58 protein-coding genes, 1 pseudogene and 1 riboswitch (1 of these 60 cut by a window edge) are annotated in these 55,468 nt (G+C 71.0%); of the genes and pseudogenes, 24 read left to right on the top strand and 35 right to left on the bottom strand.

All coding sequences use genetic code 11. The annotated features are described in order from the left end of the window. A protein-coding gene (gene ppdK / locus AB0K35_RS27365) for a pyruvate, phosphate dikinase (RefSeq protein ID WP_363888726.1) crosses the window boundary here: on the bottom strand, positions 1–2,452 show its 5' portion. It extends 257 nt beyond the left edge of the window; only the first 2,452 of its 2,709 coding nucleotides appear in the window; its start codon is at positions 2,450–2,452; its stop codon lies off the left edge, out of view. 316 nt (positions 2,453–2,768) lie between these two features. Between ppdK and AB0K35_RS27360 the strand changes: the two genes are divergently transcribed. Continuing rightward, positions 2,769–4,436, top strand: a complete 1,668-nt coding sequence (locus tag AB0K35_RS27360) for a beta-N-acetylhexosaminidase (protein WP_363888724.1) — start codon at positions 2,769–2,771, stop codon at positions 4,434–4,436. 664 nt (positions 4,437–5,100) lie between these two features. Then, complete coding sequence (locus AB0K35_RS27355; RefSeq protein WP_363888722.1) at positions 5,101–5,763, top strand: C39 family peptidase; 663 nt, start codon at positions 5,101–5,103, stop codon at positions 5,761–5,763. 467 nt (positions 5,764–6,230) lie between these two features. Here AB0K35_RS27355 and dusB read toward each other — a convergent pair whose 3' ends face one another. The 4 genes from dusB to AB0K35_RS27335 all read right to left on the bottom strand — a co-directional run bounded on the left by dusB (position 6,231) and on the right by AB0K35_RS27335 (position 9,807). Continuing rightward, on the bottom strand, positions 6,231–7,403 hold the full coding sequence (gene dusB, locus AB0K35_RS27350; protein WP_308193532.1) for a tRNA dihydrouridine synthase DusB: 1,173 nt from the start codon (positions 7,401–7,403) through the stop codon (positions 6,231–6,233). A 64-nt stretch (positions 7,404–7,467) separates the two neighbouring features. Then, positions 7,468–8,847: a glycine--tRNA ligase gene (locus AB0K35_RS27345; RefSeq protein ID WP_203124314.1), complete on the bottom strand. Its 1,380-nt coding sequence runs from the start codon at positions 8,845–8,847 to the stop codon at positions 7,468–7,470. A gap of 114 nt (positions 8,848–8,961) precedes the next feature. Further along, the gene (locus tag AB0K35_RS27340) at positions 8,962–9,441 is read right to left on the bottom strand and encodes a hypothetical protein (RefSeq protein WP_091409679.1); all 480 of its coding nucleotides are present in this window, start codon (positions 9,439–9,441) and stop codon (positions 8,962–8,964) included. A gap of 24 nt (positions 9,442–9,465) precedes the next feature. Further along, on the bottom strand, positions 9,466–9,807 hold the full coding sequence (locus AB0K35_RS27335) for an antibiotic biosynthesis monooxygenase (RefSeq protein WP_112589142.1): 342 nt from the start codon (positions 9,805–9,807) through the stop codon (positions 9,466–9,468). A 29-nt stretch (positions 9,808–9,836) separates the two neighbouring features. Here AB0K35_RS27335 and AB0K35_RS27330 point away from each other — a divergent pair, with 29 nt between their 5' ends. The 9 genes from AB0K35_RS27330 to AB0K35_RS27290 all read left to right on the top strand — a co-directional run bounded on the left by AB0K35_RS27330 (position 9,837) and on the right by AB0K35_RS27290 (position 15,078). Continuing rightward, entirely contained in the window at positions 9,837–10,094 is a 258-nt protein-coding gene (locus tag AB0K35_RS27330; RefSeq protein WP_238670364.1) for a hypothetical protein, read from the top strand. A 54-nt stretch (positions 10,095–10,148) separates the two neighbouring features. Beyond that, positions 10,149–11,093, top strand: a complete 945-nt coding sequence (locus AB0K35_RS27325; protein WP_238670365.1) for a metal ABC transporter substrate-binding protein — start codon at positions 10,149–10,151, stop codon at positions 11,091–11,093. After that, complete coding sequence (locus AB0K35_RS27320; RefSeq protein WP_238670366.1) at positions 11,090–11,851, top strand: metal ABC transporter ATP-binding protein; 762 nt, start codon at positions 11,090–11,092, stop codon at positions 11,849–11,851. The genes AB0K35_RS27325 and AB0K35_RS27320 overlap by 4 nt, the downstream gene beginning before the upstream one ends. A gap of 3 nt (positions 11,852–11,854) precedes the next feature. Next, the gene (locus tag AB0K35_RS27315) at positions 11,855–12,721 is read left to right on the top strand and encodes a metal ABC transporter permease (RefSeq protein ID WP_238670367.1); all 867 of its coding nucleotides are present in this window, start codon (positions 11,855–11,857) and stop codon (positions 12,719–12,721) included. Positions 12,722–12,764: 43 nt separating this feature from the next. Next, positions 12,765–13,064 carry a metalloregulator ArsR/SmtB family transcription factor gene (locus AB0K35_RS27310; protein ID WP_030338189.1) on the top strand — a complete coding sequence of 100 codons (300 nt, stop codon included), beginning with the start codon at positions 12,765–12,767 and terminating at the stop codon, positions 13,062–13,064. Next, the gene (locus AB0K35_RS27305) at positions 13,061–13,459 is read left to right on the top strand and encodes a Fur family transcriptional regulator (RefSeq protein ID WP_210820118.1); all 399 of its coding nucleotides are present in this window, start codon (positions 13,061–13,063) and stop codon (positions 13,457–13,459) included. Before AB0K35_RS27310 ends, AB0K35_RS27305 begins: the two co-directional genes overlap by 4 nt. Positions 13,460–13,472: 13 nt before the next feature. Continuing rightward, a complete protein-coding gene (locus AB0K35_RS27300; RefSeq protein ID WP_363888714.1) occupies positions 13,473–13,916 on the top strand; it encodes a GNAT family N-acetyltransferase in 444 nt (147 codons plus the stop codon). 186 nt (positions 13,917–14,102) lie between these two features. Then, entirely contained in the window at positions 14,103–14,711 is a 609-nt protein-coding gene (locus tag AB0K35_RS27295; protein ID WP_238670369.1) for a hypothetical protein, read from the top strand. A 199-nt stretch (positions 14,712–14,910) separates the two neighbouring features. Further along, positions 14,911–15,078 carry a hypothetical protein gene (locus AB0K35_RS27290; protein WP_167337361.1) on the top strand — a complete coding sequence of 56 codons (168 nt, stop codon included), beginning with the start codon at positions 14,911–14,913 and terminating at the stop codon, positions 15,076–15,078. Between the two features lie 93 nt (positions 15,079–15,171). Here the strand turns inward: AB0K35_RS27290 and AB0K35_RS27285 are convergent, their stop codons facing one another. The 5 genes from AB0K35_RS27285 to AB0K35_RS27265 all read right to left on the bottom strand — a co-directional run bounded on the left by AB0K35_RS27285 (position 15,172) and on the right by AB0K35_RS27265 (position 20,329). After that, a complete protein-coding gene (locus AB0K35_RS27285; RefSeq protein WP_363888711.1) occupies positions 15,172–17,169 on the bottom strand; it encodes an acyl-CoA dehydrogenase family protein in 1,998 nt (665 codons plus the stop codon). 104 nt (positions 17,170–17,273) lie between these two features. Next, the gene (locus AB0K35_RS27280; protein WP_238670372.1) at positions 17,274–17,777 is read right to left on the bottom strand and encodes a DUF6328 family protein; all 504 of its coding nucleotides are present in this window, start codon (positions 17,775–17,777) and stop codon (positions 17,274–17,276) included. 139 nt (positions 17,778–17,916) lie between these two features. Further along, positions 17,917–18,666 (bottom strand): SIS domain-containing protein, encoded by a 750-nt coding sequence (locus tag AB0K35_RS27275; protein WP_363888709.1) that lies wholly within the window; start codon positions 18,664–18,666, stop codon positions 17,917–17,919. Next, positions 18,663–19,469, bottom strand: coding sequence for an AAC(3) family N-acetyltransferase (locus AB0K35_RS27270; protein ID WP_363888707.1), 807 nt, complete (start codon positions 19,467–19,469; stop codon positions 18,663–18,665). The genes AB0K35_RS27275 and AB0K35_RS27270 overlap by 4 nt, the downstream gene beginning before the upstream one ends. Positions 19,470–19,498: 29 nt before the next feature. Further along, positions 19,499–20,329, bottom strand: coding sequence for an alpha/beta fold hydrolase (locus tag AB0K35_RS27265; protein WP_363888704.1), 831 nt, complete (start codon positions 20,327–20,329; stop codon positions 19,499–19,501). A 107-nt stretch (positions 20,330–20,436) separates the two neighbouring features. After that, positions 20,437–20,541: riboswitch (TPP riboswitch) on the top strand. 74 nt (positions 20,542–20,615) lie between these two features. Between AB0K35_RS27265 and AB0K35_RS27260 the strand changes: the two genes are divergently transcribed. The 3 genes from AB0K35_RS27260 (at position 20,616) to AB0K35_RS27250 (ending at position 23,555) form a co-directional block, all read left to right on the top strand. After that, a complete protein-coding gene (locus AB0K35_RS27260; RefSeq protein ID WP_363888700.1) occupies positions 20,616–21,209 on the top strand; it encodes an ECF transporter S component in 594 nt (197 codons plus the stop codon). Between the two features lie 118 nt (positions 21,210–21,327). Then, on the top strand, positions 21,328–22,758 hold the full coding sequence (locus AB0K35_RS27255; RefSeq protein ID WP_363888698.1) for an ABC transporter ATP-binding protein: 1,431 nt from the start codon (positions 21,328–21,330) through the stop codon (positions 22,756–22,758). Next, positions 22,755–23,555, top strand: a complete 801-nt coding sequence (locus AB0K35_RS27250) for an energy-coupling factor transporter transmembrane component T (RefSeq protein ID WP_363888695.1) — start codon at positions 22,755–22,757, stop codon at positions 23,553–23,555. The genes AB0K35_RS27255 and AB0K35_RS27250 overlap by 4 nt, the downstream gene beginning before the upstream one ends. Before the next feature lie 473 nt (positions 23,556–24,028). Here AB0K35_RS27250 and AB0K35_RS27245 read toward each other — a convergent pair whose 3' ends face one another. Beyond that, positions 24,029–24,553 (bottom strand): hypothetical protein, encoded by a 525-nt coding sequence (locus tag AB0K35_RS27245; RefSeq protein WP_363888688.1) that lies wholly within the window; start codon positions 24,551–24,553, stop codon positions 24,029–24,031. A 290-nt stretch (positions 24,554–24,843) separates the two neighbouring features. On the opposite strand from AB0K35_RS27245, the gene AB0K35_RS27240 reads away from it, so the two are divergent. Both AB0K35_RS27240 and gndA read left to right on the top strand, forming a co-directional pair. Continuing rightward, positions 24,844–25,140 carry a thiamine-binding protein gene (locus tag AB0K35_RS27240; protein ID WP_196919265.1) on the top strand — a complete coding sequence of 99 codons (297 nt, stop codon included), beginning with the start codon at positions 24,844–24,846 and terminating at the stop codon, positions 25,138–25,140. A gap of 189 nt (positions 25,141–25,329) precedes the next feature. Beyond that, positions 25,330–26,772: an NADP-dependent phosphogluconate dehydrogenase gene (gndA, locus tag AB0K35_RS27235; protein WP_238670379.1), complete on the top strand. Its 1,443-nt coding sequence runs from the start codon at positions 25,330–25,332 to the stop codon at positions 26,770–26,772. Positions 26,773–26,897: 125 nt separating this feature from the next. Here gndA and AB0K35_RS27230 read toward each other — a convergent pair whose 3' ends face one another. The 5 genes from AB0K35_RS27230 to recO form a co-directional block, all read right to left on the bottom strand. Continuing rightward, positions 26,898–27,659 (bottom strand): pirin family protein, encoded by a 762-nt coding sequence (locus AB0K35_RS27230; protein WP_363888685.1) that lies wholly within the window; start codon positions 27,657–27,659, stop codon positions 26,898–26,900. Next, a complete protein-coding gene (locus AB0K35_RS27225) occupies positions 27,656–27,856 on the bottom strand; it encodes a thioredoxin reductase (protein ID WP_238670381.1) in 201 nt (66 codons plus the stop codon). Before AB0K35_RS27225 ends, AB0K35_RS27230 begins: the two co-directional genes overlap by 4 nt. A 229-nt stretch (positions 27,857–28,085) precedes the next feature. Continuing rightward, the gene (locus AB0K35_RS27220; protein WP_030336441.1) at positions 28,086–28,271 is read right to left on the bottom strand and encodes a hypothetical protein; all 186 of its coding nucleotides are present in this window, start codon (positions 28,269–28,271) and stop codon (positions 28,086–28,088) included. 69 nt (positions 28,272–28,340) lie between these two features. After that, positions 28,341–29,153: an isoprenyl transferase gene (locus AB0K35_RS27215; RefSeq protein ID WP_091409745.1), complete on the bottom strand. Its 813-nt coding sequence runs from the start codon at positions 29,151–29,153 to the stop codon at positions 28,341–28,343. Positions 29,154–29,157: 4 nt separating this feature from the next. After that, on the bottom strand, positions 29,158–30,024 hold the full coding sequence (gene recO, locus AB0K35_RS27210) for a DNA repair protein RecO (protein ID WP_091409749.1): 867 nt from the start codon (positions 30,022–30,024) through the stop codon (positions 29,158–29,160). 102 nt (positions 30,025–30,126) lie between these two features. Between recO and AB0K35_RS27205 the strand changes: the two genes are divergently transcribed. Continuing rightward, complete coding sequence (locus tag AB0K35_RS27205) at positions 30,127–30,936, top strand: DUF4097 family beta strand repeat-containing protein (protein ID WP_363888679.1); 810 nt, start codon at positions 30,127–30,129, stop codon at positions 30,934–30,936. A 56-nt stretch (positions 30,937–30,992) separates the two neighbouring features. Here the strand turns inward: AB0K35_RS27205 and era are convergent, their stop codons facing one another. The 7 genes from era to AB0K35_RS27170 all read right to left on the bottom strand — a co-directional run bounded on the left by era (position 30,993) and on the right by AB0K35_RS27170 (position 37,107). After that, positions 30,993–31,898 carry a GTPase Era gene (era, locus tag AB0K35_RS27200; RefSeq protein WP_238670383.1) on the bottom strand — a complete coding sequence of 302 codons (906 nt, stop codon included), beginning with the start codon at positions 31,896–31,898 and terminating at the stop codon, positions 30,993–30,995. Further along, on the bottom strand, positions 31,895–32,281 hold the full coding sequence (locus tag AB0K35_RS27195; protein ID WP_363888676.1) for a cytidine deaminase: 387 nt from the start codon (positions 32,279–32,281) through the stop codon (positions 31,895–31,897). The genes era and AB0K35_RS27195 overlap by 4 nt, the downstream gene beginning before the upstream one ends. Further along, positions 32,274–33,698, bottom strand: a complete 1,425-nt coding sequence (locus AB0K35_RS27190) for a hemolysin family protein (protein WP_357362015.1) — start codon at positions 33,696–33,698, stop codon at positions 32,274–32,276. The genes AB0K35_RS27195 and AB0K35_RS27190 overlap by 8 nt, the downstream gene beginning before the upstream one ends. Further along, positions 33,674–34,147: an rRNA maturation RNase YbeY gene (ybeY, locus tag AB0K35_RS27185; protein WP_030491788.1), complete on the bottom strand. Its 474-nt coding sequence runs from the start codon at positions 34,145–34,147 to the stop codon at positions 33,674–33,676. The genes AB0K35_RS27190 and ybeY overlap by 25 nt, the downstream gene beginning before the upstream one ends. 15 nt (positions 34,148–34,162) lie before the next feature. Then, a complete protein-coding gene (locus tag AB0K35_RS27180; RefSeq protein ID WP_238670385.1) occupies positions 34,163–35,221 on the bottom strand; it encodes a PhoH family protein in 1,059 nt (352 codons plus the stop codon). Between the two features lie 132 nt (positions 35,222–35,353). After that, a complete protein-coding gene (locus AB0K35_RS27175) occupies positions 35,354–36,751 on the bottom strand; it encodes a serine hydrolase domain-containing protein (protein ID WP_363888672.1) in 1,398 nt (465 codons plus the stop codon). Then, positions 36,748–37,107: a histidine triad nucleotide-binding protein gene (locus AB0K35_RS27170; protein WP_088988083.1), complete on the bottom strand. Its 360-nt coding sequence runs from the start codon at positions 37,105–37,107 to the stop codon at positions 36,748–36,750. Before AB0K35_RS27170 ends, AB0K35_RS27175 begins: the two co-directional genes overlap by 4 nt. Before the next feature lie 100 nt (positions 37,108–37,207). Here AB0K35_RS27170 and AB0K35_RS27165 point away from each other — a divergent pair, with 100 nt between their 5' ends. Next, positions 37,208–37,969, top strand: a complete 762-nt coding sequence (locus tag AB0K35_RS27165; protein WP_238670387.1) for an SDR family oxidoreductase — start codon at positions 37,208–37,210, stop codon at positions 37,967–37,969. A 1-nt stretch (position 37,970) separates the two neighbouring features. Beyond that, a pseudogene (locus AB0K35_RS27160) lies at positions 37,971–38,596 on the top strand (polyphosphate kinase 2). A gap of 18 nt (positions 38,597–38,614) precedes the next feature. Here the strand turns inward: AB0K35_RS27160 and AB0K35_RS27155 are convergent. The 4 genes from AB0K35_RS27155 to AB0K35_RS27140 form a co-directional block, all read right to left on the bottom strand. Then, positions 38,615–39,349, bottom strand: coding sequence for a 16S rRNA (uracil(1498)-N(3))-methyltransferase (locus AB0K35_RS27155; protein WP_238670389.1), 735 nt, complete (start codon positions 39,347–39,349; stop codon positions 38,615–38,617). Between the two features lies 1 nt (position 39,350). Beyond that, positions 39,351–40,496, bottom strand: coding sequence for a molecular chaperone DnaJ (gene dnaJ, locus AB0K35_RS27150; RefSeq protein WP_208758636.1), 1,146 nt, complete (start codon positions 40,494–40,496; stop codon positions 39,351–39,353). A gap of 75 nt (positions 40,497–40,571) precedes the next feature. Next, a complete protein-coding gene (gene hrcA, locus AB0K35_RS27145) occupies positions 40,572–41,594 on the bottom strand; it encodes a heat-inducible transcriptional repressor HrcA (protein WP_091409786.1) in 1,023 nt (340 codons plus the stop codon). An 84-nt stretch (positions 41,595–41,678) separates the two neighbouring features. Continuing rightward, complete coding sequence (locus AB0K35_RS27140) at positions 41,679–41,822, bottom strand: hypothetical protein (RefSeq protein ID WP_238670390.1); 144 nt, start codon at positions 41,820–41,822, stop codon at positions 41,679–41,681. Here AB0K35_RS27140 and AB0K35_RS27135 point away from each other — a divergent pair. Further along, positions 41,821–42,429, top strand: coding sequence for a DUF4870 domain-containing protein (locus AB0K35_RS27135; protein WP_363888667.1), 609 nt, complete (start codon positions 41,821–41,823; stop codon positions 42,427–42,429). The genes AB0K35_RS27140 and AB0K35_RS27135 overlap by 2 nt on opposite strands. Positions 42,430–42,495: 66 nt before the next feature. On the opposite strand, the gene hemW is transcribed toward AB0K35_RS27135, so the two are convergent. Further along, on the bottom strand, positions 42,496–43,719 hold the full coding sequence (gene hemW, locus AB0K35_RS27130; RefSeq protein WP_363889361.1) for a radical SAM family heme chaperone HemW: 1,224 nt from the start codon (positions 43,717–43,719) through the stop codon (positions 42,496–42,498). Between the two features lie 19 nt (positions 43,720–43,738). On the opposite strand from hemW, the gene AB0K35_RS27125 reads away from it, so the two are divergent. Continuing rightward, positions 43,739–44,527 carry an enoyl-CoA hydratase-related protein gene (locus AB0K35_RS27125; RefSeq protein WP_363888665.1) on the top strand — a complete coding sequence of 263 codons (789 nt, stop codon included), beginning with the start codon at positions 43,739–43,741 and terminating at the stop codon, positions 44,525–44,527. 191 nt (positions 44,528–44,718) lie between these two features. On the opposite strand, the gene AB0K35_RS27120 is transcribed toward AB0K35_RS27125, so the two are convergent. Further along, positions 44,719–45,483, bottom strand: a complete 765-nt coding sequence (locus AB0K35_RS27120; RefSeq protein WP_238670393.1) for an SDR family NAD(P)-dependent oxidoreductase — start codon at positions 45,481–45,483, stop codon at positions 44,719–44,721. A gap of 313 nt (positions 45,484–45,796) precedes the next feature. Here AB0K35_RS27120 and AB0K35_RS27115 point away from each other — a divergent pair, with 313 nt between their 5' ends. From AB0K35_RS27115 to AB0K35_RS27105, 3 genes are all read left to right on the top strand, one after another. Continuing rightward, the gene (locus AB0K35_RS27115) at positions 45,797–46,657 is read left to right on the top strand and encodes a hypothetical protein (protein WP_238670394.1); all 861 of its coding nucleotides are present in this window, start codon (positions 45,797–45,799) and stop codon (positions 46,655–46,657) included. 221 nt (positions 46,658–46,878) lie between these two features. After that, positions 46,879–47,781: a phytanoyl-CoA dioxygenase family protein gene (locus AB0K35_RS27110; RefSeq protein WP_112604298.1), complete on the top strand. Its 903-nt coding sequence runs from the start codon at positions 46,879–46,881 to the stop codon at positions 47,779–47,781. A gap of 191 nt (positions 47,782–47,972) precedes the next feature. Continuing rightward, a complete protein-coding gene (locus AB0K35_RS27105; protein WP_363888663.1) occupies positions 47,973–49,160 on the top strand; it encodes a low temperature requirement protein A in 1,188 nt (395 codons plus the stop codon). 26 nt (positions 49,161–49,186) lie between these two features. Here AB0K35_RS27105 and AB0K35_RS27100 read toward each other — a convergent pair whose 3' ends face one another. The 6 genes from AB0K35_RS27100 to AB0K35_RS27075 form a co-directional block, all read right to left on the bottom strand. Continuing rightward, positions 49,187–50,380: a low temperature requirement protein A gene (locus AB0K35_RS27100; RefSeq protein WP_238670396.1), complete on the bottom strand. Its 1,194-nt coding sequence runs from the start codon at positions 50,378–50,380 to the stop codon at positions 49,187–49,189. A 183-nt stretch (positions 50,381–50,563) separates the two neighbouring features. Continuing rightward, positions 50,564–51,205 carry an MOSC domain-containing protein gene (locus AB0K35_RS27095; RefSeq protein ID WP_357280458.1) on the bottom strand — a complete coding sequence of 214 codons (642 nt, stop codon included), beginning with the start codon at positions 51,203–51,205 and terminating at the stop codon, positions 50,564–50,566. Positions 51,206–51,324: 119 nt separating this feature from the next. Continuing rightward, the gene (locus tag AB0K35_RS27090) at positions 51,325–52,155 is read right to left on the bottom strand and encodes a carbohydrate ABC transporter permease (RefSeq protein WP_238670398.1); all 831 of its coding nucleotides are present in this window, start codon (positions 52,153–52,155) and stop codon (positions 51,325–51,327) included. Next, positions 52,152–53,138: a sugar ABC transporter permease gene (locus AB0K35_RS27085; RefSeq protein ID WP_308193533.1), complete on the bottom strand. Its 987-nt coding sequence runs from the start codon at positions 53,136–53,138 to the stop codon at positions 52,152–52,154. The genes AB0K35_RS27090 and AB0K35_RS27085 overlap by 4 nt, the downstream gene beginning before the upstream one ends. After that, a complete protein-coding gene (locus tag AB0K35_RS27080) occupies positions 53,135–54,421 on the bottom strand; it encodes a sugar ABC transporter substrate-binding protein (protein ID WP_238670400.1) in 1,287 nt (428 codons plus the stop codon). Before AB0K35_RS27080 ends, AB0K35_RS27085 begins: the two co-directional genes overlap by 4 nt. A 251-nt stretch (positions 54,422–54,672) precedes the next feature. Then, positions 54,673–54,957, bottom strand: coding sequence for a GlsB/YeaQ/YmgE family stress response membrane protein (locus AB0K35_RS27075; protein ID WP_203122726.1), 285 nt, complete (start codon positions 54,955–54,957; stop codon positions 54,673–54,675). Positions 54,958–55,468: the final 511 nt, after the last annotated feature.

The following is a 55,468-nucleotide window of genomic DNA, read 5'->3' as shown; positions in this document are numbered from 1 at the left end:
AGATGCCCAACTCCAGGTAGCGCCAGAAGAACGCGCCCTCGACGTCGTCGCGGGAGAAGCCCCAGCCCATCTGCGTCAGGTCGTTGGTGCCGAACGAGAAGAACTCGGCGGCCTCGGCGATCTGCCCGGCGGTCAGCGCCGCCCGGGGCACCTCGATCATGGTGCCGATCAGGACCTCGACGCCGCTGTCCCCGACCACCTCGGCAATGATCTTCTCGGCCTCGGCGCGAACCGTCTCCAGCTCCTGCACCGCGCCGACCAGCGGCACCATGATCTCCGGTTTGGCCACGCCCCCGTTGCGGGCGCAACTGACCGCCGCCTCGGCGATGGCGCGGACCTGCATCGCGAACAGGCCGGGGATGACCAGCCCGAGGCGTACACCCCGCAGCCCGAGCATCGGGTTCTCCTCGTGCATCCGCCGGACGGCGGCGAGCAGCGCCTCCTCCTTGGCCACGTCCTCGCCGCGTTCCTGCGCGACAGCCACGTTGACGGCGAGCTGCTCCAGCGGCGGCAGGAACTCGTGCAATGGTGGATCGATGAGCCGGACGGTGACCGGCAGGCCGTCCATCTCGCGGAAGATCTCCTCGAAGTCGGCCCGCTGCAACGGCAGCAGCGCCGCCAGCGCCGCCTCCCGCTCGCCCGGGGCCCGGGCCAGGATCAGCCGCTCGACCAGCTCCCGGCGGTCACCGAGGAACATGTGCTCGGTGCGGCACAGCCCGATGCCCTCGGCGCCGAAGCGCCGGGCCCGGGCCGCGTCCGCGCCGGTGTCGGCGTTCGTGCGGACCGCCAGCCGCCGCTTCCCGTCGGCGTGCGTCATGATCCGGTGTACGGCCCGGACCAGCGCGTTGTCGATGTGCTCGGGGTCGAGGCTGCCCTCGAAGTACTGCACGACCTCGGAGGGCATGACCGGCACCTCGCCGAGGTAGACCTTGCCGGTGGTGCCGTCGATGGACACCACATCGCCCTCGGTGACGGTCTGCCCGGCCACCGTGAACCGCTTCGCCGGCACGTTCACCTCGATCTCGTCGGCACCGGAGACACAGGTCTTGCCCATGCCTCGGGCCACCACAGCGGCGTGGCTGGTCTTGCCGCCGCGCGAGGTGAGGATGCCCTTCGCGGCGATCATGCCGTTCAGGTCGTCCGGGTTGGTCTCCCGGCGCACCAGGATCACCGACTCGCCCTCGGCGGCCAGCTCGACGGCTCGGGCGGAGGTGAAGACCACTTTGCCGGACGCCGCGCCTGGCGATGCGCCGATGCCCTTGGCGACCGGTTGGAACTCGTGGTCGAGCTGGAAGCGCGGGAACATCAGCTGGGCCAGTTGCGCGCCGTTGACCCGGTGCAGCGCCTCGTCCAGGTCGATCAGACCCTCGTCGACGAGTTGCCCGGCGATGACGAACGCCGCGGCGGCGGTGCGCTTGCCGACCCGGGTCTGCAACATCCACAGCTTGCCGCGTTCGATGGTGAACTCGATGTCGCAGAGGTCCTTGTAGTGCTCCTCCAGCCGGGCCATGATGCCGAGCAGCTCGTCGTAGGAGGCCTTGTCGAGCTGCTCCAACTCCTGCAACGGCACTGTGTTGCGGATGCCGGCGACCACGTCCTCGCCCTGGGCGTTGGCAAGGTAGTCGCCGTAGATGCCCTGCGCGCCGCTGGCCGGGTCACGGGTGAACGCGACCCCGGTGCCGGAATCCGGGCCGAGGTTGCCGAAGACCATCGTCACCACGTTGACAGCGGTGCCCAGGTCGGCCGGGATGCGCTCCTGGCGGCGGTAGAGCACAGCGCGCTCGGCGTTCCACGACTCGAAGACCGCCCGGATGGCCAGGTCGAGCTGTTCGCGTGGCTGCTGCGGGAACTCCCGACCAGTGTGCTTCAAGAAGATCTTCTTGTACGCGTCGACCAGCCCACGCAGGTCGTCGGCGTCCAGATCCAGGTCGTTGTGGGTGCCCTTGGCGTGCTTGGCGTCGTCGAGCGCGTGCTCGAACTCCTCGCCCGGCACCTCGCAGACGGTCTTGCCGAACATCTGGATGAGTCGCCGGTAGGAGTCCCAGGCGAACCTGTCGTTCTGACCGGCCTGGGCGGAGAGCCCGACCACGCTCTGGTCGTTGAGACCGACGTTGAGGACGGTCTCCATCATGCCGGGCATGGAGAACTTGGCACCGGAGCGGACCGAGACCAGCAGCGGGTCCTGCGGGTCACCGAGGCGCTTGCCCATCGCGCGCTCCAGCGATTCCAGGTGCGCCTCGATCTGACCGGCGAGCCCGTCCGGCTCCCGCCCCGTCGCGAGGTACGCCTGACACGCCTCGGTGGTGATGGTGAAGCCGGGCGGAACGGGCAGGCCCAGGTTGGTCATCTCGGCGAGGTTTGCCCCCTTGCCGCCGAGCAGTTCCTTGAGCTCCTTGTTGCCTTCGGAGAAGTCGTAGACGTACTTGTGATCGACGGTCTCTTGCGCTGCCACCAGAGCCTCCACAACACACGCGCCGGATTGACACTTAACGAAGGTTCAGTTTTCTTCTTCCCCGGGACGGACCACCGGTAATCCCGGGGTCAACGTCGATCGGTGGGCGAAGGTTAAGCGAACATCGAGTGACCTGGGACCGTTCGGTGACAATTGGCACAGCCATCACGACTATCCGTGTTCGTACCGGTTTTTGGGAACGCTTCCATGCGCACCATCACGCATCCCGGCCGAGCGTCGTACGCTTGACGACACGCCAGCCGGTGAACCTCACTTTTGCCATAACCGACGCGAATACACCCCCGGAGTCGCCGCCGTGTCGACCATCCCCTCCCCCGGCCCCACCGCCGTCCCCGTGCCGCTGTCGGCGGGGGAACCCGACGCGGCCATGCTGGCCCGCACCGCCGAGCAGACCGCTGGCACGTTGCTCGCCGCGGCGGCCCCGCACCGGCTGGCCGATGTCGTTCCCGCCCCAGGGCAGGTCCAGCCGGACCCGACCGCCGACTGGGTGCTCACGGCCGAAGCGGTAATCGTGTCCAGCGCCGACCCCGCCGCGTTGGCGGTCGCCGAGCAGCTCGCCCAGCTCCTGCGTCCGGCCACCGGCTACCCGCTGCCGGTCACCGACGCCACCGCGCCGGAGCCCGCCGGCGGCATCGCGCTGGTGCTCGACGACAGCGCCGACCTCGGCGCGGAGGGCTACCGCCTCGACATCGCCACCGACGGGGCACGCGTCACCGCCGCCACCGCCGCCGGCCTCTTCTACGGCCTACAGACGCTGCGTCAACTGTTGCCGGCGGCGATCGAGAGTCCGACCCCGGTCACCGAACGCTGGGCGCTGCCCGGCGGGACCATCACCGACGCACCCCGGTTCCCCTACCGGGGCGCGATGCTCGACGTCGCACGGCACTTCTTCGCCGTCGAGGACGTGCTGCGGGTGGTCGACCACCTGGCCCGCTACAAGCTCAACCACCTGCATCTGCACCTCACCGACGACCAGGGCTGGCGGATCGCCGTCGACTCCTGGCCGAAGCTGACCACCATCGGCGGGACGACCGAGGTTGGCGGCGGCCCTGGCGGGCACTACACGAAGGCCGACTACGCGCGGATCGTCTCCTACGCGGCCGCCCGCCACATCACCGTCGTCCCGGAGATCGACCTCCCGGGGCACACCAACTCGGCGCTGGTCGCGTACCCGGAGCTGGCACCGGACAAGATCGCACCGCCGCCGTACACCGGCACCGAGGTCGGCTTCAGCTACGTCGACCCGGCCGACGAGCGCACGTACGACTTCGTCGCCGACGTGCTGCGCGAGGTGGCCGCGCTCACCCCCGGCCCCTGGCTGCACATCGGCGGTGACGAGGCGTTCAAGGTCAAGGGCGAGGTCTACACCGGTTTCGTCGAGCGGGTCCAGCGCATCGTGGCCGACCTTGGCAAGACCGTCGTCGGCTGGCACCAGCTCGCGCCGGCCGCCCACCTCGACGGGCGGGTCCTGCAGTGGTGGGGCACGAACGGCGAAGACCCCACCACAGCCGACGCCGTACGCCGGGGCGCCCGACTGATCGTCTCTCCCGGCAACCACGCCTACCTGGACATGAAGTACGCCCCGGACACCCCGATCGGGCACGACTGGGCCGGCCTCATCGACGTACGAAAGGCGTACGACTGGGACCCGGGCACGCACGTCGCCGACGTACCCGCCGAGGCGGTTCTCGGTGTGGAGGCCCCGCTCTGGACCGAGTCGGTCACCTCGCTGGCCGACATCGAACTCCTGCTCCTGCCCCGCCTCCCGGCCATCGCCGAGTTGGGCTGGTCCACCCGGGCGACCCACGACTGGGCCGACTTCCGCTACCGCCTGGCCGGCCAGGGCCCGCGTTGGACGACGGCCGGGATCACCTTCCACCGCGCGCCCGAGATCCCCTGGCCGACCGCACCAACCATCCCGACACAGCGCACCATGCCCCAACCCGACACCGCCACCCCCTGACCCCCGCGTTAGGCCCGCACCCGGCCCCCGCCCCCTCGATCAGGCCGGTCCGGGTGCACGAACGGCACAGATCCGGGTGCACGAACGGCACAGACGGCGTGATCCACTCGCGTTTCATGAAGTCGGGGTATCCACGGCAGCCGGACACCGCCTTTTCCGTGAACCCGAGTGGATGACGTCGTGTGGGCGCCGTGTCGGGGTTCGCCGGGCCGACAGGTTGGATGGTTTGTCGGGTTTGATCGTTGGTGTCGGGTGGCCGGGGCCACCCCGGCGGCGGAATCGTGGGCCGGGCCGGGTCGTTATACCTGGCAGACCACCGCAACAGCCCGGCTCAAGGTCCGCCGGCCCCGCCGGGAACACCCGGCCGGCCGCCCCGGTTACATCCCCCGCACAGCCGAGCACCACAACCGCCGGGCATGGCAGCCGCCGGGAACACCCGCCAGGCCGCCCCGGTTGCATCCCCGCACGGCCGAGCACCACAACGGCCGCCCCCCGCAGGTAGGCCAACCCCCGCGGGCAGGAATGACCTGCCACCGCGAACGGTTACACCCTGTCCCGACGCCGACCCCCTCGCTGCGGGTCGCCGGGCAAGAACTTCCCCCGCACCACCACCCACCCCCCGAGGTGGTGCGGGCACACCCCCGATGCAGAGGAGCACGCCATCATGCGTACCGATCTGATCCGTAAGACCACTCTGACCGCCGCCGGCCTCGCCTTCACCGCAGGCACCATCGCCGGCCCCGTCACCACCGCCTTCGCCGCACCCACCACCAAGCCGGCCACCCAAACCCAGACCGACCGCAAGGCCGGCCACGGCGAGCGGGAACTGGGCGTGCGCTACGAAGCCCAGCCGAACTTCTACTACTGCGGCCCCGCCGCCACCCGAAACGCCCTGAGTGTGCAGGGCAAGAACATCAACGTCGACGACATGGCCAAGGAAATGGGCACCACCGAAGCCGGCACCAACTCCATCAACGACATCACCCCCGTCCTGAACAAGGAAACCGGTAAGAACGACGCCTACCGGTCCGTGGAGATCAGCACCCCCGACGCTGACGCCAAGCAGACCGACACGCTGCGCGCCGACATCGTCAAGACCGTTGACGACGGTAGGGCCGTGGTCGCGAACATCGCCGGCACCAGCACCGACACCGACGGTGTGAGCCACTCCTACGAGGGCGGGCACTACATCAGCGTCGTCGGGTACCGCGACAACGGAGACACGGTGAAGATCGCCGACTCCGCCGACCCGAACACCGCCGCCTACTGGATCAGCGTCGAGCACCTCGCCGACTGGATCGCCACCCGCGGCTACGCCACCAGCTGACACCCACCCACACACACGCACACGCCGAAGGGCCGGACCCCCACCACGGGGCCCGGCCCTTCGGCGTGTGCGTGACACCGTCCAGACCACAGCAGGCCCACCCCGCTGGCTGTGTCACGGGTCCTATAGAGCTGATGTCGTAAACGAATCAGGGCCTGACCAGCCGAGCCGAGCGAGTCAGGGCCTGACCGACCGAGCCGAGCGAGTCAGGGCCTGACCGACCGAGCCGAGCAAATCAGGGCCCCGCCGACCGACCCGAACGAATCAGGGCCCCGCCGCCCCAGCCGAGCAAATCAGGGCCCCGCCGACCGAGCCCAACGAACCAGGGCCTGGTCGACCCAGCCGAGCGGGTGATTCGTTCACGACATCAGCTCGATAGGGCGCCGAACTCATATGACCAGCCTCGGCGCCAAGGCCGCCTTCGCAAGGGCTGTTCGCGGGGCGTCTCTGCTCGACCGGGCAGGGGCTCAGCCCCCGGAGTCGTCCATCTCGGCACCCTCGGGGACCGTGTCGTCGTCCCGGCTGGCCAGCCAGCCCTCGGGCAGGAAGACCTTGCCGGGCGAGTTGGTACGCCCGCGCGGCTGCCCGAGGGCGGTCACCGGGAACGGCTCCGCCGGGTCGAGTTTGCCGAGCAGGTCGTCGAGCTGAGCCAGGCTTTCGATCATCGCCAGCGAGCGCCGCAGCTCGCCGCCGACGGGGAAGCCCTTGAGGTACCAGGCGACGTGCTTGCGGAAGTCGGTGCAGCCGTCCCGTTCGCCGCGGGCCGGGTTGCGGGCACCGGCAGTGAACTGGTCGACCAGCAGCTCGGCGTGCCGGCGCATGGTCACCGCCACCTCGCCGAGGGTGGGCAGCCGCCGCTCCGGCCGACCGTTGAAGGCGGCCTCCAGGTCGGCGAAGAGCCACGGTCGGCCCAGACAGCCGCGCCCGATGACCACACCGTCGACACCGGTGTGGGCCACCATGCGCAGCGCGTCGTCGGCCTCCCAGATGTCGCCGTTGCCGAGCACCGGCACGTCGAGGGCCTGCTTCAGGGTGGCGATCGCGTCCCAGTCGGCGGTGCCCGAGTAGCGCTGCGAGGCCGTCCGCCCGTGCAGGGCCACCGCTGCCACGCCGGCGTCCTGGGCGGCGAGCCCGGCTTCGACGTACGTCAGGTGGTCGTCGTCGATGCCCTTGCGCATCTTGACGGTGACCGGCACGCCGGACGGTGACGCGGCGGCCACCGCGGCCCGCACGAGTCGCGCGAAGAGCCGACGCCGCCACGGCAGCGCCGCGCCACCGCCACGCCGGGTCACCTTGGGGACCGGGCAGCCGAAGTTGAGGTCGATGTGATCGGCCAGGTTGCGCTCGACGACGATCCGCACGGCGGCGGCGGTGATCTCCGGATCGGTGCCGTAGAGCTGGAGACTGCGGGGCTTCTCGTCGTCGCCGAACGCGATCATGCGCAGCGTCTTCGGGTTGCGCTCGACCAGCGCCCGGGTGGTGATCATTTCGCAGACGTAGATGCCGCCGCCCTGCTCGCGACAGAGCCGACGGAAGCCGATGTTGGTGATCCCAGCCATCGGCGCGAGCACGACCGGCGGCCACACCTGGTGCTGGCCAAGCGTCAGCGGGCGCAGCGCGGGCACGGTCGAGGCAGTCACGGGACAAGTGTACGGGGCCCCGACCGGCGCTCATCGCGTCGGCCGAGGCCCCGTGCGCAGAGTCTCAGCAGCCGGGGAGACGCTCGATCAGGTAGCGCTCGACCTGGTCCAGGGAGACGCGCTCCTGGGCCATGGTGTCCCGGTTGCGCACCGTCACCGCGTTGTCGTCCAGGGTGTCGAAGTCGACAGTGACGCAGAACGGGGTGCCGATCTCGTCCTGCCGGCGGTAGCGACGCCCGATCGCCTGCGAGTCGTCGAACTCCACCACCCAGCGCTTGCGCAGCAGCGTCGCGAGGTCCTTGGCCTTGGGCGACAGCGCCTCGTTGCGGGACAGCGGCAGCACCGCCACCTTGACCGGGGCGAGCCTCGGGTCGAACCGCATCACTGTGCGCTTGTCCACGCCGCCCTTGGTGTTCGGCGCCTCGTCCTCGTCGTACGCCTCCAACAGGAAGGCGAGCACCGCGCGGGTCAGACCCGCGGCCGGCTCGATGACGTACGGCATCCAGCGCTCACTCTTGCCCTGGTCGAAGTACGACAGGTCGACGCCGGAGTGCTTGCTGTGCGTGGAAAGGTCGAAGTCGGTGCGGTTGGCGACACCCTCAAGCTCGGCGAACTCGGTGCCACCGAACTGGAAGCGGTACTCGATGTCCACAGTCCGCTTCGAGTAGTGCGACAGCTTCTCCTTGGGGTGCTCGAACAGGCGCAGATTGTCCGCCGAGAGGCCGAGGTCGAGGTACCAGTTCCAGCGCTCCTGGAGCCAGTACTCGTGCCACTGCTCGTCGGTGCCCGGCTCGACGAAGAACTCCATCTCCATCTGCTCGAACTCGCGGGTCCGGAAGATGAAGTTGCCCGGGGTGATCTCGTTGCGGAACGACTTGCCGGTCTGCGCGATGCCGAACGGGGGCTTCTTGCGGGCGACCGTCTCGACGTTCTTGTAGTTGACGAAGATGCCCTGCGCGGTCTCCGGGCGCAGGTAGTGCAGCCCCTCGTCGCTCTCCACCGGGCCCAGGTAGGTCTTCATCAGGCCGTTGAACATCTTCGGCTCGGTGAAGGTGCCCTTGTTGCCGCAGTTGGGGCAGTTCAGCTCGGCCAGCGAGGTGAGCGGCTTGCCGTGCTTCTCGGCGTACGCCTCTTCCAGGTGGTCCGCCCGGAACCGCTTGTGACAGAACTGGCACTCGGTGAGCGGGTCGACGAACTCGGCGATGTGGCCGGACGCCTCCCACACCTTGCGGGACAGGATCACCGCGGAGTCCAGGCCGACGACGTCGTCGCGCTGCTGGACCATCGTCTTCCACCACTGCCGGCGGACGTTCTCCTTGAGCTCCACGCCGAGCGGACCGTAGTCCCACGCCGATCGGGTGCCTCCGTAGATCTCGCTGGAGGGGAAGACGAAGCCTCGGCGCTTGGCGAGGCTGACGACGGCGTCGATACGGTCGGCTGGCATGTTTCCTCCTACGCCGGCTGGCGGTCGGCGGGGGCGAGATGTGGATGGAACGGTCGGTTCGGGACAACGGTACGACCACCGTCGCCCCGAGCCCAGCAGAATACCGGGGACGGGTCAGCTGACCTCGCAGACCTCCACGCCGCCGGTCTGCCCGTCCTGGCCGAGGCTGACCTGTTGCCGCTCCCGGTCGCCACCGTCGAGTGTCACGTCGACCGGCACGGTCAGGTAGGTGGTGTCCACCTCGCCCACCCGGAACGCGGTCACCTGCGGTTCGGCGGCGGCGCGCCGCTCGAACTCCGGCCGGGACTCACGCCGCTGCGCGTCGTCGCAGAGCTGCTCGTACGCCCGCCCGTAGTTCCGTTCGACCAACGCCTGGTAGTAGTCGCCGGTCACGGTGCGGGCCTGTTCCCGGATCGCCTGGACTCCGCTGACGGCCAGGCCGACGACGGCCGTGCCACCCCCGCCGCAGCAGAGCACCACGGCGAGCGCGCCGACGCCGAGGCCGATCCAGAGCCGAGTCCGGCGACCCTCGGTGGGCGGCGCGGCGAACGGCGGAGCCACCCCGGGACCGGGTGGCGGGGCGGGTGCGGTCATAGGAGCAGCGTAGTGTCCGGCGGCTCAGCGGTAAGGACCCGCAGCCCGATCACTCTCGGCGACGACCACGGCCCCGCCGGGGGCGGCGGTGGCCAGCGCCTCGTAGGCGGAGGGCTCGTCGACGGACTCGGCGAGCAGCGGCACGGCGCTGACCTTGACCTCGAAGGCGCCGAGAGCCCGCCGGTACGTGCCGACCGACTCCCATTCGGTGACCAGTGACCAGTGCCGGGGGTCGTCCAGCGCCCGGACCAGTTGGCCGCGCAGGTAGCCGGGTCGGGCGGCCAGCGCGGTGAGGGCGGCGTGCGCCCGTTCGGTGAAGCCGTCGGCGGCATCGACGTCGACCACGAACCGGTTGGTCACCAGCACCGGGGGTTCCTCCTCGTAGAGTCTGTGGGATGCAGCGTACGCAGCGCCCTCTGCTCGCCCGGTTGGCCGGGGCGAACCCGACGTCGGTGTTCCTGCTCACCCTGGTGGTGGTGCTGGTGGCGTTCTTCACGCCCGGGGTGATCGGCGGGCTGCTCACGCTCGCGCTCGCCGGGGCCCTGATCGCCCTGTTGGCGACGACCTGGGCGGTTCAGGCGCCGCAGACCCGGCTGATCCGACTGGTGATGCTCACCCTGCTGGTGACTGTGGGCCTCGCGAAGCTCCTCTGACATGCAATCATGCGTTTTTGACAATCATTATCGTTGCCACGGACAGTTGACGACATGACCAACCGCTCCACGTACCGTGTCCTGGCCGCCGCGACCGCCCTCCTCGCCCTGGGCGCCGGGGCCGGCTGCTCCACCGGCGGCGCCGCCGGCGCCGACCCCCAGCGAGTCGACGTGGTGGCCGCGTTCTACCCCCTCCAGTTCCTGGCCGAACGGATCGGCGGCGACGCGGTCCGGGTCACCAACCTGGCCAAGCCCGGCGCCGAGCCGCACGACCTGGAACTCAACCCGAGCCAGGTCGGTCAGGTCAGCGACGCTGAGCTGATCGTCTACCTCAAGGGGTTCCAGCCGGCGGTGGACGACGCAGTGGCCCAGAACGGCGGCGACCGGGCGTTCGACGTGACCAGCGTGCAGCCGCTGTTGGACGCGTCCGCCGGCGGGCACGACCACGAGGGCGAGGAGGGGCATGCCGAGGAGAGCGGCGGCAAGGACCCACACGTCTGGCTCGACCCGACCCGGCTGGCCGGCATCGGCGACCAGCTCGCCCAGCGACTCGGCACTGCCGACCCGGACCACGCCGCCGACTACACCGCCAGGTCGGCCGCCCTGCGCGCCGACCTGACGACACTCGACGGCGAGTTCAAGCACGGTCTGGCGACCTGCCAGCGGCGGGAGATCGTGACCAGCCACGCCGCGTTCGGCTACCTTGCCGACCGCTACGAGCTGGACCAGGTCGGCATCACCGGGCTGAGCCCGGACGTCGAGCCCTCGCCGCAGCGCCTCGCGCACGTGATCGAGGAGGCCAAGGAACACCAGGCCACCACGATCTTCTTCGAGACCCTGGTCAGCCCGAAGGTCGCCGAGACCATCGCCGGTCAGGTCGGCGCGAAGACCGCCGTGCTCGACCCGATCGAAGGGCTCGCCGCCGACAGCAACGGGGACTACCTTTCGGTGATGCGCACCAACCTGCGGACCCTGCAGACGGCCTTGAGCTGCTCGTGACCTCACCTGTCATCACCGTCGAGCACGGGGTGGTCGGCTACGACGGCCGCCCCGTGCTCCGGGACATCTCGCTCACCGTGACAGCCGGCGAGGTGGTCGCGATCCTCGGCGCCAACGGCTCGGGCAAGTCCACCCTGATCCGCGCCGTGCTCGGGCTGGTGCCGATCAACGCCGGCTCGGTCACCCTCTTCGACAAGCCGTTGCGCCGGTTCCGGCAGTGGGCGCGCATCGGGTACGTCCCGCAACGCCTGGGTGCCGGCGGCGGCGTACCGGCGACCGTCCGGGAGGTGGTGGCCTCCGGCCGGCTGGCCCGTCGGGGGGTGCTGCGTCCGCCGGGTCGCGCCGACCGGTCCGCCGTCGACGCCGCGCTGGGCGCGGTCGGGCTTGCCGACCGGGCCGGTGACCCGGTGTCCACGCTCTCCGGCGGCCAGCAGCAGCGCACCCTGATCGCCCGCGCCCTGGCCGGCCAGCCGGAGCTGCTGGTTCTCGACGAGCCCACCGCCGGGGTGGACGCGGCCAGCCAGGAGGCGTTCGCCGGCGCGCTGCGCGACTTCGTCGGCGATGGCGGAACTGTGCTCCTCGTCGCCCACGAGCTGGGCCCGCTGCGACCGGTGATCAGCCGGGCCGTCGTCGTCCACGAGGGTCGCATCGCCCACGACGGCACGGTGCCGGACCCGGCCGGTCATCACGCGGAGCCCGACCACGACCACGTGCACCCGCACTGCTACGACGAGCCCGCCGGGCTGTGGAGCAACTGACCCATGGAACTCTTCCAGTACCCCTACATGCAGCGTGCCCTGATCGGCGCGCTGGTGATCGGCCTGGCCGCGCCGGCGCTCGGCATCTACCTGGTGCAGCGCCGGCTGGCGTTGATCGGCGATGGTGTGGGGCACGTGGCGCTGACCGGCGTTGGCGCGGGGTTGCTGCTCAACCGCTCGCCGGTGCTGGTCGCGGTGATCGCCGCCACCATCGGCGCGATCGCCATCGAGATCGTGCGGGCCCGTGGGCGTACCTCCGGTGACCTGGCTCTGGCCCTGCTCTTCTACGGCGGCATCGCCGGCGGCGTACTCCTGGTCGGCCTCTCCGACGCGACCAGCGCGAACCTCAACGCCTACCTGTTCGGGTCGCTGACCACCATCTCGCCCGCCGACCTGACCACCATCGCGGTGCTCGGCGCGGCGATCCTGGTCACGATGATCGCGTTGCGGCCGGCGCTCTTCGCGGTCAGTCACGACGAGGAGTACGCCCGGGTCTCCGGCCTGCCGGTCCGCACGCTGAACCTGCTGATCGCTGTCGCCACAGCTGTCACAGTGACCATCGCCATGCGGGCCGTCGGCGTGCTGCTGATCAGCGCGTTGATGGTGGTGCCGGTCGCCACCGCCCAGCAGGTAACCCGGGGCTTCCGCAGCACGATGGCCGCAGCGATGGCGCTCGGCCTCTTCGCCGCCGGCTCGGGTGTCTGGGTCGCGGCCACGGCGGACACCGCGCCGGGCGCCTCGGTGGTGCTGGTGGCGATCGCCTCGTTCCTGGTGGTGGCAGTGGCCGGCGCCGTCTGGCGGGTCGTGCGCCGCCGGACGACGCCGACCGCCGCACCGACACCGGAACCGCACGAGGTCGTGCTGAGCTGAGCCTGGTCAGCGCGACGTCGGTGGTATTGGTTACCGTTGCAGGATGACCAGCGCGACGGGCTACGACGGGTTCGACGGGGCCAGCGAGTTGCTCCGCGCCCTGTCCGCTCCCATTCGGCTGGCCATCGTCAGCGAGCTGGCCGGCGGCGAGCGGTGCGTGCACGAGTTGGTGGAGAAGCTCGGCGCGGCGCAACCACTGGTCTCCCAGCACCTGCGGGTGTTGCGCGGAGCAGGTGTGGTGCGCGGCTCCCGCCGAGGCCGGGAAATCGCCTACAGCCTGGTCGACGAGCACGTCGCGCACATCGTGGCGGACGCGGTCAGCCACGCCGGGGAGGGATCATGACCGAGAGCAGCGCCGCGGTGCGCAACACCCGGCAGCGTTCGGCGGTGAGCGCGCTGCTGGGCGAGATGGAGGGCTTCCACAGCGCACAGGACCTGCACGCGATGCTGCGGCAGCGAGGCGAGCGGGTCGGCCTGACCACCGTCTACCGCACCCTCCAGGGCCTCGCCGACGCCGGTGAGATCGACGTGATGCGCCCGCCGGGCGGCGAGCACCTCTACCGCCGGTGCAGCGAGGGGCACCACCACCACCTGGTCTGCCGGGTGTGCGGGCGGACTGTCGAGGTTGCCGGCCCGGCCGTGGAGAGCTGGGCCGATCGGGTCGCCGCGCAGCACGGCTACGCCGACGTCAGCCACACCCTGGAGATCTTCGGCACCTGCCCGACCTGCGTCCGCTGACTAACCTGTCCGCGTGACAGATCTTCAGTTCGTGCGGGTCCACCCGGTGGGCAGCGAAGCGACAGCGCTCGACTGGCAACACATCCACAATCTGATCATCCCCACCGACCCGCTGTCGGCAGACGAGATCGCCGTCCGCGCTCAGCGGAACATCCTGGAGGTCGCGTACGTCGGCGGGGTGCCGGTGGGCTGCTCGACGGTGCGACCCCCGACGTCCGAGCCGGCGACCGTGATCGCGCGAGTGCTGCCCGAGAAGCGTCGCCAGGGCTTCGGGGCGCAGATCTACCAGCGCGGGCTGGCCCAGGCCCGGGAGCTGGGCGCGCAGGTCGTCCACACCGTCGTCCTGGCGTCCAACGACGACGGCCTCCGCTTCGCCCGCCACCAGGGCTTCGTCGAGATCGACCGGTACGTCCTGCCGGGCGGCACCATCGCGTTCGTGGACCTGCGGCTCGCCTGATCCACGACTCGTTCGCCACGGCCACCACCGCGTCGGTCGTCGCGGCGTGGTCGGTGCCCCGGCCGGCACGGCCCTCGCGCGGTCCTGCCCGCGCGCGACACCGCCGGCGATCGCCCCGCCGGCGGTGCCACCCGGCCGCCGATCGACGGGTGCCGGGGCGTCGTCGTTCGTGGCACGCTGACCGGCGTGAAAATCTATGCCGATCGGTTCCCGACCGCCGCCCGCCAGTTGCTCACCGACCTGCTCGTCGTCGCCTGGGTGTACGCGGCGATCCGGGGCGCGCTGTGGCTGCACGACCTGGTGCAGAAGCTCGCCGTACCGGGGCAGAAGTTGGAGGGCGCCGGCAGTGGCCTCGCCGACAACCTCGCCGACGCCGGCAGCAAGGTCCGCCGGGTGCCGCTGGTCGGTGACGAGCTGACCGCGCCGTTCCGGCAGGCCGCCGACGCCGCCCGAGGGCTCGCCGACGCCGGCCGCGACCAGCAGCACCTGGTCGACCAGCTCGCGCTCGCCCTCGCCATCGCGGTGCTGATCTTCCCGCTCGGCATCGTGCTGTTCGGTTGGCTGCCGCTGCGGGTCCGTTGGATGCGCCGGGCCGGATCGGCGACGAAGCTGGCCGCCGGCCCAGCCGGCCGGGATCTGCTCGCCCTGCGCGCGCTGGCCACCCAACCACTGGGCAAACTGACCCGGATCGGCCCGGACGTCGCCGAGTCGTGGCGGCGCGGCGACGACGCGACAGTCGACGCCCTGGCCGCCTTGGAGCTGCGCCAACTCGGCCTACGCGGCCGCAACCGCTGACGTCGCCCCAAGTGTGGCCCGCTCGCGGAGCAGGACCGTTCAGCCCCGTCGATCAAGGAGTTGTGGTGCCTGGTTTGACATTCAACGAGGGCTTTGTCACCCACCACAGCTCCATGATCGACGGAGCAGGGTGAGTTGACGGACGGCCGCTCCGCCGGGCGAAGGTCCAGCCTGACGGCGATGTCGTTAAGGTCGTCGGGTGTTCTACTTCCTCGTCGTCATCGCCGTCCTGCTGCTCGGCTACGCCGCCGTCCTGGTCTCCTTCGTACGCCGGGGCAAGAAGATCCCACCCGCGGCCTACCTGGCGCTGGCCGGGCTCAATGGCCTGATCCTGGCCGGAGTGTTGGCCTGGGCGGTCTCCCGCTGACCCGCGCCGTCGGCCCGTACGACGGCCGACCCGCACCCAGGCCAGCCCGCACGCAGGCCGGGCCGACCCGCGCCAAGGCCGGCCGGTGCGGGTTTACGGCCTTGGGGGGATGCGGCGGCGGACGTCCTCGGAGGTTGACGGGCCGGGCGACCAGCGGGCCACCCAGGGCAGCTCCTCGGACGGGGTGAGCACGCCCTCCTCCAGGCCGGCGTAACGGCCGGCGAGGATGCGCTTCGCGGCGGCGGTGTCGACCGAGTCGGTGTTGTCCCAGAGTGCGGCGAACAGGGCGTCCACCCGCACCCGCGCCTGCCGGCAGAACAGGTCGGCCAGCTCGACGTTCTCCGGGCGGCTGTCCCGTTCGGCGGAGGCCCGGACGCAGACCGCGGACATCGCGAACAACTCGGCGCCGATGTCCACAACCCGGCCGAGGAACGCCTGCTTACGCTCCATCTTTCCCTGCCAGCGGGACATCGCGTAGAACGTCGACCGGGCCAGCTTGCGCGACGAACGCTCCACCTGGCGCAGGTGCGCGGCGAGCGGGCCGAACTCGGCGTACGCCGAGGGGCTCTGCCCCCGGCCGACGGCGAGGGTGGGCAGCCACTTCGCGTAGAAGGCACCGGCTCGCGCGCCGGCTCGGGCCTTGCGGCCCAGCCCCGCGTCCGGGTCGATGATGTCGCCGGCCACCGACAGGTGGGCGTCAACCGCCTCCCGCGCGATCAGCAGGTGCATGATCTCGGTGGAGCCCTCGAAGATCCGGTTGATCCGCAGGTCGCGGAGCATCTGCTCGACGGCGGCCGGGCGTTCGCCGCGGGCGGCCAACGAGTCGGCAGTCTCGTAGCCGCGCCCGCCCCGGATCTGGATCAGCTCGTCGGCGATCTTCCAGGCCATCTCGCTGGCGTACAGCTTGACCAGTGCCGCCTCGATCCGGATGTCGTTGCGGTCGTCGTCGGCGAGCAGGCAGCAGAGGTCGAGCATCGTCTCCATGCCGTACGTGGTGGCGGCGATGAAGGAGAGTTTCTGAGCGACCGCCTCGTGCTCGCCCACCGGGCGTCCCCACTGGACCCGGTCGGCGGCCCATCCTCGGGCCACGTTCAACGCCCACTTGCCGGCGCCCACGCACATGGCCGGCAGGGAGAGCCGGCCGGTGTTCAGAGTGGTCAGGGCGATCTTCAGCCCCTTGCCCTCGCCGCCGATGACGTTCTCGGCGGGGACGATCACGTCGTGGAACCGGGTCAGGCTGTTCTCCAGGCCGCGCAGGCCGATGAACTCGTTGCGCCGCTCGACGGTGATGCCGGGGCTGTCGCCGTCCACCACGAAGGCGGTGATGCCGCCCCGACGTCCCTCGGTGGCCGGCACCCGGGCCATCACCACCAGCAGGGTGGCCACGATGCCGTTGGTGGCCCAGAGCTTCACCCCGTTGAGCCGGTAACCGGTGCCGTCCTCGGTCGGCTCCGCGATGGTGGCCAGCCGGGCCGGGTCGGAGCCGACGTCCGGTTCGGTGAGCAGGAACGCGGACACCTCGCCGGCGGCGAGCCGGGGCAGGAAGCGTTGCTTCTGCTCGGCGGTGCCGAACATCTTCAGTGGCTGCGGCACCCCGATCGACTGGTGCGCCGAGAGCAGCGCGCCGATGGCCGGGCTGACCGAGCCGGCCAGCATGAGCGCCCGGCAGTAGTGCAGGTTGCTCAGCCCGAGCCCGCCGTACTTCCGGTCGATCTTCATGCCGAACGCGCCGAGGTCGGCCAGACCGTGGAACACCGAGTCGGGTATCGATGCGTCCCGTTCGATGGCCGCGCCGTCCACCTCGGAGGTCAGGAAGGCGCGGAACCGACCAAGGAACTCCTCCGCGCGGGCCACGTCGTCCGGGTCGGATCGGGGCCACGGGTCGATCAGGTCGAGCCGGAACCGACCGAGGAACAGCTCCTTGCCGAAGCTGGGGCGGTCCCAGGTGGACTCCCGGGCGGCCTCGGCGACCTGCCGGGCCTCCTTCTCGGTGACCTGCCCGGCTTCCGCAGGCAGCGGCGCGGCGGCACCGGCGGTGGTTTCGGAGTCGGGGCCGTCCGGTGCCGGTCGGCCATCCTGCGTCGTGGTCACGGCTGCCCCCTCGAAGCTCGGTGCGGCTGCGTCGACGTGCGCGACTACCGCCACGCTACCCCCGGTTGTTACCCAGGGGTAGCGCTGCGTGAAGATCGGAGCGGTCAGCGACCGATGGTGGTGTCCGGATCGTCGTCATCGTCGTCGATGTCGTCCTCACCCCAGTTGCGTCGGGCGAACGGCAGGGCCACCCAGAACGTGAGGAACCAGATTCCAGCCAGGGCGCTGAGCACGAAGGCGATCGGCCGGTCCAACACGAAGTCGGTGATCAGCAGCACCGCGCTGACCATCGCGACCAGCATGAAGGCGAGGCCGCCGGTGGCCATCCGGTGCGCGAAGCGGACCAGTTCCGGTTTGCGCCCCTGCCGGAACAGCGCCCGGTGGAACGCCACCGGCGAGATGATCAGCGCGGTGGCGGCGGCCGCCGCGAGCAACGCCACTATGTAAACGTCGCGTTGGAACTCGGTGGTCTCGGTGAACCCGTTACTGAACGGCAGGGTGAGCAGGAAGGCGAAGAGGATCTGCACACCGGTCTGGGCGACCCGTAACTCCTGCAGCAGGTCGGCGAAGTTGCGCTGCCAGCGCTGCTTGTCGGTCTCCTTGGACACGCGCTACCTCCGGTGAGACGCTACTGCCGGCGGTCCCGGCCGCCGGCAGCAACGCCAATGCCCCACCCGACCGAGCGCGAAACAGGTTCACGACATCTGCCGTTCATCTCGGCGACGCAGGTCGACCGCCAGCGCCGTGTCAGGACCCGCGTCGGATCCGGCCCGCGTACCGAGCTTCCAGCTCGTTGTTGTGCGCATCGCCGTCGGGGATGTTCGCCGACAGGTAGACCGGGGGACGCTCCCCCGCCGCCAGCAACCGCGCCACCACCTCCACTGTCACCTGCTGCGCCAGCAGCGCCGCGGTGATCGAGGAGACCGCGCCGACCGCGCCGCCGCCGGGCAGGGGCAGCGTCCCGTCGCCGTACGGAGCGCCGTTGTCGAGCACCACGTCGGCGAGGTCGCTCAGCTTGCGCCCGGACGGGTGCCGGGAGGTCATCCGGCCGGAGTGCTGCGCCGAGGTGATCGCCACCAACCCGTGGCCGTGCTCCTTCACCAGCGTGGCGAACTCCACCATCGCGCCGTTGACCCCGGAGTTCGAGGCGAGCACGAAGACATCTGTGGGACGCACCGGGGCCAGCTCGTAGAGGCGGTGCGCGACGGCCGGGTCCCGTTCCAGCAGCGGACCGAGTCGGTCGGCCGGTTCGCCACCCAGCAGCACCAGATCGCGTAGCGCGATCCGGTTGGTCGGCACCAGACCGCCGGCCCGTCCGGCGATCTCCATGGCGAGGGCCTCCGAGTGCCCGGTGCCGAACGCGTGCACCACGCCGTCGGCTCGGACGGCCTCGGCGATCAGGTCGGCGGCCCGCCCCACCGCCTCCCGCTGACTGGCGGCCACCCGGCCGATCGTCTCGGTCACCACGGCCAGGTAGTCCTCGGCACTCACCGTCATACGTCCTCCGTCGTTCGATTACGGGCCAGCCAGCGAACCGCGAAGTCGACAGCCGCCCGCTGGCGCATCAACCTGCCGGTCCCGGTGCCGACCGGTGCGGTGCGTACCGCTCCGGTGGCCTCCAGGTCCCCGCCCAACGCGGCGAAGTCGTCCGCGTCGAGTCGTACGTCCTGCCACCACGCCCAGTCCCGACCACCGTCGGCGGTACGCACCGCGGCACCGATCCGCTGCCGGGGCGCGCCGGGGCGGCGGTACTCGGCAAGGTGCAGTGAGGTGCTCACCGAGTGGTCCACGCCGAGCAGCAACACGTCGGCGTCGAGGTCGTAGAGGCGGGCCAGCGGGGAGCCCTCACCGAGCATGTCCACCAGAGTGTGCCCGGCGACCACCTGCTCGGCGGCCGGGCCGAGCGCGGCGAACGACACGTGCGGATGGGAGCTGCGCAGCGCGCCGGGCCAGCCGCGGACCGTCTCGGCGAGCGCGCCCATGAACCGGCTCGGGGTGACCGCCGGGTCGAAACCCGGCATCTCCGAGCGGATCAGCGGCCACCAGCCCGCCGGCACCGGCGGGTTGCGCCACTGCGCGGGGTCGCTGTTGTCGGGCGTGTGGGTGGGCACGACGACCGTGCCGTCCGGGCCGAGCGCGTCGCGCAGGGCGAGCACCACCGCGTGCGGACCGCCGCTGACGAAGCCCAGCGAACGCAGCGAGGCGTGCACCAGCAGCGTCGCGCCGGGGCGTACGCCAAGCACACGCAGCTGCGCGGCGATCGAGCGACGGCTACCCGGCCCGCTGGCGTCCGTCGTCACGTTGGCTCTCCCTCGCGGACCCGCACGGCTCAGGCCGTCCCGCCCGCTCGGGCCAGGATCGCCTCGGCGAGCGGGGCCGGCGCCGCGTCCGGGATCCAGTGACTCACCCCGGGAAGCTGCACGAACCGGTAGTCGCCTGTGACGTTCTGCGCGCACGCCTCGGCGGCGGTCCGGCCGATGGCGACGTCCCGGTCACTCCAGACGTACGTGGTGGGCACCGCGACCGGGCCGACGCCGGCCAGGTCGGCGCGGGACATCGCCCGGTACCAGTTCAGCGCTGACGTGAGCGCGCCCGGCTCACGCATCGGGTCGGCGTACCGGTTCACCCGGGACGTGTCGCCCACCCCGCCGAGCAGCTTGCGCAGCGCGGTGGCATGCCACGCCAGCAGCACTTTCTCGGCCTTCTCGGGCTTGCGGAACAGCGCGATGTACGACGAGCGGGCCTTCTGTTGGGCGTCGGTGCTCAGGGCGTGCGCCATGGCCGCCGGATGCGGTACGGACACCGCGGTCAGCGTGTTGACCCGCTCGGGGTGCCGGGCGGCAACCGCCCAGGCCACTACCGCGCCCCAGTCGTGGCCGACCAGGTGCACGGCGTCCAGTCCGAGCGCGTCGAGCACCGCCACCGCGTCGGTGACCAGTTCAGGGATCCGGTAGTCGGCCACCGCCGTGGGCCGGGCGCCGGGTGAGTAACCGCGCTGGTCCAGCGCGTACGTGCGCAGCCCACCGGCGTGCAGCGCCGGCACCACGTCGTCCCACTCGCCGCTGTGCTGAGGGAAACCGTGCAGCAGCAGGACGGGTACGCCGTCCGTCGGACCGCCGACGGTCACCTCGAACGTGAAGCCTCGCGCGTCAACCCGCATGATCGGAAGCGTACCCAGCCGGCGGTCGGCGGGTCGCTCCCGCAGGTCAGGCGGATGCCCTGCTGGGCCCGCGACGGTGGTCGGTGTTAGCGTCAGCGAGACAACTTCATATCCGACAGGGGAGCGCACAGCGCTGAGAGTGCGGGCACGCCCGCAGACCCTCGAACCTGATCTGGGTAATGCCAGCGCAGGGAGTTCGGTCGACCTCCAGCCGCGCCGCAGTCCGGTGCCACCGGACGCGGCGTGCGTCTTCTCCTGGTTCGCACTCACGAACTGGGAGCAACACATGACATCCACCACCGACACACACCGTTGGCGCACCATCGACATCGTGGTCGCCTCGGTGATCGCTGTCGCCTTCGGCGTCATCTTCTGGGCCTGGGGTCTGGTCTGGAGCGCCACCGAGGGCGCGTTCGCCTTCTTCCCGCCGGCGCAGACGCTGCTCTACGGCGTCTGGCTGATGCCGGCGGTGATCGGCGGGCTGGTCATCCGCAAGCCCGGCGCCGCGCTCTACTGCGAAACCGTGGCCGCTGTCCTGTCCGCGCTGCTGGGCAGCCAGTGGGCCGGCACGGTGATCCCGCAGGGAATCGTGCAGGGCATCGGCGCCGAACTGGCCTTCGCCGCCTTCCGGTACCGGTCGTTCCGGCTGCCGACCGCGGTGTTCGCGGGCGCGCTGACCGGGCTCAGCGCCGCGTTGTTCGACTTCTTCGTCTGGAACGTCGACTACGCGCTGACCGACTACCGCATCCCGTACGCGCTGCTCACCATCGTCAGCGCCACAGTGATCGCCGGCCTGGGTGGCTGGCTGCTGACGAACGCCCTGGCCAACACCGGCGTCCTGGACCGTTTCCCCGCAGGCCGAAACCGAGCCCTGGTCTAACCCCCCACAAACCCGCGTTGATCAAGAGGTTTGCGTCAACGGAAGGCGATTTCCTGACGCAAACCTCTTGATCAACCGGGGTAGGCGGGGGCGCGCGGCAGGGAGGGGGGTGGGTTTGGTGGGCGGGGTACTGCTGCGGGGGTTCGGGTGGCGGCACGCTGGGCGGCGCGCCTGGGCCGTACGCGGGGTTGATCTGCGGGTCGAGGCTGGGGAGCGAATCTTGCTTCTCGGGCCCTCCGGGGCCGGCAAGAGCACAGTGCTCAGCGCGTTGGCCGGGCTGCTCCCCGAGGACTCCGGCGAGCAGGAGGGCACCGTCGAGATCGACGGGCTCGACCCGCGCAAGGGGCGGGAACGGGTCGGCATCGTCTTCCAGGACCCGGAGACCCAACTGGTGATGGCGCGCTGCGGCGACGACGTAGCGTTCGGGCTGGAGAACCGGGGAGTGCCGGCCGACGAGATCTGGCCCCGGGTGGACGAGGCGCTGCACCGGGTCGGCTTCCCGTACCCCCGGGACCGCCACACAGCGGCGCTCTCCGGCGGCGAGCAGCAACGCCTCGCCCTGGCCGGCGCGCTGGCCCTGCGCCCCGCCCTGCTGCTGCTCGACGAGCCGACCGCCAACCTCGACCCGGCCGGGGCCGAACTGGTCCGGCACGCGGTGGCCGGCGCGCTGGACACCGACACCACGCTGATCCTGGTCGAGCACCGGGTCGCCGAGGCACTGCCGCTGGTCGACCGGGTGGTCGTCCTCGAACCGGGTGGCGGCGTGCGCGCGGACGGCCCGCCCGAGGCGGTCTTCGCCGCCCACGGCGCCGCCCTGGCCGCCGAGGGGGTCTGGGTGCCCGGTCACCCCATCGCGCCCCGACCGGCCACCGCCGGCCCCGGGGAGCTGTTGCTCACCGCCGACCGGCTCGGCCTGCCGCCCCGGCTGGGCTCCACCGACCTGGCGGTACGCGCCGGTGAAGCACTCGCCGTACGCGGACCGAACGGTGCCGGCAAGTCCACCCTGGCGTTGCTGCTCGGCGGTCTGCTCCGGCCGGGCAGCGGGCGGGTCACCGCGTCCACCGGGTTGGCCGGCGCGGACCACCGCACTCCCCCGCACCGGTGGCGGGCCCCCGCGCTGACCCGACGCATCGGGTCGGTCTTCCAGGATCCGGAGCACCAGTTCGTCACCAGCACAGTCTTCGACGAGTTGGCGCTCGGCCCGCGCCGCACCGGTCAACCAGAGGCGGCCGTCAAGGAAACAGTGACCGGGCTGCTGGACCGGCTGCGGCTGGCCCGACTCGCCGCCGCCAACCCGTACACCCTCTCGGGTGGCGAAGCGCGGCGGCTGAGCGTGGCGACGGCCCTGGCCACCGCGCCACGCCTGCTGATCTGCGACGAACCCACCTTCGGCCAGGACCGGCGGACCTGGCGGGAACTGGTCGACCTCTTCGCCGACCTGCGCGACGCCGGGCACGGCGTGGTCACTGTCACCCACGACGCGGACTTCGTCGCCGCGCTCGCCGACCGCACCGTCACCCTGCACCGCGCCCCGGACGACCACCGATGATCAGCATCGAACCGGTCGCCGCGCCGGACGCGCCGTTGGCCCGCCGCAACCCGATAGCGAAGGTCGCCGCCGCGCTCGTCTTCTCGTTCACCCTGCTGGCGACCCTGGACCCGGTGGCCCCGGCGATCGCCATCGCCCTTGAGCTGGCCGTCCTGCCGCTGTTCGGCATCCGCTACCGGGTGCTGGCCCGCCGGGCCTGGCCACTGCTGCTCAGTGCCGCCGGCATCCTGGTCACCCTGGTGCTGTTCGCCGCCGACCGGTCCGGTCGGGTCCTGCTGGACGCGGGCCCGGTACTGGTGACCACCGGCGTCCTGCTCACCGCGCTCGGCCTGGTGCTGCGGGTGTTCGCGGTGGCACTGCCCGGCGTGATCGTCTTCGCGACCACCGACCCCACCGACCTGGCCGACGCGTTGATCCAGAACGCGAAAGCGCCGGCCCGGTTCGCCATCGGGGCGCTGGCCGCGTTCCGGCTCGTGCCGCTGCTCGGTCAGGAGTGGCAGATGATCAGCATGGCTCGACGGGCGCGGGGCGTCGACGCAGGACGCAACCCGGTGGCGAAGCTGCGGCTCTTCGCCTCCACCGCGTTCGCGCTGCTGGTGGGGGCGATCCGCCGAGGCACCCGGCTGGCGGTGGCGATGGACGCGCGTGGCTTCGACGCCGGCACACCCCGTACCGTCGCCCGCCAGCAACACTTCACCCGCGCCGACGCCCTCCTCATCGCCGGGGCCGCCGTACTCGCCGCGGCCACCCTGACCACGAGCGTCGCCCTGGGCACCTTCCGCCCCCTCATCGGCTGACCCCGCCGCGCCGCGCCCCCGCCGCGCCCTGCACCCCCGCCCCCGGCCCGCGCCCCGCCCTGCGCCGCGCCCGCACCCTGCCCTGCGCCCCGACCGCGCCCCGACGCGCCCTGCGCCCCGACCGCGCCCCGCCCCGCCCCGCCGCGCCGCGCCGCGCCGCGCCGCGCCGCGCCGCGCCGCGCCGCGCCGCGCCGCGCCGCGCCGCGCCGCCAAGATCCGCACAACATCAGGGATGTAGTGGTCTCGCTGACAGCGGAGGCCACTACATCCCTGATGTTGCTGTCACCGCCCAGCGCCCAAGCGCCACCCCCGTCGATCTTGCGGTTTCTGTCGCTCATTCATCCCGATATGCCGGTGATGCGAGGGCAGAAAGTGCAAGATCGACGGGCGCGGGGCGGGGCTGGGGCTGGGCTGCACGGCACGCGGGGCTGGGCTGGGCGGGAGGCGGGGCGGGGCGGGGTGGGGGTGCTCGGTCAGCTGCGGCGGAAGGCGTAGCGGCGGGTCTGGCCGGCCTGCTGGCTGCGGCCGCCGCCGGAGCGGTTGCCGCCGCCCTGCGGTGGCCCGGCCGTCGGTGCCTTCGGTCGGCCTGTCGACTTCGGCAGATCGCCCACTGAAGGCGCGTCGACAACCGCCGGCACATCGACCGCTGCCGGCAGCGCCACCTCGTCGGGCAGCGCCACCCCGTCCGGGGCGGCCGCCGGCAGCGCCGGATCCACCAGCGCCGCCGGCAACGCCGACTCGGCCCGCAGCGCAGGCTCCACCAGCGCCGCCGGCAACGCCGACTCGGCCCGCAGCGCCGGCTCCACAAGCAGCGCGGGCTCCACAAGCAGCGCGGGCTCCACAAGCAGCGCAGGCAGCGCCGCCGGCAGGGGTGGTTCGACCGCGAGGTCGAGGGCCGGGAGGGTGGTTGGGAGCGGTCCGTGGCCGGCCGCCGGGTCGATGCCGAGCGGCGTCGCTCTCGGGGTACGGGTCTTTTTCGGGTTACGCCTGGCAGGCATCCGGGCCTCCTTCAATGCCGACCGGCACGGCCGGTCCCGCGCTGCGGCGGTCGGTCGGATCGGCTGGTGACCGCCGTTGCGCGACGGTCGAGTGGGGAAGGGACTGCTCACCGGGGCCGGGCAGGGCCATCGCCGCCGAACGGCGGGGAGGGAATGCGGGACGCCCGGGAGCGCACGGACCGCGACGCGGGACGGCGGGCCGGCTCGGAAGTTGGGCGTCAGTTACGCATGTTCGTACCGTAGCCACCGCCCGACCGACGCGCATCCGTTTTTACTGGCACGATCGGCACATGCTGATCGCGTTCTCGATCACCCCGCTCGGCGGTGACGACTCGGTGGGTGACCTGGTCGCCGAGGCGGTGCGGGTGGTCCGTGCGTCCGGCCTTCCCAACCGGACCGATGCCATGTTCACCACCGTCGAGGGTGAGTGGGACGAGGTGATGGCGGTGGTGAAGCAGGCGGTCGACGTGGTCGCCGCGCGGGCGCCCCGGGTGAGTGTGGTGCTCAAAGCCGACGTCCGGCCCGGGGTCACCGACGCGCTGACCGGGAAGATCGCCCGAATCGAAGCCCGTCTCGCCGAAGGCTGACGCCCGCGGCGGGAAATGACGACATGTTTCCCTGCGCGGGGCTCACCGAGCATTGCCGAGGGCCCGAGCCGTCAGGGGCAACGTCCACATTACGTGCAGTAACGCGACGTCGGTCACTGGTCCGTATCGGCTCACATCACGGTAAGTTTCCAAGCGCTGATAGTGGTGTGACGAGAGGTGGCGGCACGAATGGCTGATCAGGCGAGGGCACAGATCGGTGTGACCGGGTTGGCGGTGATGGGTCGCAATGTGGCCCGCAACCTGGCCCGCAACGGCTTCACGGTGGCAGTGCACAACCGCTCGCCGGAGCGCACCCGCAGCCTGGTCGCCGAGCACGGCGACGAGGGCACGTTCCTGCCGGGCGAGACGATGGCCGATTTCGTGGCGTCACTGGAACGACCCCGCGCGGTCATCGTCATGGTGAAGGCCGGTGCGCCCACCGACGCGGTGATCGACGAGTTGGTGCCGCTGCTCGACGAGGGCGACATCATCGTCGACTGTGGCAACGCCCACTTCGCCGACACCCGTCGACGCGAGGAGGCGCTGCGGGCGCAGGGCCTGCACTTCAGCGGCACCGGCGTCTCCGGCGGCGAGGAGGGCGCGCTGCTCGGGCCGAGCATCATGCCGGGCGGCTCCGCCGAGTCGTACGCGAAGCTCGGGCCGATGTTCGAGAAGATCGCCGCGCAGGTGGACGGCGTGCCGTGTTGCATGCACGTCGGGCCGGACGGGGCCGGGCACTTCGTCAAGATGGTGCACAACGGCATCGAGTACGCCGACATGCAGCTCATCGCTGAGGCGTACGACCTGCTTCGGGCCGGCCTGGACGCGACGCCGGCCGAGATCGCGGAGATCTTCCGGGAGTGGAACAACGGCGAGCTGGAGTCGTTCCTCATCGAGATCACCGCCGACGTGCTCGCGCACACCGATGCGGCGACCGGCCGGTCGTTCGTGGACATCGTGCAGGACCGGGCCGAGCAGAAGGGCACCGGTCGGTGGACCGTGCAGAGTGCCCTGGACCTGGGCATCCCGATCACCGGGATCGCCGAGGCGACCTTCGCCCGTTCGCTCTCCGGGCACGTGGACCAGCGCGAGGCGGCCCGCCGGGCGTTCCCCGACGCGGGTGAGAAGTGGCAGGTGACCGACCGGGAGACCTTCGTCGAGGACGTCCGCCGGGCGCTGCTCGCCTCCAAGATCGTCGCGTACGCGCAGGGCTTCGACCACATCCGCGCGGGCAGCCAGGAATACAACTGGGACATCGACCTTGGCGGCACGGCGACGATCTGGCGGGGCGGCTGCATCATCCGGGCCCGCTTCCTCAACCGGATCCGTGAGGCGTACGACGAGCAGCCCGACCTGCCGACGCTGCTGGTGGCGCCGTACTTCGCCGAGGCGGTCAGCGCTGGCGTGCCGAGCTGGCGGCGGGTGGTGGCCGACGCGACCCGGGCCGGTGTGCCGACGCCCGCGTTCTCGTCGTCGTTGGCGTACTTCGACGCGTTGCGCGCGGAGCGGCTGCCTGCCGCGCTGATCCAGGGTCTGCGGGACAACTTCGGCGCGCACACCTACCAGCGGGTGGACCGCGAGGGTTCGTTCCACACCACCTGGGCCGCCGACCGCACCGAGTCCCCGGCGTAGTCGGCGCGGCGCCCTGCGCGCCGCCGTGATCGTGCTCGATCCTCGATGTAGTGGTCTCCCCCGGCGGGGAGGCCACTACATCCATGTTCGGGCGAGATCATGGGAGCAGGCCGCGCGGGTGACGGTCAGCCGACAGTGGCGTGCATCTCCCAGACGAGGATCTCGGCCGGTTCGTCGGCTGTCACCCGCCGACCACCGGTCATGGTGAGCCGGGCGGCGTCGCCGCTGGCGAGCGGACCGCTGCCCTCCAGGGTCACAGTGCCGTTTGGCACGTAGAGGTGCACGTAGGGCGCGTCCGGGATGGTGACCTCGTCGCCGGGAGCGAGACGGGCGGCGTGCAGGGTCGCGTACCGGTTGCGGATCCGGATCGCTGACGCGCCGTCGTAGCGGTCCATCCCGGACGCGATCGGCACGAGGCCCCCGCGGAGCAGCTCGTCCTCGATCTCCAACTGCTCGTAGCCGGGGTCGACGCCCTGCTCGTCGGGGAGGACCCACATCTGCACGAAGTGCACCGGGTCGGTGTGCGGCTCCTGGTTGTTGAGCCGCCAGGCGTCGTTCTTCTCCGAGTGCAGGATCCCGGTGCCGGCGCTCATCCGCTGGGCCAGACCCGGGTAGATCACCCCGGAGTGCCCGGTGGAGTCCTGGTGCACCAGGGAGCCGCGCAGCACCCAGGTCACGATCTCCATGTCCTGGTGCGGGTGGGTCTCGAAGCCCGCGCCCGGTCGGACCACGTCGTCGTTGTTGACAAGCAGCAGGCCGTGGTGGGTGTTGGCCGGGTCGTAGTGCCGGGAGAACGAGAAGGAGTGCTTGGAGTCCAGCCAGGAGATCCGGGTGGCGAAGCGGTCATCGGCGCGACGGATGTCGACAGCGGGCGCGGGCGCGGTCACCAGGCACGCTGCCCGGCGTCGGGGGTGGACGGCGCCCAGGTCAGGGCCGGTTCGCCGGTGGCCAGTTCGGCGATCTCACCGGTACGCAGCTGGGGTGTGTGGCCGAACTCGGCGCAGTGCTGCTCGGCGATCTCGGCACAGATCTCGGCCACCTGCTCGCACATCGGGTCGCCCAGGTCGGCGGCGTTCAACGCCATGATCATCTTAAAGCGGAGATCACGCATCTGCCCCCCAACCGCCGTCGTCCCACCACCTCCGGACCCTACCCGCCGTCCCTGCGCAGGACCCCGAAACGAGCACACCACCCCCGCTCGGTGCCAAGCCTGATGGTCGCCGTGGTGCCTACCCAGGCACCTCGACGCCGAGAGGATGCGACAACGCCGCCCGCACTGGTGTGCGGGCGGCGTTGGGACAACTGGGGATCGGTCAGAAGAAGCGGCGGCGCTTGGCCTTCTGCGGACGGATCAGGTCCGCACCCTTCGTCAGCAACCGGGTCGCCCCGGAGGGACCACGCCGGGCCTCCAGGGTGTGGCTGAGCCGGCGGGCGCCGGCCGCAGCCAGCGGCACCGCGATCGCCATCACCGCCCACTGGGCAATGCGCTTCTGGATCATGTGGGTTCACCTCCGTCAGTGGCTTCTGACGTCTCTGATACCCAGAGTGACGTGCGGGTAAGCGTCGGCTCAGATAACCGGGGCGACCGGGTTGGGCAGCGCGCCGCCGAAGCGTCGGTCCCGCTGGGCGTACAACTCGCACGCGTACCAGAGGTGGCGGCGGTCGAAGTCGGGCCAGAGCGTGTCCAGGAAGACCAACTCGGCGTACGCGGTCTGCCACAGCAGGAAGTTGGAGATCCGTTCCTCCCCGGACGGGCGCAGGAACAGGTCCACCTCCGGGATCTCCGGGTGGTAGAGGTACTTCGCCACTGTCTTCTCGGTGACCTTCGCCGGATCCAGCCGGCCGGCCGCCACGTCCCGCGCGATAGCGGCGGCGGCGTCACCGATCTCGGCCTGCCCGCCGTAGTTGACGCAGAACTGCAGGGTCAGCGTCGAGTTGTCGCGGGACATCTCCTCGGCGGTCTGCAACTCGGAGATGACGCTCTTCCACAGCCGACCAGGCCGGCCCGACCACACCACCCGAACGCCCAGGTCGACCAACTGGTCACGGCGGCGACGGATCACGTCCCGGTTGAACCCCATCAGGAACCGGACCTCGTCGGGCGAGCGCCGCCAGTTCTCGGTGGAGAACGCGTACGCCGACAGGTACGGGATGCCCATCTCGATGGCGCCCTCGATGGTGTCGAAGAGGCTGTGCTCCCCCGCCTCGTGCCCCTTGGTGCGGGGCAGCCCGCGGTCCTTGGCCCAGCGGCCGTTGCCGTCCATCACCACCGCCACGTGCTTCGGCACCGCCTCGGTGGGCAGCGCCGGGGGTCGGGCCCCGGACGGGTGTGGCACCGGCGGCGTCGGCTCGCGCCGGCCAGCCTTCTTCGATCGGATCACTCGGTCACTCCCTGTTCGCGCCGTCCGCCCCGGCCTCGACGTCGCCACGTGGCCGGAGCACCACGGCCCCGGTGCCCTCCGGCGGCGGAGCCGTGCCGGCCGCCGAGGAACCCCGGTCGACCAGCGGCAGCGAGCGTAGCGCGCGCTCCAGGTGCCACTGCAGGTGAGCCGCGACCAGCCCACTGCACTCCCGACGTACGGCGGCGTCGGTGGCGTCGGCGATCACCCAGTCACCGGAGGTCAGCGCGGACATCAGATCGATGGTGGCCGGGGCGGGATGAGCCGCCCCGGGTGGCCGACAATCCGGACAGACCGCGCCTCCGGCCGGCACCGAGAACGCCCGGTGCCGCCCGGGCGTGCCACAGACCGCGCAGGCGACCAGCGCCGGCGCCCAGCCGGCCAGGGACATCCCACGCAGCAGGTACGCGTCGAGCACCAGGGTGGTGGCGTGCTCGCCCCGGGACAGCGCCTTCAGCGCGCCGATGGTGAGCTGGAACAACCGCAGCGACGGCTCCCTTTCCACCGGGGTCAGCCGCTCGGCGGTCTCGGCGATCGCGCTGGCCGCCGTGTAGCGCGGATAGTCGCCGAGGAACCGTTTGCCGTACAGGTCGATGCCCTCGACCTGGCTCACCGTGTGCAGAGAGCTGCCGTGGTTGCCCTTCGGGTCACCGGCGAGCTGGAGGTCGACGTGGCCGAACGGCTCCAGCCGGGCGCCGAACTTGCTGGTGGTGCGGCGGATCCCTCGAGCCACCGCGCGCAGTCGGCCGTGCCGGCGGGTGAGCAGGGTGATGATCCGGTCGGACTCGCCGAGCTTCTGCACACGCAGCACCACCGCGTCGTCGCGGTAGAGCTGTCGGCGATACCCGGCCATCGGGCCATTCTCCCTCGGGGTGCGAAATCAGGGTTGGTTCGGGGTGCAAGCGCGGATGAACCCCGATGCGGCCGTCTCGTGCTCGGCCGTAGCGTGCTGGTCATGGCACTGCACCTGACCACCACCCCCCGCCGTCGTCGCGTCACCGCTCCCGTCGCGCTAGGGCTCACCACCACCCTCATCGTGCTCGCCGGGTGCGACAACCTGTCGTTCCGCCGGCTCGACTACGACAACACCGAGGCGGTCCGGATCACCACGGTCCGGGTCTCCGGGGGTTCTGGCGACGTTGTGGTCCGCGGCACCGGCTCGGCGTCCGAGGTGCGGATCAAGCGAGTGGTTCGCTACCAGGGCGGCGAACCGGACAACACCCGCTACGAGATCAAGGGCAGCGAGCTGGTGCTGAACACCGACTGTGGCTCGCGGTGCAGCATCTCCTACGAGGTGACGGTGCCAGAGGGTGTGGCGGTGCAGGGCGAGACCAGCTCCGGCAACGTCGAGCTGAGCCGCGTCGGCACCGTGGACCTACAGGTGCGCTCGGGCGACGTACGGATCTCCGGTGCGTCGGGCGCGGTCGGGGTGGAGGCCCGCTCGGGCAACATCGAGGTGAACGAGGCCGCCGCGGCCGTACGGCTGCGCGCCTCGTCGGGGGACATCACCGCACGCCGGCTGGGCGGCGCTGTCGACGCCGAGGCCAGCTCGGGCAATGTCGACGTGGAGCTGGACAAGCCCGCCTCGGCCCGGGTCCACGCCTCCAGTGGTGACGTCACGCTGCTGGTGCCGCAGGGCAGCTACCGGGTCCGGTCCAACGCCGACTCCGGTGACGAGACCATCACCGTCGCCGACAACCCGGCGGCGTCCCTGGTGCTCGACGGTTCGGCAAAGAGCGGCAACCTCACGATCAGCGAGCGTTGATCTCGACGCCGGTCGTCGCCCCGGCCGTCCGCTTCGGGCACCGCCGACGAGGTGGATCAGAAGCCCAGCTTGCGCAGTTGCCTCGGGTCGCGCTGCCAGTCCTTCGCGACCCGCACGTGCAGGTCGAGGTAGACCCGGCTGCCGAGCAGCTCCTCGATCTGCTTGCGGGCGGTGGTGCCGACCTCCTTGAGCCGACTCGCCTTGTGCCCGAGCACGATGGCCTTCTGGCTGGGCCGCTCCACGTACAGGTCGGCGTAGATCTTCATGACCTGGCCCTCGGGGATCATCTCCTCCACCACCACGGCGATGGAGTGTGGCAACTCGTCGCGGACCCCCTCCAGGGCGGCCTCCCGGATCAGTTCGGCGACCAGCACCTGCTCGGGGTCGTCGGTGAGCATGTCGTCCGGGTAGAGCTGCGGCGACGGCGGCAGATACTTGGTCATCACGTCGACGAGGGTGTCCACCTGGTGCCCGGACACCGCGCTCACCGGCACGATCTCGGCGAACTCCCCCATCTTGCTGACCGCGAGCAACTGCTCCGCCAGGCGACGCTTGTCCACCAGGTCGGTCTTGGTGACCACCGCCAGCACTGTCGCCTTCAACTCGGCCAGCTCGCCGGTGATGAACCGGTCACCGCGCCCGACCGGCTCGTCGGCGGGGATGCACAGGCCGATCACGTCGACCTCGGTCCAGGTGGACCGGACCAGGTCGTTGAGACGTTCACCGAGCAGCGTACGGGGGCGGTGCAGGCCCGGCGTGTCGACCAGGACCAGCTGCGACTCGGGCCGGTGCAGCACCGCCCGGATGACGTGCCGGGTCGTCTGCGGCTTGTTCGAGGTGATGGCGATCTTGGTGCCGACGATGGCGTTGGTCAACGTCGACTTGCCGGCGTTGGGGCGACCGACGAAGCAGCCGAACCCGGCCCGGTACGGTCGCGCCTCCGGATCCTGCACCGGGCTCACTGGGTCACCGTGCCGAGGACGGTGCCGTCCGGAGCGGCCAGGTGGACCGGTGCGTCCGCCGCGAGGTCCCGTACCGCCGCGTGACCGGCACCATCCAGCGTCGACGCCTCGGTCACCACCACCGCCGCCTCCAACCGACTCGCCCCGGCCGCCACGGCCGACGCCACCGCCAACTGCAACGCGGTGAGCGTCAGCGACGGCAGCGCGACACTGGCCGCCGCGTACGTCCGGCCGTCCTGGTCGCGGACCGCGGCGCCCTCCACGGCCCCGACCCGCGCGCGGGCTCCCCGGGCCAGGACGACGAGCTTGCCGTCCTCGGCGCTCAGCGCTCCCGACGCGGTGGGGGTGGGCCGGCCGGCAGGCGCGGCGGGTGTGTCAGGCATCGGCGGATTGCCTCTCATCGTCTCGGTAGTTGTCAGTGTCGTCCCCGGGGTCGGCGTGCTCGCCGCGCCCCGCGGTGTCCTGCTCATGGCCCGGCTCCACCCGGCTGACCAGAACGGTGTCGATCCGGTTGCGCCGGCCGGTGGTGCCCTCGGCGACCAGACGGAGACCGGCGACCTCGGCCTCGGCACCCGGGATCGGCACCCGCCCCAGCGACTGGGCGAGCAGACCGCCGACCGTCTCCACCTCGTCGGTGGGCAGGTCGGTGTCGAACATCTCGCCGAGATTCTCCACCGGCAGGCGGGCGGTCACCCGCACCGAGGAGTCCGCCAGACGTTCGACGGGCGGGCGTTCGACATCGTACTCGTCGGTGATTTCGCCGACGATTTCCTCCAGGATGTCCTCGATGGTGACCAGACCGCCGGTGCCGCCGTACTCGTCGACAACGATGACCAGGTGGTTGCGGGCCGCCTGCATCTCGGACAGCAGGTCGTCGACCGGCTTGGACTCGGGAACGAAGGTCGCCGGGCGCATCAGCTCGGCCACCGGCAACTGTTCGGCCCCCGGGTCGCCGCCACGGGAGCGCCGGATCAGGTCCTTGAGGTAGAGCACCCCCAGCACGTCGTCGACGCTCTCGCCGATCACCGGGATGCGGGAGAAACCGGAGCGGAGGAAGAGCGCCAGCGCCTGTTCGAGTGTCTTGCCCTCCTCGATCCACACCATCTCGGTGCGCGGCACCATCACCTCACGGGCGATGGTGTCGCCGAGCGCGAAGACGGAGTGGATCATCTGGCGTTCGCCGTGCTCGACCACGCCACGCTGCTCGGCCAGGTCGACAAGCTCCCGCAACTCCACCTGGGTGGCGAACGGGCCTTCCCGGAAGCCGCGCCCGGGGGTGACCGCGTTGCCGATCAGGATCAGCAGCGACGCGAGCGGGTTGAGCGCCCGGCCCAGCCAGCGGACCAGCGGCGCCACCGCACGACCCACGGCGTAGGCGTGCTGCCGGCCGATGGTGCGCGGGGCGACGCCCACCACCACGAAGCTGACCACTGTCATCGCACCGGCGGTCACCAGCGCGGCCCGCCAGCCGGCGCCGAAGCTGTCCACCGCCACGAGCGCCACCAGTGTGGTGGCGGTCAGCTCGGCGAGCAGCCGCAACAGCAGGAGCAGGTTGAGGTGCCGAACGACGTCGCCGGCCACTACCTGGAGGGTACGGGCGCCGCGCACGCCGTCGCGGGCCAGCTCGGCGGCTCGGGCCGGTGAGACCGCGGCGAGGGCCGCCTCGGTCATCGCGATCAGGCCGGCCAGCACCACCAGACCGGCCGCGAAGACGATCAGCTGAAAGTCGGGAAGGCCAGCGGTGGCGCCGGCCGCGAGTAACGGAGGAGTGGACATCACTGGGTGCGGGTCGACCGCCAGCTCGCCAGCAGCCGAGCCTGGAGTGCGAACATCTCCCGCTCCTCCTCCGGCTCGGCGTGGTCATAACCGAGCAGGTGCAGCACCCCGTGCACGGTGAGCAGGTGCAGCTCGTCGGCCGGCGCGTGCCCTGCGGTCGCCGCCTGCTTGGCCGCCACCTCCGGACAGAGCACGATGTCGCCGAGCAGGGCGGGCTCGCCGCCGGCCGGCGCGGACTCACCCGGGCCGTGGTCGACGCTGCCCTCGTCCATGGGGAAGGCGAGCACGTCGGTCGGGCCGTCGCCACCCATCCAGCGGTGGTTCAGCTCGGTCATGTAGTCGATGTCGACGAGCAGCACGGACAGCTCGGCGAGGGGGTTGACCCCCATCTCGTCGAGGGCGTGCCGGGCGACGGCGAGCACGGCATCGGTGTCGACGTCGACACCGGACTCGTTGGCGATCTCGATGGACAACTGCTTTCCTCTGCTTTAGCGGCGGCGGCCGGCCCGGCCGCCCTGGGCGGGTCGCCCAGGCACGGCGTGAACGCCCTGCGCCTGCTGGTTCTCCCGCTCGGCGTCCCAGCGGGCGTACGCGTCGACGATCTCCCCGACCAGCTGGTGGCGGACCACGTCGGAGCTGGACAACTGGGAGAAGTGCACGTCGTCGACGTTTTCCAGGATCTCCCGAACCACCCGCAGGCCGCTGCTCGTCCCACCGGGAAGGTCCACCTGGGTGATGTCACCGGTCACGACGATCTTGGAGTTGAAGCCGAGTCGGGTGAGGAACATCTTCATCTGCTCGGGCGTCGTGTTCTGCGCCTCGTCCAGGATGATGAACGCGTCGTTGAGCGTCCGTCCCCGCATGTAGGCGAGGGGGGCGACCTCGATCGTGCCGGCTGCCATCAGCTTCGGGATGGTCTCCGGGTCGAGCATGTCGTGCAGCGCGTCGTAGAGCGGGCGCAGGTACGGATCGATCTTCTCGTTGAGCGTCCCGGGCAGGAAGCCCAGCCGCTCGCCCGCCTCGACCGCCGGCCGGGTGAGGATGATCCGGTTGACCTGCTTGGCCTGCAACGCCTGGACGGCCTTCGCCATCGCCAGGTAGGTCTTTCCGGTGCCGGCAGGGCCGATGCCGAAGACGATGGTGTGCGTGTCGATAGCGTCGACGTACTTCTTCTGCCCGAGCGTCTTGGGGCGGATGGTGCGCCCGCGCCGGGAGAGGATGTTGAGCGTCAGGACCTCGGCGGGCCGCTCGGCGCTGCCCTGCTCGAGCATGCCGACGGTACGCCGGACGGCGTCAGTGGTCAGGGTCTCGCCTTTCTCGATGAGTTCGAGGAGCTCGCTGAAGACCCGCTCGGCGAGGGCGTTGTCCGCAGGGTCACCGGTGATGGTGATCTCGTTGCCGCGAACGTGCACGTCACTGGTGACCGAGCGTTCGACGAGTCTGAGGATCTCGTCGCCTGCGCCGAGCAGATTGACCATGATCTTCGGGTCGGGCACGGTGATCCTGGTCTGCACCCGGGGCGGGCCGGGAGGTGGGGTGCCGGTCATAGGTTGGGCCGAAGGGCCCTGCGCCACCTGCTCTCGATCTCGGCGCCGGCCTGCTGGGCCTGGCGTGCGGACGTTACACCCATCGTATCGGTTCAACGCGGGCCGCATCGCGCCCATTTCCGCTGGCCGCGATCAACTCCCGGCCCGGAAGTCGTACCGGTCGAAGGTCTCCTGGTGACGGGTGAACCGGTACGTCGCCCAGTGCATCCGGACCACCGCGCCGGCCTCGTCCCGGGTCAGCCGCAGCAGCTCACCGACCTCCCGACCGGAGACCACCCGGAACACGTCAGGCTGGTCCGGCAACGGCGTGAAGATCGCCGGCGGACGTCCGGTCGGGTCACCGACCCCACGTGCCCGCAGGGTGCCGTCGTGCCACGAGAAGACGTACTCGGAGCCCTCGCCCCACCAGCGGCCGAGCGCACCCCGCAGGGCGGCCGGCGCGGGTGCGCCGGGTCGCCAGGGCTCGATCTCGGCCGGGTCGTGCTCGACGGCAGCGGCGAGCAGCCGGTGCGACAGGTCGAACAGTTCGGTCGCCGTGCCGGACGAGCCGAGCACCGCGGCGCCCATCGCCCCGGGCGTGCCGTCACCGCCGCGGCGGCCGTACGCCCCGGCGAGGAACCCGGGCATCGCCCCGTCGTGCCCCACGTGCATCACCCGCTCCCCCTGCGGGACCAGGATCAGCCCCAGCCCGAAGCCCGCGCCCCAGAGCGTCTCGTCGGTGGTGGTCAGCGGCCAGCGCATCTCGTCGAGGGTGGCCGGGGCGAGGACCACGCCGGCCGGGTCCAGCGCCGCCGGGTCGGCCAGGAACGCCGCCCAGCGGGCCATGTCGGTAGCGGTGCTCCAGAGCTGGGCGGCCGGGCCGACCGCGCCGAAGTCGGTCGGCGGTTCGGGGTGCGCCTCGTCGGAGTACGCGTCGACCAGGAACCCGGTGGCCGCCGTCGGCAGTGGGGTCACCGTGGTGTCGGTCAGCCCCAGCGGCGTCAGGATCCGCTCGGTGAGCGCCTGCGCCCAGCTGCCGCCCCGGCATCTGGCCACGAGTTGGCCGAGTACGGCCACGCCCAGGTTGGAGTAGTGGAACCGGCGGCCGGTCGGCAGCACCCGCTCGGCCCGGTCCAACTCGGCGACAAGTTGGTCGTCGTCCGGTGCGCGCAGGCTGTCCCACACGTCGCCGAACGGCTCGCGTTGCAGGCCACCGGTGTGCGACAGCAACCGACGTACGGTCAGGTCGCCGTGCGCCGGGAGGTCCAGGTGCCGGCCCACCGGGTCGTCCAGGTCCAGCAGCCCGTCGTCGCGGCACTGCAGGACCAGCGCCGCGGTGAACGTCTTGGTGATCGAGCCGATCCGGAACTGGGTGCCCGCGCCCAGAGGGCTGTCGGTGCCGGTCTCGCCGACGGTGCAGCTCCAGAGCGGCCGGTCGGCCCGGTGCAGCGCCGCGGACACCGCCGGAACCCGGGCTTCGGCCTGCACCCGCCGGACCAACCGGTCCAGGTGCTCGTCCGCCCGAGAGCCGGGCGCCGCACCTGGGGTCACGCCAGGTCCCGGGCGAGCATCGGGCCGAGCGGCGCACCACCGAGCAGGTGCGCGTGCACGTGGAACACCTCCTGCCCGCCGTACGCGCCGGTGTTGAACATCAGCCGGAACCCGTCGCCGAGCAGCCCCTCGTCCTCGGCCACGGCGGCGGACGTCGCCAGCACGTCGGCGGCCAGCGCCGGGTCACCCTGGGCGAGCGTCGCGACGTCGGCGTAGTGCTCCTTCGGAATGACCAGGACGTGCACCGGCGCCTTCGGGTCGATGTCGCGGAAGGCGAGCGTGGTGTCGGTCTCCCGGACCACTGTGGCCGGAATCTCCCCGGCGACGATGCGGCAGAACAGGCAGTCGGATCCCATCGGGGCAGTGTAAGGACTAACCGGCCGGGGGCGCCGCGGCGCAGCGTGCGCCGCCGGCCCGTTCGCAGGGGGGCGGCACGGCTGAGGCAGGATGGCCGGCATGACGGATCGGGCGGTACTCGTGACCGGTGCCTCGCGCGGGATCGGCCGCGCGGTGGCGGAGGCGTTCGCAGCGGGCGGCGACCGGGTGGCCATCCATCACCGCGACTCCGCCGATGCGGCCGAGGAGCTGCGCGGGCAACTGCCCGGCGCCGGGCACGTGGTGGTCCGCGCCGACCTCACCGATCCGGACGCGGTCCGGGTCATGGTCGACCGGGCCGCCGAACTGCTCGGTGGGCTGGACGTGCTGGTCAACAACGCCGGGACGTACGGCGACCGCGACGACCCGCACCCCATCTTCGGCGCCTCGTACGAACAGTGGCAGCAGCGCTGGCGGCAGGTGCTGGAGACCAACCTGACCGGCGCCGGCAACGTCACCTGGTGCGCCGCCCAGCACATGCGCGAACGCGGCGGGCGGATCGTCAACGTCTCGTCCCGTGGCGCGTTCCGCGGCGAGCCGCACCAGCCGGCGTACGGTGCCAGCAAGGCGGGGCTGAACGCGCTGGGCCAGTCCCTCGCCGTGGCGCTCGCGCCGTACGGCATCACTGTCGCCACCGTCGCGCCGGGCTTCGTGGCGACGGACATGGTCACCGAGTACCTGCGCGGTGCGGAGGGCGCGGCGATCCGGGCGCAGAGCCCGTTCGACCGGGTGGGCAAACCGGAGGAGATCGCCGCCGCCGTGCACTGGCTGGCGTCGCCGCAGGCCGAGTGGGCCTCGGGCACGATCGTCGACGTCAACGGCGCCTCCTACCTGCGCAGCTGAGGTGGAGCACCTCAACCCGCGTGGCGCGTCGGTGGTGGCGCTCGCCAAGCCGGACGAGCGGGAAGCCGCCCAGTGGTACTTCCAGCGGTGGCTGGCACACCTGCCGGCGGCCGGTGAGATCGTGCTGTTCGACCGTTCCTGGTACAACCGGGCCGGCGTGGAGCGGGTGATGGGCTTCTGTAGCCGCAAGGAGTACCTGGAGTTCCTGCGGCAGGCCCCGGAGCTGGAACGGATGCTGGTGCGCTCGGGCATCCGGCTGGTCAAGTTCTGGTTCTCCGTCTCGCAGAACGAGCAGCGCACCCGGTTCGCGATCCGCCAGGTCGACCCGGACCGGCAGTGGAAGCTGTCTCCGATGGACATCGCCTCACTCGACCGCTGGGACGAGTACACCGAGGCCAAGGAGGCGATGTCTTCTGGACCGACACGGCCGACGCGCCGTGGACTGTGGTGAAGAGCAACGACAAGAAGCGGGCCCGGCTGGAGGCGATGCGGCACGTGCTGCACCGCTTCGACTACACCGGCAAGGACCTCGCAGTGGTCGGCGCACCTGACCCGCAGATCATCGGGCCGGCCGGGTTGGACCTCGGGCCGGAGGAAGAGGTGGTGCCGGTGTTTCCCCGGCCCTGAACCAGCCAGAGCCCACTGTCACCAGCGGCCGAGGCGGGCGGCGAGCACGCTGAGGGCCGCCACGCCGGCGGTGGAGGTGCGCAGCACTGCCGGCCCGAGGCGTACGGGTCGCCCGCCGGCCTCGGCGAAGGCGGTCAGCTCGGCCGGGGCGATGCCACCCTCCGGGCCGATCACCAGCACGATCTCGCCGGTGGTGGGCAGCTCTGCGGTGGTGAGCCGGTCTTCGGCCTCCTCGTGCAGCACGAACCCGGCGGCGGCACCGGCGATCCGACGGGCCACAGTGGCGGTGGACTCGTCCGGCGCGCCGGCCACCACCGGCAGCCACGGCCGGCGGGCCTGCTTGGCCGCCTCCCGGGCGGTGGCCACCCACTTCTCCCGGGCGCGTACGCCCCGGTCGCCGCGCCACTGGGTCACCGAGCGCGACGCCGCCCAGGGCACGATCTCGTCCACCCCGACCTCGGTCATCGCCTGCACGGCCAGCTCACCCCGGTCGCCCTTGGCGATGCCCTGCACTGTCACCAGCCGGGGTACCGGCGCGTCCGCGTACCCCCGGGAGGTGATGGTGACCTCCAGGCTGCCCCGGCCGACGGCGGTGACCACGGCGGCGGCCGTGCCACCCCGGCCGTCGGCGAGCAGCAGTTCCTCGCCGACGCGCAGCCGCTGCACTGTCGCGGCGTGGTGCCCCTCCGGGCCGTCCACTGTGAGCGCGTCGCCGGTGGGCAGCGCCTCCACCAGGAACAGCGGTGCGGACACCTCAGGCGTGCCCGTTGAACGCGTCGCGCATCCGGGAGAAGAAGCCGCCCTGCTTGGACAACTCAGCGACCTCCTCGCCACGGGTCTTGGCGAAGTCGCGCAGCATCTTCTCCTGGTCCGGGTCGAGCTTGGTCGGCGTCCGCACGTCCAGGTGGACGTAGAGGTCGCCTCGGCCGGTGCCGCGCAGGTGCGGCACGCCCCGGGCGCGCAGTCGCAGCGTGCTGGCCGGCTGGGTGCCGGCCTTGACGTCGACGGTCTCCTCGCTGTCCAGCGTCTTGATGGTCAGCCGGGTGCCCAGCGCCGCCGCCGTCATCGGCACGGTGACCCGGCAGTGCAGGTCGTCGCCCTTGCGGGAGTACACGTCGTGCGGACGCTCGTGGATCTCCACGTAGAGGTCGCCGGCGGTGCCGCCGCCGGGGCCCACCTCGCCCTGCTGGGCCAGCCGGATCCGCATGCCGTCCTCGACACCGGCCGGGATCTTGACGGTCAGCGAACGGCGGGTCCGCACCCGGCCGTCGCCGGCGCAGGTGGGGCAGGGGTGCGGGATGGTGGTGCCGTAGCCCTGGCACACGGTGCACGGCCGGGCGGAGACCACCTGGCCGAGGAAGGTGCGCTGCACCGACTGCACCTCGCCCCGGCCAGCACACGCCTCGCAGGTCGCCAGGTGCGTGCCGGCGGCCGTGCCGGCACCGGAGCAGGTGGTGCAGAGCACAGCGGTGTCGACGGTGATCGGGGCCTCCACGCCGAAGGCCGTCTCGTGCAGGTCGAGTTCGAGCCGCAGGATCGCGTCGGCGCCTGGGCGGGTACGCGGCCGTGGGCCACGGGCGCCACCTCCGGCACCGCCGAAGAACGCGTCCATGATGTCCTGGAAACCGACGAACGGGCCGGCGCCTCCGGGGCCACCCGGGCCGCCAGCGCCACCGCCACCCGGGGCGAGCGGGTCGCCACCCAGGTCGACGATCTGCCGCTTCCGGTCGTCCGAGAGCACCTCGTACGCGGCGTTGATGTCCTTGAACTTCTCCTGAGCCTCCGGGTCCGGATTGACGTCCGGGTGGAACTGGCGTGCCAGCTTGCGGTAGGCGCGCTTGATCTCGTCATCGGAGGCTTCCCGGCTCACACCGAGAATGCCGTAGTAGTCCCTGGCCACTGCGTTCCGTGTCCTCATGTTCGTCTCGCGTTGCGCCGGTCGGCGGCCGCAGCCGGCCGCATCGGCCCTGACCAATCAGTTCTGGGCCAGCAACTCGCCCACGTAGCGTGCCACGGCGCGCACCGTGGCGATGTTGCCGGGGTAGTCCATCCGGGTGGGCCCCAGCACCCCCAGGCCACCCACGATGGTGGTGCCCGGGCCGTACCCGGTGCTGACCACCGAGGCGGCGCGCAGGTTGTCGAACTCGTTCTCGTCGCCGATCAGCACCCGGGTCGTGCTCGGCTCGGTCTCGCCGATGAGCTTGAGCAGCACGACCTCCTCCTCCAGAGCTTCGAGGATCGGCCGCAGCGAGCCCTGGAAGTCGAGCAGGCCGCCCCGGGTGAGGTTCGCGGTGCCGGCGAGCGCGATCCGTTCCTCGTGCCGCTCGACGAGCGTCTCCAGCAGGACGGTGGCGAGCGTGGTCATGGTCGGGCGCAGCCCGGTCGGCGCTTCCTCGACAAGCGCCTGCACCAGCGGCGGCGTCTCGGACAGCCGGGCGTTGGCGAGCTTCTCGTTGATCAGTCGACGCAGGTCGGTGACGTCGTCGGCGGGCACCGGGCCGGGCAGCTCCACGAGTCGCTGTTCCACCCGCCCGGTGTCGGCGATCATGACGAGCATCAGCCGGGTGGTGGAGATCGGCACCAGCTCCAGGTGACGCACCGAGGAGCGGGCCAGGCTCGGGTACTGAACGACGGCGACCTGCCGGGTCAGCTGGGCGAGCAACCGCACAGTGCGGTGCACCACATCGTCGAGGTCGACAGCGCCGACCAGGAACCGCTCGATGGCCCGGCGCTCGGCCGGGCTGAGCGGCTTGACCCGGGAAAGCCTGTCGACGAAGAGGCGGTAGCCGCGGTCGGTGGGCACCCGGCCGGCACTGGTGTGCGGCTGCCGGATGTAGCCCTCCTCCTCCAGCACGGCCATGTCGTTGCGGACCGTGGCCGGGGAGACCCCGAGCTGGTGCCGCTCGACCAGCGCCTTGCTGCCGACCGGCTCCTGGGTGGAGACGTAGTCTTCGACGATGGCGCGGAGCACTGCGAGTTTCCGGTCGTCGAGACCCATCCTCCGCACCTCCTGTCGCACGTCGGCCGCCGGCGCTCTGGGCCGGCCGGGCCGTCCTGGCACTCGACTGTAACGAGTGCCAGTCTACGTCGGCGGGCCCGCCGACGCGATGATCAACGGCCACCCGTCGGTGCGGCCCACGCCACCGGCGTTGGGCCGATCGGCCCGCACTGCCGGGCGGTGTCGCTCTGGTGCGGCGTTGCCACGGGCACCTACCGTGACATCCATGACTGAACCTCCTCGCCCTCCCGGGTCGGGCGACCCCGGCAACTACCCGCCGGAGCCCACCTCCCCAGGCCCGTCCCCGTCGGCCGAGCCGCCCACCGCACCACTGTCCGGGGCACCCGGCCCGGCCGGCTATCCCCCGGCCGGTGGCTATCCGCCGCCCACCGGTGACCAACCGCCGTCAGGCGGCTACCCTCCGGCAGGCGGCTACCCCCCGCCCGGCGGCTACCCGGCCGGTGGGGCCTACGGCGGCCCCGGCGGCGGCTACGCCAACACCGAGGACAAGACCTGGGCCCTTGTCGCGCACTTCGGCGGCGCCCTCGGCGCACTGGTCAGCTTTGGTCCGCTGGGCTTCGTCGCCCCGCTCATCGCCTACCTGGCCCGGGGTCAGCAGTCGCCGACCGTCCGGGCGCACGCCCTCGCCGCCCTGAACTTCCAGATCCTCTGGTCGATCATCGCGTTCGTGCTGCTCTTCGTGAGCTGGTGCCTGCTCTTCCTGCCCAGCATCGCCGTCGTGGTGATCCAGATCCTGTTCGGGATCATCGCCGGCATGAAGGCCAACGAGGGCACCCCGTACCGCTACCCGATGACCGCCAACTTCATCAAGTGAACCGGTCCGGCCGCTCCCCCGGCCGGAGCGGTTCACCGCTGTTCCGGTCCGGGGAGCGGCGGCCACTCAGGGCAGCAGGTCGCGGACGACAGCGTCGGCGAGCAGCCGCCCGCGCAGTGTGAGCACTGCCCGGCCGGCGGCGTACTCGTCGGCGGCCAGCAGCCCACCGGCCAGGGCCCGCTCGGCGCCGGCCCGGCCGGTGGCGTCGAGCACCGCCAGCGGCAGACCGCTGGAGAGCCGCAGCCGCAGCATCACGTCCTCCATGTGCGCCTCGTCGGGGGTGAGCACCTCCCGGGCCAGGCCGGGTGACGCGCCGGTGGCCAGCCGCTGGGCGTACGTCGTGGGGTGCTTCACGTTCCACCAGCGCACCCCGCCGACGTGGCTGTGCGCCCCCGGCCCCAGCCCCCACCAGTCCGCGCCGGTCCAGTAGAGCAGGTTGTGCCGGCAGCGGGCCTGTTCGGTGCGGGCCCAGTTGGAGACCTCGTACCAGGAGAGCCCGGCCGCGTCGAGAGCGGCCTCCGCGGCCAGGTAGCGGTCCGCTGCCACGTCGTCACTGGGGTACGCCAGCTCGCCGCGCCGCATCCGGGCGGCGAGCCGGGTGCCGTCCTCGACGATCAGGGCGTACGCGCTGACGTGGTCCACCCCGGCGGCGACGACCTGCTCCAGCGAGGCGGCGAAGTCCTCGGCCCGCTCCCCCGGGGTGCCGTAGATCAGGTCCAGGTTGACGTGCTCGAACCCGGCGTCGCGCGCCTCCAGGGCGGCGGCGGTGGCCCGGCCGGCGCTGTGTTTGCGGTCCAGGATCGCCAGCACCCCCGGGGAGGCGGACTGCATGCCCAGCGAGATCCGGGTGTAGCCGGCGGCCCGCAGCAGCTTCAACGATTCCGGGGTGACCGACTCGGGGTTGGCCTCGGTGGTCACCTCGGCGTCGGCGGCCAGCCCCCAGGTGCGGTCGATGCCGTCGAGGATGCGGGCCAGGTCGTCGGCGGGGAGCAGGGTGGGCGTGCCGCCGCCGACGAAGACGGTGTCGACCCGGGGCGGCGGGTTGTCGCCGAGCACCCGGGCGGCGAGCGCCAGCTCGGCCAGCACCGTGTCGGCGTACCCCTCACGGCTGGCACCGCCACCCAGTTCGGCGGCGGTGTAGGTGTTGAAGTCGCAGTATCCGCAGCGGCTGGCGCAGAACGGCACGTGCACGTACACGCCGAAGCCGCGCGCGCCGACCGCAGTGGTGGCGGTGGCGGGCAACGATCCGTCGACGGGGACGGTCTCACCATCTGGAAGGACGCCGGGCATGGCCACTAGTGTGCCCGGCATGACCTCTCCCGACGTCCTCGTGCGGGTCGCCACGGCCCGTGGGGTGACCACCCTCACCCTGGACAGCCCGCACAACCGCAACGCGCTCTCCACCGGCCTGATGACCCAACTGCTGGCCGGGCTGGCGGACGCGGTCGCCGACGAGGCGGTTCGAGTGATCGTGCTCGACCACACCGGCCCGGTCTTCTGCTCCGGCGCGGACCTGAAGGAGACCGCGGCGGCGTACGCCAGCGGGACGGTGCCGGCCGGCATGCTGGGTGACGTGCTCGCGGCGCTCTGGGAGTGCCCGAAGCCGGTGCTCGCCCGGGTCGGCGGGCCGGCGCGGGCCGGTGGGCTGGGCCTGATCGCCGCCGCCGACCTGGCGGTCTGCAGCGACGAGGCGACCTTCGCGTTCACCGAGGTGCGCATCGGGGTGATCCCGGCGGTCATCTCGGCGACCGTGCTGCCCCGGCTGCACCCCCGCGCCGCCGCCGCGCTGTACCTGACCGGCGACACCTTCGACGGCCGTCGGGCCGCCGAGATCGGCCTGGTGACGGCCTCGGTCCCAGCGGACGGGCTGGACGACGCGGTACGCAGCTACTGCGACTCGCTGGTGCGCGGCGCGCCGGGGGCGCTGGCCGGCGCGAAGGAGTTGCTGCGCCGACCGGGTACCGCCGAGTTGCGCGCCGACCTGGCCCGCCTCTCCGCCGTCTCGACCGGCTACTTCCTCTCCGACGAGGGACGCGAGGGAGTCATGGCGTTCCGCGAACGTCGACCGGCGCGCTGGGTGCCCGCTCTCGACGGCTGAGCATTCGGGTAGGCGTTGCCGCCCGTCGGTCCTTTGCTCTGCTTCAACCGGCGCAACAGCCGCTGTCCGGATATCGGACACGCGGTGTTGCCTCCGGTGAAGCAGAGCAAAGGACGCAGACGAGGGTCGACTCCCGGCCGGGCTGGCCGGGCGCCGTCGTCGTTCGGCGGAGCCTCGGTGTTCCGCCGGTGTCACCAGGCGGTCGCGCCGCCGTCGACCGGGTAGTTCGCCCCGGTGATGTACGACGCCCTGTCGGACGCGAGGAAGACCACCAGCTCGACGACCTCCTCGGGACGCGCGAAGCGCTTGAGGAGCGTCTTGGCGGTGATGGCGTCCCGGGCCTCCTGGTTGTCACCGAGGTCGCGTTCGCTGGCCGGAGTGAGGGTGGGCCCGGGACTGACCGCCACCGCGCGGATGCCGTGGGGCGCGCCTTCGAGCGCGAGCTGTCGCGTCATGCCGATGATGCCGGCGTTCGCGGCGGTGTGACCGACCATCGGCGGGACGTGACCGCCGATCGACCCGGCCATGGAGGCGGCGCTGATGATGACACCGCCGCCGCGCCGGACCAGGTGCGGCCAGGCGAACTTCGACACGAAGTACGGAATGTCGAGTTCTCCGGTGATGGTGTAGCGCCAGTCCTGCACGGAGAAGTCGGGCATCGGGCCGAAGCGGAGAGCGGCTGCGTTGTTGTAGACGATGTCGAGCCCGCCGTAGGCGGCAGCGGCATCGTCGACGAGCTTGCGTACCTGCTCGGGGTCGGTGAGGTCGACCGGCGCGACGCCGGTCATCTCGCCGCCGGCGCGGCGGACGAGTTCGACCGTCTCGTCGTTGCCGGCGACCTGGAGGTCGGCCCCGACGACCTTCGCGCCCTCGCGGGCGAAGGTCAGCGCCGCGACGCGGCCCAGACCACCGCCGGTGCCGGTGATCAGGACGACCTTGCCATCGAGCGTTCCCATGGAACTCCTCCTCGTTCGCTGACCAACGCGCCCGGCTTGGGTGGTAGGTCGGATTGATATGTCAACTCGGTTAAGTCCTTGACCGATCAATCGCTTCCCGTTGTCGGTTACCCGGTGACGCTCACGACAGCCCCGACCGGTGACAGAACGTCGCAGCAGGTGAGATCGCGACCGGAGCGGGAACGTCGCCAACCGGTACGCCACAGCGGAGCCGCCCCGAACTGGTCGGAGTCGGCCAGGCTTGGCCCGAACCGCTCGGACGACCCGGAGAGGGCCTGCGGGGACGTACGCTTGGCGAACTGTCGATCTGGGGGTGTGGGTGCGAACTCGGGCAACCGTGGCGGGTGGAGTGGTGCTCATCCTCGTCGCCGTGATCGCGATCTGGCTCGTCGTACGGCAGGTGGGCGACAACCTCAGGTTGCCGCTGGTGGCACGGAAGTGCACAGTGCAGGCCGACGGACGTGTCGCGCTGGACGCCGACCAGATGGCCAACGCGGCGACCATCGCGGCGATCGGCGCGAAGCGCGGAATGCCCGAGCGGGCCGTCGTGGTCGCGCTCGCCACCGCGTACCAGGAGTCCGGGCTGCGCAACCTCGCCGACGGCGACCGCGACTCGGTCGGCCTGTTCCAGCAGCGGCCAAGCCAGGGTTGGGGCACTCCGGCGCAGATCCGCGACCCGCGTTACGCGGCCAACCGGTTCTACGCGGCCCTCAAGAAGGTGCGCGGCTGGGAGAAGATGCGGGTCACCGACGCCGCCCAGCGGGTGCAGCGCTCGGCGTTCCCCGAGGCGTACCAGAAGTGGGCCGACGACTCCGAGGTGCTCAGCCGCGCCCTGCTCGGCGACGCCAGCGGCGCGGTCTCCTGCTCGGTGGGGCGCACCCCGGCGATGCACGGCGCGGCGGCGGCCGCGCAACTGACCCGCAACCTGGTGCTCGACTGGGGGCTGAAGGGCACCGACCCGACCGACCCGACCGGGTTGGCGGTGACTCCGGGCGACCAGCGCGACGGCTGGCGGTACGCGCACTGGCTGGTCTCGCACGCCCAGGACCACGGCGTGAAGCGAGTCCGCTTCGGCGACCTGGAGTGGACCGCCCGCGACGGCTCGTGGGGCCGGGTGGACGGCCGACAGAACCCCGCCGGTCAGGTGGTCGCCGAGGTGTTCAACGAGGGTTGACCGACCCGGATCTCTTAACCGGCAGTCACCGCACAATCGGGCAATGCACGCCGAATCGCACTATTGATCACGCAGATCTCACTCTGTGCGTTTCTCTCACTGCGTGGGGTCCCGCCGTGGCCCAATCCCGCACCACACCCTCCCCGATGCCTGGACGGCCGCGTTACGATCGGCGGCCTGTGCCAGAAAAGGTTTCACCTCATGGGGAGGGGTACGACGCGGTGTTCGATTACGGCGACCGGACCGGTTACGAACCGATCAGCGACATTGACCGCAAGGAGTTCCACGAGCAGGGCTTCCTCCTGCTGCGCAACGTCCTGACGGAGGACCACCGGGCGGCGCTGGAGGCGGCGGTCGACCGCGTCTACGCGGAGGAGCAGGCCAAGGGCACCACCAAGAAGGACGGCACCCTGCACCTGCTGGGCTTCCTGGAGCGCGACGAGCTCTTCGGCGAGCTGCTGACCCACCCGATCGCCTTCCCGTACATGTGGGGGCTGGCCGGCTGGAACATCTACACCCACCACAACCACCTGGACGTCACCCCGCCGGCCGCCGAGCCGGAGAAGCCGTACTGGGGTTGGCACCAGGACGGGTACCGGCAGAACTCCGACCCGGAGACGATGGACCCGAACCTGCCTCGGCCGATGTTCTCGCTGAAGGTCGCGTACGTCCTGTCGGACCTCTCCGAGACCGGCCGCGGCGCCACCAAGGTCATCCCGGGCAGCCACCTGAAGAACTCGCTGCCCCGGCCTGCGGACCTCACCGTGCAGAACCCCGACCCGGAGGGCACGGTGGAGATCACCGCCAACCCGGGCGACGCCTTCATCTTCGACCGCCGGCAGTGGCACTCACGGTCGACGAACCTGTCGACCATCACCCGCAAGATGCTCTTCGTCGGCTACACCTACCGGTGGATCCGTCCGCTGGACGAGCTGCACCCCGACGTGAACGGCGAGTGGTACCGCAACCGCACCCCCGTGCAGCGCCAGCTGATCGGTGAGGGCACCCACACCGCCAACTACTGGGGCATCAACTGGGACGGGTACGTCGACGACGAGATCCCGCTCCGCAAGGAGCTCAAGGAGCGCGGTCTGCTCGACCGCAACATCCCCTGGCTCCGCTGACCCACCGCTCGTAGGACGGCCCCCCACCGACGCCCAGCGTTGGCGGGGGGCCGTTTCCACGTCTGCGGACCCGACCGTTCGGGCCGAGCCCGTTCCGGCCACCGGAGACCGCACTGTCGGTAGCGTGGCGGGTGCGCAGGTCGGGGCGCGGCGCCCCCGCCCAGGGCGTGGGTGGCACAGGAGGCAGCGCAGTGACATCCGCTCCGCTCCCCCGGATCCTCCGCCGCCGCGGCGAGCCGGAATACCCGACCTTCCTGGAACTCTTCTTCGATCTCGTCTACATCTTCATGTTCTCCCGGCTCGCTGCCAGCCTGGCCGAGAACCTCACCTTCCAGGGCGCGGCGCAGACCGCCGTCCTGCTGCTGGCCGCCTGGTGGGTCTGGGTGCTGACCGCGTGGCTCACCGACCTGTTCAACCCCCGACTGCCGATCATCCAGGCGACCACCCTGCTGGTCATGCTCGGCACCCTGCTGATGGCGATCGCGACCCCGTACGCCTTCGGTCGGTACGGGTGGCTCTTCGTCGCGGCCTACTTCGGCATCCACCTGGTCCGCGACGCCGTCCTGATCCCCGGCACCCGGGTGAACCGCCCGATCCAGGCCAGGAGCATCAGGGTGTTCTTCTGGTTCGGCGTCACAGTGACGCCCTGGGTGGCCGGGGTGTTCGTGGACGAGACCGCCCGACTGGTGCTCTGGTCGCTCGCGGTGGCGGTCGACCTCGGCTCGGCCCGGGTCGGCTGGCCGACGCCGAAGCTGGGGCGTACCGAGCTGGCCAGCCAGATCTTCACCGGGGTGCACCTGTCCGAGCGGCACCGGGCGATCTTCATCGTCGCGCTCGGCGAGTTGATCCTGAGCACCGGCACGGGGCTGGCCGGCAGCGGATTCACCGTCGGCGCGGTGGCCACCGGCGCTGTCGCGTTCGTCAGCGCGGTCCTGCTGTTCCAGCTCTACTTCCAGCGGGTCCAGCGGATCCTGGCACCACCGAGCGTCGCAACAGTGGAACGGGTCCGCTCCGGCACCTCCACCTCGTACAGCCATCTGGTCATGGTCGCCGGGGTGGTGCTGGTCTCGACCAGCACCTCGCTGGTCATCGACCGGCCGTTCGGCCGCGCCCCGGTCGAGCTGATGGTCGCCACCCTCGGCGGACCGGCCCTGTTCCTGCTCGGCACCGTGCTGTTCGATGCCGTGGTGACCGGCCGGACCCTCTGGTCCCGGGTCCTGGCGATCGTGGTGTTGTGTGCCCTGCTGGCACCCGCCACCCTCCTGATCCCGCCCCTGGCCGCCCTGGTGCTGGCGAACCTGATCCTGCTGGTCACCCTGGTCGGGGAAGGGCTGGCCGCGCGCCGACGGCTGGTCGGGGAGGCCGCACCATCGCGATGAGGGGCCCCTCCGGCCGCCGCGCGGAGTCACCCCAGCATCGGCGGTGCCGGCGTACGCGCGTGTCGCCGGGTGCTCACCAGGTTCGCGACGGCGATCAGGAGCAGCACCGTCATGGCGAGCAGGGCGACCAGCACCGGCGGCAGCAGGGACGTGGTCGGCGCCACTCCCACCAGCAGCACCAACCCGGCCAGCCGGGACCGCGAAATCCGCCCGAACACCGTGAAGTCGAGGACGCCCCGGCCGACCAGGTACACCGCGGGCCCGCCGAGGATCACCGCGGCCCACGAGGGCGGGGTCTCGCCCAACGGACGGCCCAGCACGAGCCGGCTGGTGACCGCCGCGCCGACGATCCCGGCCACCATGATCAGATGGGTGACCGCGGCGGACTGGGTGAGCAGCGCCGGGTTGGACGACCGGGCGATCGCGTCGGTCAGCAGCTCGCCGGCGCGGTAGATGTAGATCCGCCACATCAACACGACGGTGGTGAACACCACGAGTAGAGCCCAGGCTCGCTCAAGCGTGTACTCGCTCATGCTGAAGGTCGTACCGATCACGAAGATCGAGACGCCGAGCGCGACGATGACGAACTGCCGGTAACGCTCGGCCACCCGCGCGCCGACCAGCCGCCAGTCGCGCGCTCGTGAGCGGCCTATCCCGGGTACCGGCCAGCCCAACGCCGCTGCGCCGTACTCGACGACGACAGCGAGCACCCAGATCGTCAACTGCCCCGAACCGCCGACGAGCGCCCCACCGATCCAGCCGATGCCCGCGGCAGCCTCCCAGATCAGGATCCGGACGCTGCGGCGCGGCGGCCTCCGGTGCGAGACGACCACCATGTAGTAGGCCGCGGTACTGAGGTGGATGACCACGTACGTGGTGGCGAACAGCAGCCCGCGGTCGCCGTACGCATCGGCGGCGAGCGCGGCCAACAGCAGGCTGGCAGCCGCCACCCAGATGAACTGCCCCTGCCCGGCCGGGCGGGTCAGGTCGACGCTGTCCGCCGTCCAGACGGTCAGCGCCCAGATCATCGTGAACGCGAGCAGCAACACCAGCGTCTCGACGATGCCGGTCCAGGTCAGGTTGTCGGCCAGCACCGTCGCCAGGGTGACCAGGGCGAAGACGTAGACGAGGTCGAAGAAGAGTTCCAGGAACGCCGGACGCTCCACGCCCGGATCGGGGTGTGACGCGGCTGCGGCACCGCCGTCCGTCGCCATCGACATCGCGCTCCACCCGGTCCCCGCCGCACGCCCTCCGTGGGGACAATACGGGCAAGTCCGCCGCTGGGCCCGTCATCGGAGTTTCTTCCGGGTCGGATCCGCCGAGCCTGTCGGCGCTCGCCGCGCCGTCGCGGTGGATGCCGTCGGTGCTCGCCGCGACGTCGCGGCGGATGCCGTCGCGGCCGGTCAGCCCTGGGCGGCGAGGCGTCGTCGGACCTTCTCCCGGATCGGCGCCGGCAGGTCCTCGGCGTCGAGCAGCCGAGGCAACAACTCCGGCTCCAGGCTGGTCGCCCGGAACACCTCACCGATGGTGACACCGTGCGCCGGCCGGTCCACCACCTCGACCGGGTCGCCCGCGCCGACCTCCCCCTCGCGCAGCACCCGCAGGTAGGCCCCGGGCGATGCCCGGACGGTGAACCGCTTGATCAGATCCGGTACGCCCCAGAACCCGGCGAACGTGGTGCAGGGGGTGCGCGGCTTGGTGACCTGGAGCAGGGCGGAGCCGACCTGCCACTGCTCGCCGATCACCGCACCCGTCACGTCGACCGCGTAGGTGGTCAGGTTCTCGCCGAAGCCGCCAGGCGGTATGGCGCGGCCCAGTTCGGCCACCCACCAGGCGGCGTCCTCCTCCGCGTACGCGTAGACCGCCTGGTCGGGGCCGCCGTGCTGGGGCCGCTCGCCGATGAAGTCGCCCGCCACACCGCCAGTGAGCAGCGACACCGGGCCGTCGACCGGCCGCTTGTCGATGCCGCTGCGACCGCTCGCGTCGCCGGCCCACCCAGCCTCGGTCACGATGCCGAGGTTCACCGCTGCCACCCTGCCCGTCATGACCGCCAGCCTAGTGGCGGTCCAACGCCGACCAACCTGCCCGGCACGGGGGATCCGGCACCGGCGTCAGCATCCCGTACGTCGGCCGACGTCGGCCTCGGACTGCCGGGGCGCGGGGGTCAGCCCTTGACGGCGCCGGCCACCAGGCCGGAGACCATCCGACGCTGCACCAGCAGGAAGAAGATGATGACCGGCAGGGTGAACAGGGTGGACGCGGCCATCACCGGCCCCCAGTTGGTGTCGTCCCGGCCGAAGAAGAAGGTCATCGCCACCGGAAGCGTGTAGCTGCCCTGGTCGTTGATGAACGTCAACGCGAAGATCAGCTCGTTCCACGCGGTGATGAAGGAGAAGATGCTGGTCGCCACCAGGCCGGGCGCCACCAGCGGGAAGAGCACCCGGCGGAAGATCTGGGCCCGGCTGGCCCCGTCGATCGCCGCAGCCTCCTCCAGTTCCTTGGGCACCGCGGCGACGAAGCCGCGCAGCATCCACACCGCGAACGGCAGCGAGAACCCGAGGTACGTGAGGATCAGGCTGGGCAGGGTGTTGTAGAGCCCGAGCCGCTGGATCATCAAAAACAGCGGGATGACCAGCGCCTCCAGCGGGATCATCTGCACCACCAGCAGCATGATCAGGAAGCTGGTCCGCAGCTTGAAACGGAACCGGGCCACCGCTGTCGCGGCGAGCAACGCCACCAGACCGCTGAGCACCACAGTGGAGACGGCAACCAGCGCGCTGTTGAGGAAGAAGTCGAGGAAGCTGACGCCGGGGATCAGGTTGCCGGTCAGGATCTCCCGGTAGTGATCCAGCGTCGGATGGGTCGGCACCGGCTGCGGAGTGGACGAGAAGATCTCCCTGCTCGGCTTCAGCGAGGTGGAGATCATCCAGTAGACCGGGAACGCCGCGAAGAGCGCGACCAGCAGCCCGGCGCCGTTGAGGGCGATTTTCTTCACGACTCGTCCTCCTGCCTGAGCACCATCCGTACGTAGAAGCCGGTGACCACCAGCAGGATCAGCGTGAGGATCACCGCGATGGCCGCGCCGAGCCCGTACTTGGGCGGCGGAGAGAAGGCTTCGGCGTACGAGTAGATGGCGAGCATGAACGTCGGCCGGTCCTGGGTGCCGCCGGCCAGCACGAACTGCTGGGTGAAGACCTTGAAGTCCCAGATCGTGGAGAGCACGATCAGGATCCCGAAGACCGGGCGCAGCAACGGGAAGGTGATCTTCCAGAAGACCCGCCACGGGCTGGCGCCGTCCACCCGGGCCGCCTCGTGCAGCTCACTCGGCACGCTCTTGAGACCGGCCAGCACACTCACCGCGATGAACGGGAACGAGTGCCAGACCACCACCAGGGTGAGGATGGCGAAGAAGAGCAGTGGCGAGTTGAACCAGCCGTAGCCGGTCCAGTCGCTGCGCCCGAACAGGCTGTTCGACAGCCCATCCGGCAACGCGTTGAACAGCCACGTGACCAGGCCACTCGTATCGTCGAAGATCCATTTCCAGACGATGGTGCCGGTCAGCGCCGGCGTTGCCCAGGCGAGCATCACGCAGCTGGCCACGAACGTCGCCATCTTGCGACCGAGCCGGTTGAGCAGCAGCCCCACCAGGGTGCCGAGCACCATGGTGAGCAGCACGTTCGCCGCGGCGAACAGAACCGTGTTGCGCAGCACGGTCAGGAAGAACGGGTCGGAGAGGATGTCGACGTAGTTGCCGAACCCCACCCACGGCCACTCCCGATCGCCGCGCAGTTGCCGGACGCTGTTCAGCCGGTAGAAGGACATCACCACCACCTGGCCGAGCGGCCAGAGCAGCAGCACCCCGATGATCAGCAGGGCGGGCAGGAGCAGCAGGTAGGGCAGGCGGTCCACCCGGCGACGCCGCCGCACAGGGGTCTCCCGCGCGGCGGCCGTCTCCGGACTTTTTGTCTGAGCGCTCACTTGCTGTTCAAAATGCCTTCCATCTCAACGGCCGCATCGGCGGTAGCCTTCTCGACCGTCTTCTGCCCCTTCATGACCGAGCTGTTCATCGCCTGGGTCACCGTCTTCGTCCGGCTGACCTCCACCCACTTCGGGGTGAGCGGCGTGAGCTTGGTGTTCTGCATAGTGGTGGCGAACGACGCCATCACCTTGTCGTTCGCGTACGCGTCACCGGAGACCAGGTCCTTGTAGACCGGGAAGAAGCCGAGGCTGCTCGCGAAGCTCTGCGCGTTCTTCTTGTTCAGCAGCACTGTCAGGTAGTCCCAGGCCAGGTCCTGCCGCTCACTGTCCTTCCAGATCGCCACGTCCGAGCCGCCCGCGAAACCGGGCGCCGCCTTGCCGTCCGGGCCGGGGATCGGGAACGTACCCCAGACCTTCTCGATCTCGGGGTTGTCCTTCTTGATGGCGCCCTGCTGCCAGCTACCGGCGAAGGCCATCGCGGCCTTGCCGGTGGCGAACTGGGTACGCGCGTCGATCTCGTTCCAACCCGCCGCCGCCGGCGGGGCGACCTTGTGCACGGTCACCAGGTCGGTCCAGAACTTGACGGCCCGCTGCGCCTCGGGCGTGGTGTAGCCGGACTTCCAGGTGCCGCCCTGGTTGCTGGCGATCTCGCCGCCCGCGCCCCAGAGGAAGGAGTAGAAAGGCAGCTCGGAGTTGCCGGGCAGCGCGATGCCGTAGGTGCCCTTCTTCTTCGCCTGCACGGCCTTGGCCACCGTGACCAGGTCGTCCCAGGTCTTCGGGGGCTGCACGCCGGCCTCGGCGAACCAGTCGGTGCGGTAGTAGATGGCGCGCACACCCGCGTACCAGGGCACGCCGTACTGCTTGCCGTCGAGCTGAGCGTTGCGCACCAGGTCGGGCAGCAGATCCTTGCCGTCCGCCCAGCCGCCCATCCGACCACTCACGTCGGCGAGCGCCTCCTGGGCGGCCCAACCCTGAGTCTCGGTGTTGCCCAGCTCGGTGATGTCCGGTCCCTCACCGCCGGCGAGCGCCGCCTGGAACTTCTTGGGCGCCTCCAGCCAGGGGATGTACTGCACCACCACGTCGGTGTCGGGGTGCTTCTGGCGGAACTCGGCCTCGACCCCGTCGAGGAAGGAGTTCTGCGCGTCCCCGCCCTCGCCCATCATCCAGACCGTGAGCTTGCTGTCGTCAGCCGCGTCGTCGCCGGAGCCTCCACAGCCGGTCAGCACCATCGCGGCCGAGGCCACCATGGCGGTGACCGGGGCCAGCCGCTTCCACCTGTTCACGCCACTTCTCCCCTCGCGCCGCCTGGAACTAACCTTCTCCGCCGCACCCTAGTACGGAGAATTCCTTTACGACAGTGGGCGGGACTGGCCGAAGCGAGGCGACCGTACCGCAGCAGCCCGACGACCGGCACTCCAACATCCGGCCAAAATCGGGCCTTCCAGCACGAAAGAGCGCCCGGCTCTCGGCCGGGCGCTCTTTCCAGTAGTGCTGTCCTACCAGTGGTGCTGTCTCGTCAGATGATGCCGGGTCGTTATCGGGTGACGCTGCGGCGGCGACCCACACCGGCCACCAGCGCGACAGCGATCGCAGCCACAACAACCTGCACCAGCAGCTCGCCCCAGTCGATGCCGCTCGTCTCAGTCGCGATGCCGATGGCCCGCGCCAGGACGGTGCCGAGCAGCGCGGCGCCGACGCCGATCAGTAGGTGCAGCCAGATCGGCATGTTCTGCCGACCCGGAACGACCAGGCGGCCGAGCGCGCCGACGATGAGACCAACAACGATCGCAGTGATGATGCCCCACACGGTGAGCTCCACGGCCACCCTCCTTCAAGAATGTCTGACACACGGTGCGTGTGCTTCCTGTCGTGACCGTTAATTGCCCTACCCACCCAAAATCCAAACCGACTCCACTCACCAAACGATCACGACTTGGCCAACAAAGGCACGTTCCACCGCACCCCCAGCTGACCACCCCGCCCACCCGGCCGCACGGCCGGCAGTCGGGCAGTCGGGCAGTCGGGCAGTCGGGCAGTCGGGCAGTCGGGCAGTCGGGCCATGATCAACTCGGGTTCCTTGAAACCGCGGTGTCCAGGTGCGGGGATACCCCGACTTCATGAAAGCCGAGTGGATCATGTCGGTCCGTGCGGGTTGCGCGCCGCGCCGCATCCGGCGGAGGCGGATGGCGTCGTTCAACCGGAGCTGACAAGAGATCTTGGACAGTTTCCGTTCCGTGGGCGGGCTCAACCGGTGGTTGCAACACTCTTCGGTGTTTGTCGTTGGGGTGGTTGTGGCGTCGAGGTTGAGTCCGCTGGAGCGGGAGCAGATT

The organism is Micromonospora sp. NPDC053740, from assembly GCF_040677775.1.
Classification (GTDB): Bacteria; Actinomycetota; Actinomycetes; order Mycobacteriales; family Micromonosporaceae; genus Micromonospora; species Micromonospora alfalfae.
This window is presented reverse-complemented; position numbering and strand designations above follow the sequence as displayed.

Bases quoted from the DNA above. Each gene is read 5' to 3' on its own strand.
- AB0K35_RS27205 (WP_363888679.1), top strand. From the start codon at position 30,127: ATGGCACTGCACCTGACCACCACCCCCCGCCGTCGTCGCGTCACCGCT.
- AB0K35_RS27275 (WP_363888709.1), bottom strand. From the start codon at position 18,666: ATGACGGTGAGTGCCGAGGACTACCTGGCCGTGGTGACCGAGACGATC.
- AB0K35_RS27170 (WP_088988083.1), bottom strand. From the start codon at position 37,107: ATGGGATCCGACTGCCTGTTCTGCCGCATCGTCGCCGGGGAGATTCCG.
- hrcA (WP_091409786.1), bottom strand. From the start codon at position 41,594: ATGGGTCTCGACGACCGGAAACTCGCAGTGCTCCGCGCCATCGTCGAA.
- AB0K35_RS27315 (WP_238670367.1), top strand. From the start codon at position 11,855: ATGGAACTCTTCCAGTACCCCTACATGCAGCGTGCCCTGATCGGCGCG.
- AB0K35_RS27220 (WP_030336441.1), bottom strand. From the start codon at position 28,271: ATGATCCAGAAGCGCATTGCCCAGTGGGCGGTGATGGCGATCGCGGTG.
- AB0K35_RS27125 (WP_363888665.1), top strand. From the start codon at position 43,739: ATGACCTCTCCCGACGTCCTCGTGCGGGTCGCCACGGCCCGTGGGGTG.
- AB0K35_RS27120 (WP_238670393.1), bottom strand. From the start codon at position 45,483: ATGGGAACGCTCGATGGCAAGGTCGTCCTGATCACCGGCACCGGCGGT.
- AB0K35_RS27265 (WP_363888704.1), bottom strand. From the start codon at position 20,329: ATGCGGGTTGACGCGCGAGGCTTCACGTTCGAGGTGACCGTCGGCGGT.
- AB0K35_RS27100 (WP_238670396.1), bottom strand. From the start codon at position 50,380: ATGTCGATGGCGACGGACGGCGGTGCCGCAGCCGCGTCACACCCCGAT.
- AB0K35_RS27240 (WP_196919265.1), top strand. From the start codon at position 24,844: ATGCTGATCGCGTTCTCGATCACCCCGCTCGGCGGTGACGACTCGGTG.
- AB0K35_RS27355 (WP_363888722.1), top strand. From the start codon at position 5,101: ATGCGTACCGATCTGATCCGTAAGACCACTCTGACCGCCGCCGGCCTC.
- AB0K35_RS27330 (WP_238670364.1), top strand. From the start codon at position 9,837: ATGCAGCGTACGCAGCGCCCTCTGCTCGCCCGGTTGGCCGGGGCGAAC.
- gndA (WP_238670379.1), top strand. From the start codon at position 25,330: ATGGCTGATCAGGCGAGGGCACAGATCGGTGTGACCGGGTTGGCGGTG.
- AB0K35_RS27310 (WP_030338189.1), top strand. From the start codon at position 12,765: ATGACCAGCGCGACGGGCTACGACGGGTTCGACGGGGCCAGCGAGTTG.
- AB0K35_RS27135 (WP_363888667.1), top strand. From the start codon at position 41,821: ATGACTGAACCTCCTCGCCCTCCCGGGTCGGGCGACCCCGGCAACTAC.
- AB0K35_RS27260 (WP_363888700.1), top strand. From the start codon at position 20,616: ATGACATCCACCACCGACACACACCGTTGGCGCACCATCGACATCGTG.
- AB0K35_RS27165 (WP_238670387.1), top strand. From the start codon at position 37,208: ATGACGGATCGGGCGGTACTCGTGACCGGTGCCTCGCGCGGGATCGGC.
- AB0K35_RS27250 (WP_363888695.1), top strand. From the start codon at position 22,755: ATGATCAGCATCGAACCGGTCGCCGCGCCGGACGCGCCGTTGGCCCGC.
- AB0K35_RS27225 (WP_238670381.1), bottom strand. From the start codon at position 27,856: ATGGCGTTGAACGCCGCCGACCTGGGCGACCCGATGTGCGAGCAGGTG.
- AB0K35_RS27140 (WP_238670390.1), bottom strand. From the start codon at position 41,822: ATGGATGTCACGGTAGGTGCCCGTGGCAACGCCGCACCAGAGCGACAC.
- AB0K35_RS27180 (WP_238670385.1), bottom strand. From the start codon at position 35,221: ATGACCGGCACCCCACCTCCCGGCCCGCCCCGGGTGCAGACCAGGATC.
- AB0K35_RS27195 (WP_363888676.1), bottom strand. From the start codon at position 32,281: ATGCCTGACACACCCGCCGCGCCTGCCGGCCGGCCCACCCCCACCGCG.
- AB0K35_RS27095 (WP_357280458.1), bottom strand. From the start codon at position 51,205: ATGACGGGCAGGGTGGCAGCGGTGAACCTCGGCATCGTGACCGAGGCT.
- AB0K35_RS27305 (WP_210820118.1), top strand. From the start codon at position 13,061: ATGACCGAGAGCAGCGCCGCGGTGCGCAACACCCGGCAGCGTTCGGCG.
- AB0K35_RS27345 (WP_203124314.1), bottom strand. From the start codon at position 8,847: ATGCCAGCCGACCGTATCGACGCCGTCGTCAGCCTCGCCAAGCGCCGA.
- AB0K35_RS27325 (WP_238670365.1), top strand. From the start codon at position 10,149: ATGACCAACCGCTCCACGTACCGTGTCCTGGCCGCCGCGACCGCCCTC.
- AB0K35_RS27245 (WP_363888688.1), bottom strand. From the start codon at position 24,553: ATGCCTGCCAGGCGTAACCCGAAAAAGACCCGTACCCCGAGAGCGACG.
- hemW (WP_363889361.1), bottom strand. From the start codon at position 43,719: ATGCCCGGCGTCCTTCCAGATGGTGAGACCGTCCCCGTCGACGGATCG.
- recO (WP_091409749.1), bottom strand. From the start codon at position 30,024: ATGGCCGGGTATCGCCGACAGCTCTACCGCGACGACGCGGTGGTGCTG.
- AB0K35_RS27340 (WP_091409679.1), bottom strand. From the start codon at position 9,441: ATGACCGCACCCGCCCCGCCACCCGGTCCCGGGGTGGCTCCGCCGTTC.